The 56908-nt window shown below is 68.3% G+C and carries 50 protein-coding genes (1 of these 50 only partly in view); 34 read left to right on the forward strand and 16 right to left on the reverse strand.

The genetic code is table 11. The features are described 5' to 3' along the window. The first annotated feature begins 1280 nt into the window (after positions 1-1280). The 8 genes from HUA74_RS16745 (at position 1281) to HUA74_RS16780 (ending at position 8313) form a co-directional block, all read left to right on the forward strand. A complete protein-coding gene (locus HUA74_RS16745) occupies positions 1281-1823 on the forward strand; it encodes a TetR/AcrR family transcriptional regulator (RefSeq protein ID WP_174455319.1) in 543 nt (180 codons plus the stop codon). A 12-nt stretch (positions 1824-1835) separates the two neighbouring features. After that, positions 1836-3071, forward strand: coding sequence for an MFS transporter (locus tag HUA74_RS16750; RefSeq protein WP_174455320.1), 1236 nt, complete (start codon positions 1836-1838; stop codon positions 3069-3071). A 151-nt stretch (positions 3072-3222) separates the two neighbouring features. Beyond that, on the forward strand, positions 3223-4494 hold the full coding sequence (locus HUA74_RS16755; RefSeq protein ID WP_174455321.1) for a CCA tRNA nucleotidyltransferase: 1272 nt from the start codon (positions 3223-3225) through the stop codon (positions 4492-4494). A gap of 107 nt (positions 4495-4601) precedes the next feature. Continuing rightward, on the forward strand, positions 4602-5648 hold the full coding sequence (gene mnmA / locus HUA74_RS16760) for a tRNA 2-thiouridine(34) synthase MnmA (protein WP_174455322.1): 1047 nt from the start codon (positions 4602-4604) through the stop codon (positions 5646-5648). 30 nt (positions 5649-5678) lie between these two features. Next, positions 5679-6452: a hypothetical protein gene (locus tag HUA74_RS16765; RefSeq protein WP_141647738.1), complete on the forward strand. Its 774-nt coding sequence runs from the start codon at positions 5679-5681 to the stop codon at positions 6450-6452. A 73-nt stretch (positions 6453-6525) separates the two neighbouring features. Continuing rightward, positions 6526-6891, forward strand: a complete 366-nt coding sequence (locus tag HUA74_RS16770) for an integration host factor subunit beta (RefSeq protein ID WP_141647739.1) — start codon at positions 6526-6528, stop codon at positions 6889-6891. A 135-nt stretch (positions 6892-7026) separates the two neighbouring features. Continuing rightward, complete coding sequence (locus HUA74_RS16775; RefSeq protein WP_174455323.1) at positions 7027-7923, forward strand: SPOR domain-containing protein; 897 nt, start codon at positions 7027-7029, stop codon at positions 7921-7923. Between the two features lie 27 nt (positions 7924-7950). Further along, the gene (locus tag HUA74_RS16780; protein ID WP_141646421.1) at positions 7951-8313 is read left to right on the forward strand and encodes a cupin domain-containing protein; all 363 of its coding nucleotides are present in this window, start codon (positions 7951-7953) and stop codon (positions 8311-8313) included. A 30-nt stretch (positions 8314-8343) separates the two neighbouring features. Here HUA74_RS16780 and HUA74_RS16785 read toward each other — a convergent pair whose 3' ends face one another. Continuing rightward, positions 8344-8973, reverse strand: a complete 630-nt coding sequence (locus HUA74_RS16785) for a hypothetical protein (RefSeq protein WP_141646422.1) — start codon at positions 8971-8973, stop codon at positions 8344-8346. 94 nt (positions 8974-9067) lie between these two features. Here HUA74_RS16785 and HUA74_RS16790 point away from each other — a divergent pair, with 94 nt between their 5' ends. From HUA74_RS16790 to HUA74_RS16830, 9 genes are all read left to right on the forward strand, one after another. Continuing rightward, entirely contained in the window at positions 9068-9247 is a 180-nt protein-coding gene (locus HUA74_RS16790) for a ribbon-helix-helix domain-containing protein (protein WP_044281109.1), read from the forward strand. A gap of 28 nt (positions 9248-9275) precedes the next feature. Next, entirely contained in the window at positions 9276-10232 is a 957-nt protein-coding gene (locus HUA74_RS16795) for a UDP-glucuronic acid decarboxylase family protein (RefSeq protein WP_141646438.1), read from the forward strand. 69 nt (positions 10233-10301) lie between these two features. Further along, positions 10302-11243, forward strand: a complete 942-nt coding sequence (locus HUA74_RS16800) for an NAD-dependent epimerase/dehydratase family protein (protein WP_141646423.1) — start codon at positions 10302-10304, stop codon at positions 11241-11243. A gap of 229 nt (positions 11244-11472) precedes the next feature. Beyond that, positions 11473-13284, forward strand: coding sequence for a translation elongation factor 4 (gene lepA, locus HUA74_RS16805; RefSeq protein ID WP_141646424.1), 1812 nt, complete (start codon positions 11473-11475; stop codon positions 13282-13284). A 2-nt stretch (positions 13285-13286) separates the two neighbouring features. Then, entirely contained in the window at positions 13287-14543 is a 1257-nt protein-coding gene (lepB, locus tag HUA74_RS16810; protein WP_174455324.1) for a signal peptidase I, read from the forward strand. An 85-nt stretch (positions 14544-14628) separates the two neighbouring features. Next, positions 14629-15522, forward strand: a complete 894-nt coding sequence (locus HUA74_RS16815) for an aspartate carbamoyltransferase catalytic subunit (RefSeq protein ID WP_141646426.1) — start codon at positions 14629-14631, stop codon at positions 15520-15522. Next, positions 15519-16823: a dihydroorotase gene (locus HUA74_RS16820; RefSeq protein ID WP_141646427.1), complete on the forward strand. Its 1305-nt coding sequence runs from the start codon at positions 15519-15521 to the stop codon at positions 16821-16823. Before HUA74_RS16815 ends, HUA74_RS16820 begins: the two co-directional genes overlap by 4 nt. Beyond that, the gene (carA, locus tag HUA74_RS16825) at positions 16823-17947 is read left to right on the forward strand and encodes a glutamine-hydrolyzing carbamoyl-phosphate synthase small subunit (RefSeq protein ID WP_174455325.1); all 1125 of its coding nucleotides are present in this window, start codon (positions 16823-16825) and stop codon (positions 17945-17947) included. Before HUA74_RS16820 ends, carA begins: the two co-directional genes overlap by 1 nt. A gap of 15 nt (positions 17948-17962) precedes the next feature. Beyond that, positions 17963-18628, forward strand: coding sequence for a hypothetical protein (locus HUA74_RS16830; RefSeq protein ID WP_141646429.1), 666 nt, complete (start codon positions 17963-17965; stop codon positions 18626-18628). 19 nt (positions 18629-18647) lie between these two features. Here HUA74_RS16830 and pyk read toward each other — a convergent pair whose 3' ends face one another. The 3 genes from pyk to HUA74_RS16845 form a co-directional block, all read right to left on the reverse strand. Then, complete coding sequence (gene pyk, locus HUA74_RS16835; protein WP_174455326.1) at positions 18648-20048, reverse strand: pyruvate kinase; 1401 nt, start codon at positions 20046-20048, stop codon at positions 18648-18650. Between the two features lie 216 nt (positions 20049-20264). Further along, the gene (locus HUA74_RS16840) at positions 20265-20972 is read right to left on the reverse strand and encodes a bifunctional nuclease family protein (protein ID WP_141646440.1); all 708 of its coding nucleotides are present in this window, start codon (positions 20970-20972) and stop codon (positions 20265-20267) included. A gap of 177 nt (positions 20973-21149) precedes the next feature. Then, on the reverse strand, positions 21150-21524 hold the full coding sequence (locus tag HUA74_RS16845) for a hypothetical protein (RefSeq protein WP_181791072.1): 375 nt from the start codon (positions 21522-21524) through the stop codon (positions 21150-21152). A gap of 99 nt (positions 21525-21623) precedes the next feature. Between HUA74_RS16845 and HUA74_RS16850 the strand changes: the two genes are divergently transcribed. Next, the gene (locus HUA74_RS16850; RefSeq protein ID WP_254625094.1) at positions 21624-23423 is read left to right on the forward strand and encodes a long-chain fatty acid--CoA ligase; all 1800 of its coding nucleotides are present in this window, start codon (positions 21624-21626) and stop codon (positions 23421-23423) included. Positions 23424-23551: 128 nt separating this feature from the next. On the opposite strand, the gene HUA74_RS16855 is transcribed toward HUA74_RS16850, so the two are convergent. The 8 genes from HUA74_RS16855 to aroF all read right to left on the reverse strand — a co-directional run bounded on the left by HUA74_RS16855 (position 23552) and on the right by aroF (position 31754). Continuing rightward, entirely contained in the window at positions 23552-24853 is a 1302-nt protein-coding gene (locus HUA74_RS16855) for a citrate synthase (RefSeq protein WP_174455329.1), read from the reverse strand. A gap of 77 nt (positions 24854-24930) precedes the next feature. After that, positions 24931-26214, reverse strand: a complete 1284-nt coding sequence (locus HUA74_RS16860; protein WP_174455330.1) for a 3-phosphoshikimate 1-carboxyvinyltransferase — start codon at positions 26212-26214, stop codon at positions 24931-24933. Positions 26215-26216: 2 nt separating this feature from the next. Then, positions 26217-27287 (reverse strand): 3-dehydroquinate synthase family protein, encoded by a 1071-nt coding sequence (locus HUA74_RS16865; RefSeq protein ID WP_174455331.1) that lies wholly within the window; start codon positions 27285-27287, stop codon positions 26217-26219. Continuing rightward, the gene (gene aroC, locus HUA74_RS16870; RefSeq protein ID WP_174455332.1) at positions 27284-28303 is read right to left on the reverse strand and encodes a chorismate synthase; all 1020 of its coding nucleotides are present in this window, start codon (positions 28301-28303) and stop codon (positions 27284-27286) included. Before aroC ends, HUA74_RS16865 begins: the two co-directional genes overlap by 4 nt. Further along, positions 28300-29571, reverse strand: a complete 1272-nt coding sequence (locus tag HUA74_RS16875) for a shikimate dehydrogenase (protein WP_174455333.1) — start codon at positions 29569-29571, stop codon at positions 28300-28302. Before HUA74_RS16875 ends, aroC begins: the two co-directional genes overlap by 4 nt. Beyond that, a complete protein-coding gene (locus HUA74_RS16880; RefSeq protein ID WP_246137561.1) occupies positions 29568-30113 on the reverse strand; it encodes a shikimate kinase in 546 nt (181 codons plus the stop codon). Before HUA74_RS16880 ends, HUA74_RS16875 begins: the two co-directional genes overlap by 4 nt. A gap of 37 nt (positions 30114-30150) precedes the next feature. Further along, entirely contained in the window at positions 30151-30840 is a 690-nt protein-coding gene (gene ubiE / locus HUA74_RS16885; protein ID WP_141646435.1) for a bifunctional demethylmenaquinone methyltransferase/2-methoxy-6-polyprenyl-1,4-benzoquinol methylase UbiE, read from the reverse strand. Continuing rightward, the gene (gene aroF / locus HUA74_RS16890; RefSeq protein ID WP_174455334.1) at positions 30837-31754 is read right to left on the reverse strand and encodes a 3-deoxy-7-phosphoheptulonate synthase; all 918 of its coding nucleotides are present in this window, start codon (positions 31752-31754) and stop codon (positions 30837-30839) included. Before aroF ends, ubiE begins: the two co-directional genes overlap by 4 nt. Before the next feature lie 104 nt (positions 31755-31858). On the opposite strand from aroF, the gene HUA74_RS16895 reads away from it, so the two are divergent. Genes HUA74_RS16895 through menE form a run of 6 tightly spaced genes read left to right on the forward strand, consistent with a single transcriptional unit; the run spans position 31859 to position 39302 of the window. Then, positions 31859-33169, forward strand: a complete 1311-nt coding sequence (locus HUA74_RS16895) for an isochorismate synthase MenF (RefSeq protein WP_174455335.1) — start codon at positions 31859-31861, stop codon at positions 33167-33169. Further along, positions 33153-34922 (forward strand): 2-succinyl-5-enolpyruvyl-6-hydroxy-3-cyclohexene-1-carboxylic-acid synthase, encoded by a 1770-nt coding sequence (gene menD, locus HUA74_RS16900; RefSeq protein WP_174455336.1) that lies wholly within the window; start codon positions 33153-33155, stop codon positions 34920-34922. Before HUA74_RS16895 ends, menD begins: the two co-directional genes overlap by 17 nt. Then, positions 34913-35773: a 2-succinyl-6-hydroxy-2,4-cyclohexadiene-1-carboxylate synthase gene (menH, locus tag HUA74_RS16905; protein WP_174455337.1), complete on the forward strand. Its 861-nt coding sequence runs from the start codon at positions 34913-34915 to the stop codon at positions 35771-35773. The genes menD and menH overlap by 10 nt, the downstream gene beginning before the upstream one ends. Then, a complete protein-coding gene (locus HUA74_RS16910) occupies positions 35770-36693 on the forward strand; it encodes a 1,4-dihydroxy-2-naphthoate polyprenyltransferase (RefSeq protein WP_371817249.1) in 924 nt (307 codons plus the stop codon). Before menH ends, HUA74_RS16910 begins: the two co-directional genes overlap by 4 nt. A 9-nt stretch (positions 36694-36702) precedes the next feature. Beyond that, positions 36703-37863 carry a mandelate racemase/muconate lactonizing enzyme family protein gene (locus HUA74_RS16915; RefSeq protein ID WP_141645888.1) on the forward strand — a complete coding sequence of 387 codons (1161 nt, stop codon included), beginning with the start codon at positions 36703-36705 and terminating at the stop codon, positions 37861-37863. After that, the gene (menE, locus tag HUA74_RS16920; RefSeq protein ID WP_174455338.1) at positions 37860-39302 is read left to right on the forward strand and encodes an o-succinylbenzoate--CoA ligase; all 1443 of its coding nucleotides are present in this window, start codon (positions 37860-37862) and stop codon (positions 39300-39302) included. Before HUA74_RS16915 ends, menE begins: the two co-directional genes overlap by 4 nt. A gap of 270 nt (positions 39303-39572) precedes the next feature. Here menE and HUA74_RS16925 read toward each other — a convergent pair whose 3' ends face one another. Beyond that, the gene (locus tag HUA74_RS16925; RefSeq protein ID WP_141645890.1) at positions 39573-39785 is read right to left on the reverse strand and encodes a hypothetical protein; all 213 of its coding nucleotides are present in this window, start codon (positions 39783-39785) and stop codon (positions 39573-39575) included. Between the two features lie 364 nt (positions 39786-40149). On the opposite strand from HUA74_RS16925, the gene HUA74_RS16930 reads away from it, so the two are divergent. Continuing rightward, on the forward strand, positions 40150-41817 hold the full coding sequence (locus tag HUA74_RS16930) for a bifunctional 3-(3-hydroxy-phenyl)propionate/3-hydroxycinnamic acid hydroxylase (RefSeq protein ID WP_217443479.1): 1668 nt from the start codon (positions 40150-40152) through the stop codon (positions 41815-41817). Between the two features lie 96 nt (positions 41818-41913). Here the strand turns inward: HUA74_RS16930 and HUA74_RS16935 are convergent, their stop codons facing one another. After that, the gene (locus tag HUA74_RS16935) at positions 41914-42663 is read right to left on the reverse strand and encodes a hypothetical protein (RefSeq protein ID WP_141645892.1); all 750 of its coding nucleotides are present in this window, start codon (positions 42661-42663) and stop codon (positions 41914-41916) included. A 20-nt stretch (positions 42664-42683) separates the two neighbouring features. Next, positions 42684-44828 (reverse strand): hypothetical protein, encoded by a 2145-nt coding sequence (locus HUA74_RS16940; RefSeq protein WP_174455340.1) that lies wholly within the window; start codon positions 44826-44828, stop codon positions 42684-42686. Positions 44829-45356: 528 nt separating this feature from the next. Between HUA74_RS16940 and HUA74_RS16945 the strand changes: the two genes are divergently transcribed. The 5 genes from HUA74_RS16945 to sdhB all read left to right on the forward strand — a co-directional run bounded on the left by HUA74_RS16945 (position 45357) and on the right by sdhB (position 51234). Then, positions 45357-45788, forward strand: a complete 432-nt coding sequence (locus tag HUA74_RS16945) for a sensor histidine kinase (protein WP_254625096.1) — start codon at positions 45357-45359, stop codon at positions 45786-45788. 183 nt (positions 45789-45971) lie between these two features. Beyond that, complete coding sequence (gene icd / locus HUA74_RS16950) at positions 45972-47270, forward strand: NADP-dependent isocitrate dehydrogenase (protein WP_141645895.1); 1299 nt, start codon at positions 45972-45974, stop codon at positions 47268-47270. A 32-nt stretch (positions 47271-47302) separates the two neighbouring features. Further along, complete coding sequence (mdh, locus tag HUA74_RS16955) at positions 47303-48247, forward strand: malate dehydrogenase (RefSeq protein ID WP_174455342.1); 945 nt, start codon at positions 47303-47305, stop codon at positions 48245-48247. 222 nt (positions 48248-48469) lie between these two features. Next, complete coding sequence (gene sdhA, locus HUA74_RS16960) at positions 48470-50347, forward strand: succinate dehydrogenase flavoprotein subunit (protein ID WP_174455550.1); 1878 nt, start codon at positions 48470-48472, stop codon at positions 50345-50347. Positions 50348-50427: 80 nt separating this feature from the next. Next, positions 50428-51234: a succinate dehydrogenase iron-sulfur subunit gene (gene sdhB / locus HUA74_RS16965; protein ID WP_141645897.1), complete on the forward strand. Its 807-nt coding sequence runs from the start codon at positions 50428-50430 to the stop codon at positions 51232-51234. Positions 51235-51626: 392 nt separating this feature from the next. On the opposite strand, the gene HUA74_RS16970 is transcribed toward sdhB, so the two are convergent. Beyond that, positions 51627-52709, reverse strand: a complete 1083-nt coding sequence (locus tag HUA74_RS16970; protein WP_174455343.1) for a S41 family peptidase — start codon at positions 52707-52709, stop codon at positions 51627-51629. A gap of 321 nt (positions 52710-53030) precedes the next feature. Between HUA74_RS16970 and sucC the strand changes: the two genes are divergently transcribed. From sucC to rlmN, 4 genes are all read left to right on the forward strand, one after another. Next, positions 53031-54191 carry an ADP-forming succinate--CoA ligase subunit beta gene (gene sucC / locus HUA74_RS16975; RefSeq protein ID WP_141645899.1) on the forward strand — a complete coding sequence of 387 codons (1161 nt, stop codon included), beginning with the start codon at positions 53031-53033 and terminating at the stop codon, positions 54189-54191. 40 nt (positions 54192-54231) lie between these two features. Continuing rightward, a complete protein-coding gene (gene sucD, locus HUA74_RS16980; protein WP_141645900.1) occupies positions 54232-55128 on the forward strand; it encodes a succinate--CoA ligase subunit alpha in 897 nt (298 codons plus the stop codon). 31 nt (positions 55129-55159) lie between these two features. Next, positions 55160-55603 (forward strand): nucleoside-diphosphate kinase, encoded by a 444-nt coding sequence (gene ndk, locus HUA74_RS16985; RefSeq protein ID WP_141645901.1) that lies wholly within the window; start codon positions 55160-55162, stop codon positions 55601-55603. A 205-nt stretch (positions 55604-55808) separates the two neighbouring features. After that, positions 55809-56908: the 5' portion of a 23S rRNA (adenine(2503)-C(2))-methyltransferase RlmN gene (rlmN, locus tag HUA74_RS16990; RefSeq protein WP_174455344.1), read on the forward strand. It continues 37 nt past the right edge of the window; 1100 of the gene's 1137 nt are visible here — the first part of the coding sequence; it begins with the start codon at positions 55809-55811; the stop codon falls past the right edge of the window.

Raw genomic sequence — 56908 nt, forward strand, 5'->3', positions numbered from 1 at the left:
ATAGCAGGCGGCTGGAGGCGTGCAACGAGAGTGAGGCCCTGGCCGAGCTGCCACTCTCCGGGCGGCGCCCCTGACGCCTATCCGACAAAGGGGGAGGCAGCCGATGCGCTCTGCCCAGCGGGGACCAAGTTGCCCGCTTCCTCGCCCCAAGGCCGAGGGACGCAGCGGGCGCCACCACCGCCCTGCGCAATGGCAAGAGGCCCGCTGGGGGTGGAACCTCCGCGTGCGCCGCGTGAACCTTCTGGTGCTACCGCCCATGTTCCAAGCACATCGGCTGGCCAGTGAAGGGCCATGACCTCGATGAGTGAAGGAGGTCTTGTATGCGTCGTGCTGATGCACGAGGGCCTTCGATCTCCCCTCTGTGATGCCGCCTTGAAACAACTGTCCATCCCAGCGTGAGAGGTTTCTGCCCGAGGATGGCGGAAACGCATGCCGGATCACGAAGTTTCATGGAGGCCCATCAGAATCCTGAGCCGCCATTTTCTTGGGGCGGACGAGGCGCGGGGCTGAAACCGGTGGCAGGTATGCAATGGTACGTGGATTGCTTGTTGGGGGCGACTCTTCACGAGAATGGAGTCGTGCGGATGTTCTGGAAAAGAATGGTTGTCATTCTGGGAATCGGTGTCGGGGCGGTGGCTTGTGGTGATAGCGACAACGAGGGTGGAGGGGAGCCGTTGACGCCCGAGGAGTGTCTCGCAAAGGGAGGGAGTCCACTGGGAGATCCGGGAGATGGAAGCACCCACAGGGACGGGTGTCCTCTGGGGCAGCGGTTGCTCGGAGACCTCGTGTTCGGCGAAGAGGGAGGCATCTGCTGTAAGTAGTCGCCACCCAGATGTTCAGCCGCCCATTTCCCGTGGGGGGCGACTGCTCGGGGACCTGGATGGCCCAGGTCCCGACAGTGTCATGGCTCATTCTCGCGAGCCATGTCCGCCTGTCATTGCTGCCAATCCCTTCCCTTGGGCAGCTCTCTGGCCCGTGCCCTGGCACCGCTTCGTGTGTTTGGGATTCCATCGAAGCGCCCACGTCCGCGGTGACGCGATTGAGGGAGCCGAAGGCACCCATCACGAAGAATCGCTTGCTGTCGTGAATCCAAAAGGACCCTGGAGCCACGAGTTCAGGCTCGGGACCTTCGGAAGGGTTGCAAATGGGCTGCTGGATGCCTGCTCGACCGCTTCGGGCCCGAGAAAAGGGTCCTCGCTCGGGAACAAATTCGCCCCGGACCCTGTCGATATGTACGAACGTACACATGGAGGGTATCTTCTCCCTGAGCCAGGAGTCCCATGGCGACCCGACGAAACGACCCCGACCGACGCGACCGCATCATTGACGCCGCGCTCTCGGTCATCGCGGAGGGTGGGGTGGCGGGCACTTCGCACCGGCGCGTCGCGGACCGGGCCGGGGTGCCTCTCGGCTCGATGACCTACCACTTCACGAGCATGGACGAGCTGCTGCGCGAGGCCTTCACCCGCTTCGCCGAGCGTGTCAGCGAGCGCTTCGCTGCGCGACTCTCGGCGGTCGCTTCTCGTGACGAGCTCGCCACGGCCATCGTCGACCTGGTTCACAAGGACCTCGTGGCCGGTCCCGACGACCTGGTGCTCACGCTCGAGCTCTACACCCTCGCGGCCCGGAAGCCCGCCTTCCGGAAGATCACCCACGACTGGATGCGCCGCAGCCGCGCGGTGCTCGAAGAGCACGTCGACGCGCGAACCTCCCACAAGCTCGACGCCTTGATTGAAGGCCTGTTCATCCACGTCAGCCTCGACCCGACACCGCACGGCCGCGACGTCACTCGCGACGCCGTGCTCCAATTCCTCTCATCCTAGAGCCGCTGCCTCATGACCATCCCCCTCCGCCCCCCGGTGCTCCGCGAGCACCGAGCGGCCCGCGCCGCCGTCGCGGTGCTGTTCCTCACCAATGGCGCCATCTTCGCCAACCTGTTGCCGCGCTATCCGCAGATCAAATCCGACCTCGGGCTCAGCAATGCCCAGTACGGACTCGCCGTCGCGGCCTTCCCGTTCGGAGCCCTGGTGGCCGGACTGGCCGCCGGAGCGCTCATCCGTCGCTTCCGCTCGTCACGGGTCGCCGTGGCCGGGACGGTGCTCACGGGGCTGGGCGTATTGTGCGCTGGTGTCGCGCCCTCGTGGGTGGCGCTCGCGGTGACACTCTTTCTCGCTGGCAGCATGGATGCGATCACGGACGTGGCCCAGAACTCCCACGGTTTGCGGGTGCAGCGTCTCTATGGCAGGTCGATCCTCAATGGGTTCCACGCGGTCTGGAGCATTGGCGCCGTGCTGGGGGGACTCATGGGCGGGCTCGCCGCGGGGCTCAACGTGCCGCGTGGCGTCCACCTGGGTGTCTCGGCCCTGGTCTTCTCACTCGTGTCGTTGACCGCCCTGCGCTACTTGCTGCCCGGCCCCGAGCCCACTGCGTCCAATGTCTCATCCGAGGCCGCGTCGCATCTGGAGAGTGACCCGGCACGCCGTGGAGCGCCGGGTCGACTGCGCCTGGGGCTCGTGGTCGCCGCGCTGGTCCTGATTGCCCTCGGCGGAGCGCTCGTCGAGGACGCGGGGTCGACCTGGGCGGCTGTCTATCTTTCCGGCACGCTCGGCGCGGGCGTCGCGGTCGCCTCGTTCGGATACGTGGCGCTCGTGGGTTCGCAGTTCGTGGGGAGGCTGCTCGGCGACAGGTTCGTCGACAGATTCGGACAGCGCGCCGTGGCTCGGGCAGGAGGCGTGCTCGCGGCGGTGGGCATGGGGGCGGCTCTGCTGTTCCCGTCGGTGCCCGCCACCATCGCCGGGTTCGCGCTCGCGGGCTTCGGAGTCTCGACGCTGGTGCCCGCCGCCATGCACGGTGCTGACGAGCTTCCCGGACTGCGACCTGGCACGGGCCTCACGCTCGTGAGCTGGTTGATGCGCCTGGGCTTCCTCTTGTCTCCTCCCGTGGTCGGCCTCGTCGCCGACGCCGTGGGACTTCGCGTGGGGCTGCTCGTGGTGCCGCTCGCTGGCGTGCTCGTGCTGACCTTGTCCGGAGTTCTGTCTTCCACCCGCCTCCCTGAGAAGCGGTCCGGCTGAGCGGGCCGCACAGGGGGCCGGAGCCACCATCCATCGCGGAACACTGCCGCGAGTTGCACGGGGCCTGTCGCCAGGGCCCTGGCTTCGGAGGGGCGCGCGCAAGTACAACCCGGGTTGTCAGGCGGGCACGTCGCTCGCCGCCCCTGGACCCATGCTCGCCAACCTCCACAACGCCGACATTCCCCAACCCGTGCTCGACGTCATCGCCCGGCTGCGAGAGCTGGGCCACGCCGTGTATCTGGTGGGCGGCTGCGTCCGGGACATGGTTCGCAAGGTCCACCCGAAGGACTTCGACGTGGCCACCAGCGCGCTCCCCGAGGAGGTCCAGCGCGCCTTCCGCAAGGTCATCCCCACGGGCATCCAGCACGGCACCGTCACCGTCGTGCAGGGCGGCACCCATGTCGAGGTGACGACGTTCCGCTCGGAAGGGGACTACCTCGACGGACGGAGGCCCAGCTCCGTCGCTTTCGAGCGCGACATCGTCAAGGACCTGTCCCGGCGCGACTTCACCATCAACGCGATGGCCTACAACCCGCTGGACCGCGACCTCGCAGACCCGTTCGGCGGCCAGACGGACCTCCAGGCCCAGCTCATCCGGTGCGTGGGTTCGGCCCTGGAGCGCTTCTCCGAGGATGGTCTGCGCCCCATGCGCGCGGTCCGCTTCGCCGCGGTGCTCGGCTTCTCGCTCGACCCGGACACCCGCGACGCCATTCCCGCGACCCTCGCCGTGTTCCGCAAGGTCGCCCTGGAGCGCGTGCGCGAGGAGCTGACCAAGTTGCTGCTCTCTCCGCGCGCGGAAGGGGGGCTGCTGCTGCTCGCGGAGACGGGGCTGCTGGACGTGTTCCTCCCCGAAGTGGCCCGAGCCACCCCGGAAGCCGCCCGGCTCGCGCGCGCCGCGGTGCAGGCCGCGCCGAACGACATCGAGATTCGCGTGGCCGTGCTGCTCGCGGACCTCGTCGACCGCGCCCAGGCTCGTGACATCGGCCTGCGGCTCAAGTTCCCCAACAAGGTCGCCGACCTGGTGGCCCTGCTCGTGGAGACCGCGAAGCTGGAAGAGCGCTTCTCGGACACGGACTCCTCGTTGCGCCGCCTCCTGGCTCGCGTGGGGCTCCCCCAGCTTCCGCAGCTCCTCGCGGTGGCCCGGGCCCGCGTCCAGGTCCGTGCCCCGGAGCGCCTGCCAGACCTGGATCGCCTGTGCGCGCGGCTGGAGGCCCTCGCCGCCGCGAAGCCGCCCCTGGTGCCCAAGGACCTGGCGCTCACGGGGGGCGACATCATGGCCACGCTCGCCGTCGGCCCGTCGCCCATCGTCGGCGAGGCGACACGCTTCCTCATGGACTCGGTGCTCGACGAGCCCGCCCTGAACACCGCCGAGGGCCTCAAGCAGCGGCTCCAGGCCTGGCAGTCGGCTCGCACGGGGGCCTGAGCCCGGCCGGTGGGCGGCCCTCCCACCGGGCTCCGGGGTCGGGTTTGGGGGGCTCCCCCCGTCCTCCCGCGTGCGCCCGGACGCTGGGGCGTGTAGGAAGGGGCACCATGCGAGTCGTCGTTGCGATGAGCGGCGGGGTGGATTCCTCGGCCGCTGCCGCCCTGCTCAAGGAACAGGGCCACGAGGTCATTGGCATCACCCTGCGCGTCTGGTCCTACGAGGGCAAGGCGAAGTGTGGGAGTTGCTGCAGTCCGGACGATATCGATGACGCACGCGCCGTCGCCCAGACGCTCGGGATTCCGTTCTACGTCGCCAACGCGGAGGAGATCTTCCAGGACCGCGTCGTCAATCCCTTCGTCCAGTCCTACCTCGGTGGGCGCACGCCCATCCCGTGCGTGGCCTGCAACCGCGACGTGAAGTTCAACTTCCTCCTCAAGCGCGCCCGAGCGCTCGGAGCGAGGCTTGCGACCGGCCACTACGCGCGTGTGGAGGAGACCGACGGCCGCTTCGTCCTGCGCCGCGCCGTCGACGCCGCGAAGGACCAGAGCTACTTCCTCTTCACGCTCGGCCAGGACGAGCTGCGCGACATCGTCTTCCCCGTGGGGGACATGACGAAGGCGGAGGTCCGCGCCGTCGCCGAGCGCCACGGCCTGACCACCAGCCACAAGCCGGAGAGCATGGAGATCTGCTTCGTGCCGGACGGTGACTACGCGGGCTTCGTGGAGAAGGTCGCCGGCCCCCAGCCCTCGGGCGAGATTGTCGATGGGGACGGCCAGGTGCTCGGCACCCACCAGGGCATCCACCGCTACACGGTGGGGCAGCGCAAGGGGCTCAACCTGGGTGGCGGACAGGTGCGCTACGTCCAGCGACTGGAGCCGGAGACCCACCGCGTGGTGGTGGGCAGCGCCGAGGAGACGGGGCGTGATCGCTTCGGGCTGCTCCAGCCCCACTGGGTGGATGCGCCACCGTCCCCGGAGACGCCCGTGGAGGTCCGCATCCGGCACCGCCACGCGGGGGCCGCGGGACGTGTGGAAATCTCGCCCCATGGTCTCGTTTCGGTGAAGTTGGATGCCCCCGCGCGAGCCGTCACCCCAGGACAGGCCGCGGTGGTCTACGCTCAGGACAAGGTGCTGGGTGGTGGTTGGATCGTCTGAGCTCGAGTCGTCTTGAGGAGGAAGCGGGACATGGCGCAGCGCCTCATGGGATGTCTGCTCGTGGCCGCGACCGCGAGCCTGGTCACCGCCTGTAAGGAGCGCTCGGACAAGCCCATCGCCGGGTTGCTCGCGGCGGGGGCCCCGGTGCTGCGTACGCAGGGCAAGGAGCAGCGCACCGTCGCCGTCGGTGCCCAGCTCACGGGGGACGCGCTGCTCACGGCCACCGGTCCCGCCGTGCTCGAGTACTTCGGCGGAGGCCTGCGCTTCCTCGAGAAGGGCGACACGCTGGAGATTGGCGACGCGGACGAGGCGAAGCTCCACGGCTCCAACCTCCCGGCGCACCGGTGGGTGGAGGGCAGCGTGCAGGAGGCGCCTCGCGCGCTGCGCATCGTCGCCGCCCGCTACACCAACGTGCAGGTGACACCCAAGAGCGCGCACGAGGACGCGTACACCTCCACGCAGTACTTCGTCGCCTTCTTCACGCCCAACGGCTTGCAGCGGCTGGGCTCGGACACCGATCACGAAGGGCCGCACACGCCGCTGCCCGCGCCGCCGTTCCGTCCGAAGGTCCCCTTCATCCATGCGGGAGACCTGGGGGAAGGTGGGCTGGTGGCGGTGGTGGATGATGGCTTCGCCGTGGCGGAGACGGATGACCTGGCCACCGCCGTGCTCCTGGAGGGGCGCGAGGTGCCCCTGGGCCGCACCGTCCGCCTGCTCGTGCCGGATGGGGCGGAAGTCACCTTGAGGGCGAAGGACGGCTCCGAGGTCGAGGTCGAAGGCCCCGCCGACCTGCGCCTGCGCTGAGGCGTGGGGCAGGGTGGTTTGTCCTCGCGGGTGCGCCTTCTGTAGAGTCCACCGTCCCTCGCGGAGGTGTGCCATGACGAGGAGTGAGCTCATCGAGCGCATCGCGGCGCGTGCACCCCACGTCCCGCGGCGCGAGTTGGAAGCCATCGTCCATGCCGTCTTCGACTGCATGGCGGAGGCCCTCGTGGCGGGAAAGCGCATCGAGCTGCGAGGCTTTGGCGTCTTCTCCCTTCGCACGCGCCGCGCCCGTACGGGACGCAATCCGAAGACGGGGCAGAGTGTCGCCGTGCCGGAGCGCCGCACGCTCAGCTTCGCCGCCGGCAAGGAGCTGCGCGCGCGGCTCAATGCGCCCGCGCCGAGGCAGGAGCCCGTGGGCTCCGTGCTGCCCTCGGTGGCGCTCGCCACGGCGGTGTTGCCGGTGACGTCCGTGGCGCGGTGACGGCGCGGCCAGGACGCCGCTTCCGTGAATTTGACCGGGTGGGGGGTGGGGCGTACTTTGCCTCGACGCCGACGCTACAGGCCGCAACACGGACTCGTGTGGCCCGCTCTGTCCGCGCGCGAGGATCCCTGAGTCATGCGAGACGCCCACCGGATGAAGGAGAAGTTCGACGTCTCTCTCGACAACCGGCAGATTGTGAGCCTGTTGATCGCCGGCATCGTCGTGCTCGGCGCCGTCTTCGTGTTGGGCGTCGTCGTGGGGAAGAAGCTCGCCGGTGACGTGCAGACGGCCAGCGCTCCCGATCTGCTCTCCGCGCTGGATGCCAATGCCCAGGCGCTCCAGGCCGTGCAGCACAAGGACTCCGCGCTCACCTTCCAGGACGAGCTGACGCGCAAGGCCAGCGCCGAGCCCGTCGCCGTCGCTCCGAAGCCCGCCGCTCCGAAGCCCGCCGCGCCCGTGGAGAAGCCCGCGCCCAAGCCGCCCGAGCCCGCCAGGACCGCCGCGATGGCCCCGACGCCGGACCCCGACACGGGCGAGCTGCCCCCGGAGGAGCCCGCCGAGGAGCCCCAGGCCGTCGCTGTCGCCGAGACGCCCAAGCCCACCCCTGCGCCCGTCGCGGAGAAGCCCGCCGCCGCTCCCGCCGAGAAGCCCGCCCCCGTCGCCGCGAAGCCCGCACAGGTGTCGGGCAAGGTGGAGACGGCGGCCGTGCCCACGCGGACGACGCAGAAGGAGGGCGGAGGGATGAAGGACGCCATCGCCCGCGCCGCGCAGTTGCCGGACCCGGCGGTGAAGGGTGGGGCCTTCACGCTCCAGCTGTCGGCCTTCCAGGACAAGCAGGAGGCCGACCGGTTCATGGCCCGGTTGCGTGATAGGGGCTATGCCCCCTATATCGTCACGGCGGAGGTGGCCGGTAAGGGCACCTGGTACCGCGTGCGCATGGGCACCTTCGCCTCGAAGGACGCTGCGACGCGGTATCTGTCAGACTTCAAGCGTGAGACCCAGCTCGACGCGTTCGTGGCCGGCACGAACTGAGAGCGGGCGAGGAAGACGGGAAGCACCATGACGACGACTAGGCGGGTGGAGAAGCCCTGGGGCCACGAGCTCATCTGGGCCCACACCGAGCGCTACGTGGGCAAGCTGCTGCACGTGAAGCAGGGCCACAAGCTCAGCCTGCAGTACCACAACCAGAAGGACGAGACGATCCACGTCCAGAGCGGCAAGCTGCTCTTCGTCGTCGACGAGGGACAGGGGCTCATCGAGAAGGAGATGAACCCGGGGGAGAGCTACCACATCAAGCCCCTCACCAAGCACCGCATGGTGGCCATCACCGACTGCGACATCCTCGAGGTCAGCACCCCCGAGCTGGATGACGTCGTGCGGTTGGAGGACTCCTACGGCCGCACCGGCACCAGCAAGCCGTAGTCGCTCCGCCGGGAAGGCGCGGCTCGCACTTCAGTCGCGGGCCGCGTTGTTGGGATTGCGGGTCCACTTGTCGACGGTGCCATCGCCGTCCAGGTCCTCGCCGATGCGGTCCACCTGACCGCCCTCCCAGTATTCCCAATAGTCCACGCGCCCGTCGGAGTTGGTGTCGCGCTCCTTGCGCACCAGGACACCCCGCTCGTAGAAGGTGACGCTGTCCGCGCGGCCGTCGCCGTCGAAGTCCCGCTCGCGGCGAGTGTTGGCCCCCTTCTCGTAGAAGTAGGTGGCGTCCACCTTGCCGTCGTAGTCCAGGTCCATCACCTCGCGCATCAGCGCGCTGGCCTCGTCGAAGTAGCGCGTCAGGTCCACGCGGCCGTCCCAGTTCAGGTCCAGCTCCTGGCGCACCTTGCGAAACCGCTCCTCGCCATTCGCGCCCGCGTCCGCCACCGTGTAGGTCCACACGTCCGGCTTGCCGTCGCCGTTCACGTCCTGCTGCGTGACGTGTTCGCCACGCGCGGGTTCCGGGTGGATGGCCTCGGACGAGGCGGGTGAGGACTTACCCGGGGCGTTGGTGCCGCGCTCGGCGGCCTTGTCGCTGGCGCAGCCGGTGAGCAGGCCGGAGGTCATCAACCCGAGGAAAATCCAGCGCTTGCTGCCGGTCATGCGGTGCTCCCGGGACGCAGCGGCCTCTCCGCCGAGGCGTGCGCACGAGATGCTTTCGCGCGCCACGTCATTCCATATATTTTCACATATAGCCATGGCCCGAAAGAAGATCAGCACCACCATCTACATCACCCCGGAGCAGAACGAGCTCCTCAAGGCGCTGAACCAGAAGACGAAGGTGCCCGTGGCCGAGTACATCCGCCAGGGCATCGACCTGGTCCTGGAGAAGTACAAAGCGCAGCTGCCGGGGCAGGCGACCTTCGACGAGATTTGACAGAGAGACGAGGCGCGACGTGAAGAGCATGCAGGGCAAGCGAGTGGTGGTGCTGGGGGGCGCGGGCTTCGTGGGCTCGCACCTGTGCGAGCGCCTTCTGGACGACGGTGCGGCCGCCGTGACGGCCGTGGACAACCTCATCACCGGCAACGAGGAGAACCTGCGCACGCTGAAGGGCCGGCCGGGTTTCAGCTACGTGAAGGCGGACATCATCGAGGGCATCCCGGTGAAGGAGCCCTTCGACTACATGTTCAACATGGCCTCGCCCGCGTCGCCCATCGACTACGCGAACCTCCCGCTGGAGACGCTGCGCGTGGGGTCCATCGGCACGGAGAACGGGCTGAAGCTGGCGGAGGCGAACAAGGCCGTCTTCCTGATGGCGTCCACCTCCGAGGTCTATGGAGATCCGCTGGTGCACCCGCAGCGCGAGGACTACTGGGGCAACGTCAATCCCATCGGCCCGCGTTCGGTGTACGACGAGGCCAAGCGCTACGCGGAGGCGGTGACTGCGGCCTACGGTCGCAAGGGCGTGCAGGTCCGCATCGTTCGCATCTTCAACACCTACGGCCCGCGCATGCGGCTCAACGACGGCCGCGTGGTTCCGGCCTTCGTGGGTCAGGCGCTCAAGGGCGAGGACTTCTCCGTCTTCGGCGATGGCAGCCAGACGCGCTCGTTCTGTTACGTGAAGGACCTGGTGGACGGCCTGGTCCGGCTCGCGCTGTCGGACGAGCCCCATCCGGTCAACATCGGCAACCCCCGGGAGATGACCATCCGTCAGTTCGCGGAGGCCGTGCGCACGGCGGCGGGCGGCGGGGGGAGCATCATCGAGAAGCCCTTGCCCAAGGATGATCCCAAGCAACGTCAGCCAGACATCACCCGCGCCCGCACGCTGCTCGGCTGGGAGCCCAAGGTGCCTCTGGAGGAGGGTCTGCGGGAGACCATCGCGTGGTTCCGCGAGGTTGCCGTGCGGCGATCCCCGTCATAGGTTGCCGCCGCGAGAGACTCTGAAATCAAAGACAGTTTGGCCACGGCCGGGTGGCGGGGAGACGGAAGCGTGAAAGTCCTGGTGACGGGTGGAGCGGGCTTCATCGGCTCGCACGTGTGCGACGAGTTCCTGAAGGCGGGACACGAGGTCATCGCGTTGGATGACCTGTCGGGTGGCAAGAAGGAGAACCTGGACCCGCGCGTCCGGCTGGCCGTGCATGACATCCGCAGCCGCGAGGCCGCGGAGCTCATCAAGTCGGAGAAGCCCCAGGTGCTCTGTCACCTGGCGGCGCAGATGGACGTGCGGCGCAGCGTGGATGATCCGGGCTTCGACGCGGATGTGAACATCCGCGGCATGCTGAATCTACTGGAGGCCTCGCGCGTCGCGGGCGTGAAGAAGGTCATCTTCAGCTCCACCGGCGGCGCCATCTACGGCGAGCAGGACGTGTTCCCCGCGCCGGAGTCCCACGCGACGCGCCCGGTGTCCCCGTACGGGGTCTCCAAGGCGGCGGGGGAGCTGTACCTGGGCTACTACCGGGCCCAGTACGGCCTGCCGTACGTCGCCCTGCGCTACGCCAACGTGTACGGCCCGCGACAGAACCCGCATGGCGAAGCGGGCGTGGTGGCCATCTTCTGCCAGCGCCTGCTCTCCGGGCAGGGCTGCACCATCTTCGGTGAGGGCAAGCAGACCCGCGACTTCGTCTTCGGGCCCGACGTGGCCCGGGCGAACCGGCTGGCCTTCGAGAAGGACTACGTGGGCGCCATCAACATCGGCACCGGCGTGGAGACCGACATCAACCGCCTCTATGCGCTGCTGGCAGAGGCCGCGGGTTCGACGGCCGCCGTGGCCCACGCGCCCGGCAAGCCCGGCGAGCAGCTGCGCTCGTGCATCGACAACTCGCTCGCGAAGAAGGTGCTCGGCTGGGAGCCGTCCGCCGACCTGCGCGAGGGGGCTCGCCGCACCGTCGCCTACTTCCGCGAGAAGGCCGAGCCGGTCCGCGTCCACGGCTGAGGCTGGCTGACGGGAAGCTGGGCAGGGGAGTCCGGGAGGAAGTCGCCTCCCGGACGGGGCCTCGTGCCCTGTCGTCCCCGGGTGGCCGGGCGTCCGTTCAGGGGAGCACGGTGGTTGGGGGAACAATCGGGCGCCCCCGACGGGTTGCTCGTCTGGCGGGCGTTCGCGCGTAGATTTTCGCGCGGTTCGATGTTAGGCACGCCCGCTTCTTCCGACGAGCGCCACGAACATGCCGGCTGAAAACGCGCACATCCGCAACTTCTGCATCATCGCCCATATCGACCATGGAAAGTCGACGCTGGCTGATCGCCTCCTCGACAAGACGGGGACGCTGAGCAAGCGCGAGGCGCAGGCCCAGTTCCTCGACAACATGGACATCGAGCGCGAACGGGGCATCACGATCAAAGCCCAGTCCGTGCGGATGAACTACACCGCGAAGGACGGCAAGCAGTACGTCCTCAACCTCATCGACACGCCGGGGCACGTCGACTTCGCGTACGAAGTCAGCCGCAGCCTGGCCGCGTGCGAGGGCGCGCTCCTGGTGGTGGACGCGTCGCAGGGCGTGGAGGCGCAGACGCTGTCCAACGTCTACATGGCGTTGGACCACGAGCTGGAGATCATCCCGGTCATCAACAAGATCGACCTGCCCAGCGCGGACGTCGACCGCACCCGCGCGGAGATTGAAGACGTCATCGGCATCGACGCCTCCGTGGCCGTGCCCGCCTCCGCGAAGGAAGGCATCGGCATCCACGAGATTCTGGAAGCGGTGGTCGCGCGCGTGCCGCCGCCGACGGGCTCGCCGGACGCGCCGCTCAAGGCCCTCATCTTCGACTCCTGGTACGACAACTACCGGGGTGTGGTGACGCTGGTGCGCGTGCTGGAAGGCACGCTCAAGCTCAAGCAGAAGATCAAGCTGTTCAGCAACAACAAGGTCTTCGAGGTGCAGGAGCTGGGTGTCTTCACCCCGTTCTCCCGCCCCGTGACGCAGCTCATGGCCGGCGAAGTGGGCGTGCTGGTCGCCAACATCAAGGAGCTGCTGGACGCGAAGGTCGGCGACACCGTCACGGAGGAGGCCCGTCCGACGCAGGAGCCGTTCCCGGGCTTCCAGGAAGTGAAGCCGATGGTGTTCTCCGGCATCTTCCCGATCGAGTCCGACCAGTACGAGAACCTGCGTGACGCGCTCGCGAAGCTGAAGCTCAACGACTCCGCCTTCACGTACGAGCCCGAGTCGTCCACGGCGCTCGGCTTCGGCTTCCGCTGCGGCTACCTGGGCCTGTTGCACATGGAGATCGTCCAGGAGCGCCTGGAGCGCGAGTACAACCTGAACCTCATCACCACCGCGCCCAGCGTGGTGTACCAAATCACCAGCGGCAAGGGTGACGTCCAACTGGTGGACAACCCCGCCAAGCTGCCGCCGGTGCAGAACATCGCGAAGTTCGAGGAGCCCATCCTCACCTGTCACATCCACGTCCCCAATGACCACCTGGGCGCCATCCTGAAGCTGTGCCAGGACCGCCGTGGTGTGCAGAAGGACATGAAGTACCTGGGCAGCAGCGGGCAGCGCGTGCAGGTGACGTACGAGATGCCGATGGCCGAGGTGGTCTTCGACTTCTTCGACAAGCTCAAGAGCGTGTCGCGCGGCTACGCCAGCCTGGACTACGAGCTGACCGGCTACCAGGAGGCGGATCTGGCGCGCCTGGACATCCTCATCAACGGGGAGCCGGTGGACGCGCTGAGCGTCATCGTGCACCGCGAGCGCGCCTACCTGCGCGGTCGCGAGGTCTGCGCGAAGCTGAAGGAAGTCATCCCGAAGCAGATGTACGAAGTGGCCATCCAGGCGGCGATCGGCGCGAAGATCATCTCCCGTGAGACCATCTCCGCCATGCGCAAGAACGTGCTCGCCAAGTGCTACGGTGGTGACATCAGCCGCAAGCGCAAGCTCCTGGAGAAGCAGAAGGAGGGCAAGAAGCGCATGAAGCAGGTGGGTACGGTGGAGATTCCGCAGGAGGCCTTCCTCGCGGTCCTCAAGTCGGAGCAGTAGCCATGAACGCTGCCAGTCCTTCCGCCAACCCTCCCGCGAAGCTGGCGACCGCGATGGCGGCCCGGCGCACCCCTGAACAGGTGCGCGCGCGCCGTAAGTTGCTGTGGCGCGAGATGCTCACCAGCCTGTGGGCCCCGCTGTGCATCGTCGCCCTGGTGCTGTTCCCGTACACGACGCTCATCGAGTTCGTGCCCACGGCGGCCGCCTGGGCCCAGCCCGCGATGAAGGGGCTGGGGCTGCTGATGGTGGCGTACTTCGTCGCGCTGCTGGTGTGGCGCAACGTGTCGCCCCGCGAGAAGCAGCTGCGCCGGCTGCGGCACGAGGCGCATGAACTCATCTCCGAGAACGAGCGCATCCTCCAGAAGCCGCAGGTGCGCGAGAAGCTCTCCCCGGCGCTGACGGAGCAGATCACCGAGCAGGCGCTGAAGGTGGAGTCAGCCTCGGCCGAGGGAGATCTGGAGAAGCTGGCCCGCGAGGTGAGGGCGCTGGAAGCGCTCACCTCCCAGCACCTGGGTGCGTTCCGCAAGGAGTCGCCCATGGATTTCGTGGGCGGCTTCGTGAAGATGTTGCTGGTCGCCCTGGTGTTCCGGACGTTCATCGTGGAGCCGTACCGGATTCCCTCCGGCTCCATGCTGCCCACGCTCCAGATTGGCGATCAGGTCTTCATCAACAAGTTCATCTACGGGGTGCGCGTCCCGTTCGCCAACGTGGTGCCGTTCGTCATCGTCCGGCCTCCGGGGCGCGGGGACGTCATCGTCTTCAACAACCCCGTCAACGAGGCCACCGACTACATCAAGCGCGTGGTGGGCGTTCCCGGCGACACCGTGGAGATCTTCGACGGCGTGGTCCACATCAATGGCCAGCCGCAAACCCGCGAGAGTGTCGACAGCGAGTACATCGTCCACAACATCACGGATGCCGGTCAGTGGTACGACCAGCAGGAGTCGCTGTACCGGGAGAACCTGAGCGGCGTGCCGCACAGCGTGCTCCAGACGCCCTCGCGGATGCCTCGGCACGAGGGGCCCTACGTGGTGCCCGAGGGTCAGGTCTTCGTCATGGGCGACAACCGCGACAACAGCTCCGACAGTCGTCACGGCCTGGGCATCACCGGCTACGGCAAGACGGAGTTCGTGCCCTACGGCCACATCAAGGGCAAGGCGATGGTGGTCTGGCTGTCGCTGGGCTACCACGGCCTGCTGCACGGCCTGTTCGGTGGCACGGGTCTCCGGTTGGACCGCTTCTTCGAGCCCGTGCGCTGACCCACACCCGGGGGGCAGGCGACCCGCCACGCCTCGGACGGTGCTTGACGCGCCGCACGGCCCGGGGTACGCGGCGCCCCCGGCCATGAGACACCTCCTTGGAATCGAAGGCTGGCGCCGGGACGAGCTCGAAGCAGTGCTCGACAGGGCGCGCGCGCACCTGCCTGGTGGTCCAGACGTCACCCACACCCTGCGCGGCAAGGTGGTCGCCAACCTCTTCTTCGAGGACTCGACCCGGACGCGCACCTCGTTCCACATGGCCGCCCGAGGCCTGGGCGCCGGCGTCCTCAACTGGAGCCCCTCCGGTTCGTCCACCTCGAAGGGCGAGACGCTGCTGGACACCGCTCGCAACATCGAGGCGACGGGGCCCGTGGCCATCGTCATGCGCCACCGCTCGTCCGGTGCGCCCCACCTGGTGGCCAAACACGTCCGCTGCGCCGTCATCAACGCGGGGGACGGCACCCACGAGCACCCCTCCCAGGCCCTCCTGGACGCCTTCACCCTCCGTCAGCACTGGGGCAGCCTGGACGGCCGCACGGTGCTCATCGTCGGGGACATCCTCCACAGCCGCGTGGCCCGCTCCAACCTGTGGTGCCTGAAGGCCCTGGGCGCGCGGGTGGTCTTCTGTGGTCCGCCCACGCTGGTGCCCCCGGGACTGGAGTCGCTGGGCGCCGAGGTGACGCACAACCTGGACGCGGTGCTGCCTCAGGCGGACGCGGTGATGTGCCTTCGCCTGCAGATGGAGCGCATGGGCGAGGCGTTCCTGCCCTCGACGAAGGAGTACTCGCGCCTGTTCGGCCTCACCCCGGCCCGAGAGGACAGGATGAAGGCGGGCGCGCTGGTGATGCACCCGGGCCCCATCAATCGAGGCCTGGAGCTGGCGCCCTCGGTGGCGGACGGGCCCCGCAGCGTCATCCTGGAGCAGGTTTCCAACGGCGTCGCCGTGCGGCGGGCCATCCTCGAGGTGTGCGCGTCATGAGCTCCACGGTGCTTTTCCGGAGAGGGCGCGTCATCGACCCGCGCAACGGCGTCGATGGAGTCCGCGACGTCCTGGTGCGTGACGGCAAGGTGGCGGAGGTCTCCGACGCGCCGCTCCCCGTGCCCCCGGGCGCGGAGGTGGTGGAGGCCGCGGGACGCTGGGTGCTGCCGGGTTTCATCGACCTGCACGTCCACCTGCGCGAGCCGGGCGAGGAGGGCAAGGAGACCGTCCTCACGGGCTGCCGCGCCGCCGTGGCGGGAGGCTTCACCGCCGTTGTCGCCATGCCCAACACCAAGGTCGTCAACGACAGCGGGCTCGTCACGGAGCTGGTGCTGTCGCGCGCTCGCGCCGCCGGCCTGTGCCATGTGTACCCCGCGGGCGCCATCACCAAGGGCCTCAAGGGCGAGGAGCTGGCGGAGACGGGCGAGCTGGTGTCCTCCGGCTGTGTCGCCATCACCGATGACGGCCGCCCGGTGATGAACGCCGCGCTGATGCGCCGCGCGCTCCAGTACGCCACGCTCTTCGGCGTGCCCGTGATGGTGCACGAGGAGGACCTGACGCTGTCCGCCGGTGGCGCCATGCATGAAGGCACCACGTCCACGCGCCTGGGCCTGCGCGGCATTCCCGCCTCCGCGGAGGTGGCCATGGTGGCGCGAGACCTGGTGCTGCTCGAGGAGACGAAGGGCCGCCTGCACATCGCCCACGTGTCCTGCGAGGGCAGCGTGCGCCTCATCCGCGAGGCGAAGCGCCGGGGCCTGCTCGTCACGGCCGAAGCCACCCCGCACCACGTCATCCTGGATGACCGGGCGGTGGGGGACTACGACACCCACGCGAAGATGGCGCCGCCCCTGCGCGCGGACCGGGACGTGGAGGCGCTGCGCGAGGCGCTGGTGGATGGCACCGTGGACGCCATCGCCACGGACCACGCGCCCCATGGCGTGCTGGACAAGCAGGTGGAGTTCGAGAAGGGCATCAACGGCATCGTCGGGCTGGAGACGGCCCTGGGGCTGACGCTGGAGCTGGTGCACTCGGGGCTGTTGGGCGCGAAGCGGGCCGTGGAGCTGTTGACGCACGGCCCGGCGAAGGCGTTCGGCCTGCCGGGCGGTCACCTGGCTCCCGGGGCCCCGGCGGACATCACCGTGGTGGACCCCTCGGAGGAGTGGACGGTGGATGCCCACCGGTTCTATTCCCGCAGCCGGAATACGCCCTTCCATGGCCGTAAGCAGAAGGGCCGCGTGGTGCAGACCTGGGTTTCTGGCCGGAAGGTGTTCTCCGACGGCCAGGTGAAGGAGTCACGGTAATGACGAAGCGGGCAGTGCTCGCCCTGGCGGATGGCACCACCTTCGAGGGCCGTGCCTTTGGCTCGGTCGGCGAGACGGTGGGTGAGGTGGTCTTCAACACGTCCATGTACGGCTACCAGGAGATCCTCACGGACCCCTCGTACGTCGGGCAGATCCTCACCATGACGTACCCGGAGATGGGCAACGTCGGCGTGACGCCGGAGGACGAAGAGGCCGGCAAGCCGCACGCGGTGGGCATGGTGGTGCGCGCCCTCGCGAGCCAGCCGTCCAACTGGCGCGCGCGCGAGTCGCTGGATGCGTACCTCAAGCGCCACAATGTCGCCGGAATCGAAGGGCTGGATACCCGCCGCCTGGTGCGCCACCTGCGCACGCATGGCGCGCAGATGGGCGTCATCTCCAGCGAGGGCCTGTCCCCGGCCGCGCTGTCGGAGCGCGCTCGCACCGCCCACGGCATGGAGGGCCTGGACCTGGCCAGCGGCGTGTCGGTGAAGACGCCGTACACGTTCACCGCGCCCTCGCCGGACGTCTTCACGGGCATTGGCGAGGCCCACCCCCAGGGCGACCCGCGCTTCGACGTGGTGGCCTACGACTACGGCCTCAAGAAGTCGATGCTCCACTTCCTGGTCGACGTGGGCTGCCGCGTGACGGTGGTGCCCGCGCACACCACGGCGGAGGAAGTGCTGGCCCGCAAGCCCCACGGCGTCTTCCTGGCCAACGGCCCCGGAGACCCGGCGGCGGTGAAGGGCGCGGACCGCACCGTGGCGGCGCTCCTGGGCAAGGTGCCCGTGTTCGGCATCTGCCTGGGCCATCAGATCATGGCGCTGGCGCTGGGCGGCCGGACGTACAAGATGAAGTTCGGCCACCGTGGCGGCAACCAGCCCGTGAAGGACCTGACGACGGGCAAGGTGGAGATCACCGCGCAGAACCACGGCTTCGCCGTGGACGACGCCAGCCTCAAGGGCAAGGCCGTCGTCACGCACATCAACCTCAACGACGGCACGGTGGAGGGCCTGGCCGTCCCAGATGCGCGGGCCTTCAGCGTGCAGTACCACCCCGAGGCCTCTCCCGGCCCGCATGACGCACGCTATCTCTTCGGTCGCTTCGCGAAGCTGATGGCGGGGTAGGATGACCGACCTTCTATGGACTCCCCGCTGTCACCGCTCTCCTACCAGCCGTACCTGGACCAGCTCATCGCCTTCGGCAGCGTGGAGTCGCGGAAGGCGGACCTGCTCGAAGCCAAGGCGGAGTACTTCCGCCTGACAGGCGAGGTCTTCGAGGACGACAAGCTCTTCGAGCTGCGCATGGCGTCGTTCCTCGACTACTACCTCTATGACCGCGTCTCGCCTGGAACGGGCAAGACGCCGGCCGTGGAGTTCTACGAGCAGCGCCTGGCGAACACCTCGCCCGAGGAGTCCAACGCCTTCCGCAGCTTCACGGAGACGGTCCACGGCATTTTCGAGGTCCGTAAGCTGGGCAAGGGCCTGGTGCGCCTGCGCGACATGTACTCGGGCAAGGACTTCGACGTGACGGAGCGGCGCAACATCGCCGGGCTGGAGACGGGCGACATCCTCGAGGCCCGCCTCATCCCCTTCGGTGGGCACCTCCTATTCACCTCTTCCTTCTGCTACCACCCGCGCGCCGCGGTGAAGTCCATCAAGGCCGAGGTGAAGCGCCGCAAGAAGAAGGAGCCGGAGCGCACGCCCAACGAGCTGGTCTGGGAGTGCGCCCGTCGCGCCCTCAACATGGAGCGCTACCGTCAGCTCGCCGTCGAGAAGATCTACGACTTCGAGCAGAAGGTGCTCTGAGTGACGACGTCCACCGCGCTCACACGCGGTGGATGCTCATCAGATTGGTGTTGCCCGGTACGTTGAGCGGCACTCCCGCCACCACGACGACGGGCGCGCCCACCTGGCAGATGCCTTCGCGCAGGCACAGCTTGCGCACCTGCCGCAGCATGGCGTCCGTGGACCTCACGCGGGGCACTTGGAGTCCCGTCACGCCCCAGTACAGCGCCATGCGGTTGACGGCGGCCTCGTTCGGCGTGAGGGCGATGATGCGCGCGTGGGGCCGGAACTCGGAGATGAGGCGCGCGGTGTGGCCGCTCTCCGTGTACGCGACAATCGTCTGGATGTTGAGCTGGCTTGTCGCCGCCACCGCCGCCGCCGCGACGCCCGTGCCCAGGTCCTCCGAGCGCTCGAAGGGGGAGTGGTGTTGGTGTCGCACCACGCCGCGCTCCGTCTCCTCGACGATGCGGGCCATGGTGGACGCCGCGTCGATGGGGTAGCGCCCCGCGGCCGTCTCGCCGGACAGCATCACCGCGTCCGCGCCGTCCAGGATGGCGTTGGCGACGTCCGACACCTCCGCGCGCGTGGGGCGCGGGTTGCTCACCATGCTCTCCAGCATCTCCGTGGCGACGATGACCAGGCCGCCCATCTGGTTCACCACGCGCACCATCCGCTTCTGGATGGCGGGCAGTTGCTCCAGGGGCATCTCCACGCCCAGGTCCCCACGCGCCACCATGATGCCGTCCGCGGCCCGGGCGATGGCTTCGAGCTGGTCCACGGCCTGGGGCTTTTCAATCTTGGCGATGAGCGGCGTCTTGTTCTTCGCCACGTGCTTGCGGGCCCGGTGGATGTCGTCCGCCGTGCGCACGAAGGACAGCGCCACGTAGTCCACGCCCACGTCCTGGCCGAACGCCAGGTCCACCTCGTCCTTGGGCGTAATCGTGGGCACGGACATGGGCGAGCCCGGCAGGTTCAGCCCCTTGTGGTCCTTGAGCAGGCCGCCGATCTCCACCTCGCAGAGGACGTCCTGGCCGGCCACCTTGCGCACGCGCAGCCGCACCCGGCCGTCATCCAGGAGGATGGCCTCTCCGGGCTTCACGTCCTTCGTCAGCGACTTGATGGGGGTGGGGATGATGGAGCCCTGGCCCAGCACCGCGCGCGTCGTCACCGTCACGCGCTCGCCCGGCTTCACCGTGAGCTGTCCACCCTCGAACTTTCCGAGGCGAATCTTGGGGCCCTGGATGTCCTGGAGGATGGCCACCGGCAGCTTCAGCCGCTTGGCCGCCTTCCGGATGAGGGCCACCCGCTGGCGGTGCTCGTCGTGCGTACCGTGCGAGAAGTTCAACCGCGCCACGTTCATCCCCGCGCGGATGAGGCCTTCGATGACCTCCAGCGAGCTCGATGCGGGCCCCAGGGTGCAGATGATCTTCGCCTTGCGCATATGTGCGCGCATCCTAGGCGGCGGGGTGCGTGGCTTGACAGTCTCGCGCCCGGGAGACTAACTCTTTGCCCCAGGCGCGGTGCCGACCCCCGGGTTGGACCCACGCCAGCGTCTTGCAGGCACTCGATGTTCGAGAGAGAAAGCCCGGCTTCCCTGGGAGGGGGGGCCGGGCTTTCTCGCACCTGTCGATGGCTCTGCTCGCCCCCGGCTCGAAGCCTAGAGGTCTATCTTCTTGCCGGTGCCCTGCGGCGCGCCGAGCGGCGGGTGGCCAGGCGGAAGGGCCTCCGCGTCCATGTCGATGGGCGGATTGCCGGGCGCGGGCATCCCAGGAGGCGGCATCGGGGCGGGCTCTTCCATCTGTCCGCCAGGGCCACTGCCACCCACGCCGGGCCCGCCCTTCTGGAGGGATTCAATCTCCTCCCGGCTGATGCCGGCCAGCGTCAGCACCTTGCGCGTGACGCGGATGCGGGCATGGCTGGTGAGGGCCATGGCGATGGAGTCCGACGGGCGGGCCTCCAGCGTCATCTTCTTCGCACCCTGCTCCAGGAACACGCGGCCCGAATAGACGTTGTCGCGCAGGTCGTCGATGCGGACCTCCGTCACCTTGGCGCCGAGCTGGTCGACGACGTCGTCCAGGAGGTCCTGGGCGAGCGGCTGGGGCGGCTCGCGCTCCGCCAGTCGGAAGGCGATGGAGACGGCGGAGGCCTCATCCACGAAGACGGGGAGGACGACCTGGCGGTCCTTGGTGGTGAGCACGACGGCGTGCGTCTGGGCCTCCACCAGCGGGACGACGTCCTGCACCTCCAGTTCGACCAGCTCGTTGCAGGCCTTGGGGTCGCCTCCGTGCTCGGTGATGCACGGTTGCCCGGAGTCGCCCGGGAGTGTGGCCGCGATGGCCCCGGGAGCACTGAAGGCGGGGAGCATCAGCACCCCCCCGAGCGCCAACAACAGCGCCGACAGGGGGGCGAAGAAGAAAGTGGCGCGGTTGGGTGTTCTCACACCCTGAAACTACGCACCCGCCACCCTGTCGGGAGGGTAGCGATTCAGCCCGGTTGCCCTGGACGGCGGGAAACGGCCGCCCGGAGGGCAAGGGAGCGGACGTCAGGGACGCTCGTCCTCATCCTCGTCGTCGTAGTCCTCGTCGTCCTCGACGTCCTCGTCTTCATCCTCGTCGAGGTCGTCGTCCTCGTCGTCGGATTCCTCATCCTCCTCTTCGTCCTCTTCGTCGATCGTGTCCGCGACGTCCTCCGACTCCAACGTCATGGAGACGGCGAACTTCTTGTCGAGCACGGCGATCTGCGCGCGCATCTCCGAGAGCGCGGCGACGAAGTCCTCCGAGAGATTCGCGGGCGCTTTCGCGTCGCAGTGAGGACAGATGATCTTCTCCGTCCCCTCGATGAGGTCTTGAACGTCAAGCTCGAAGCTTGCCTCGCACTTCTGGCAGGTGAAGTCGATGCTCATGGTCGGGCGCGGCATACAAAGCCATCCAACCAGCTGTCAACGTCCGCGAACCGGGGGCGTGGTCGGGACGCCCCTACATCCGCTAACCTTCGTCGGATGGACCTCCCGAAGACGATGGTGCATGCCCTCCATGACCGGGCCGCGCAGCAGGAGCATCGGCCGGCCCTCTGGACCCGCCGGGGCCACGGCTATGTCCCCACCTCCTGGTTCGAATATGCCCAGCGGGTCAAACGCTTCGCCCTCGGCCTGAGGACGCTCGGGTACGGGGAGGGCCAGCCGCTGGGCATCATCAGCTTCAACCGCGAGGAGTGGCACGTCGCGGACCTGGCCGCCATGGCGCTGGGAGGCGTCCCGGTAGGTCTGTACACCACCAGCGCGGTGGAGCAGCTCGAGTACATCCTGGGCCACTGTGAGGCCACCGTCCTCGTCGTGGAGAACGAGAAGCACCTGCGCACCGGCCTCGCCCTGCGCGAGCGCCTGCCCAAGCTGCGCCACCTCATCATCCTGGACGCGCCGTCCACGCCGCTGCCGGAGGGTGTCCTGCGCTACGCGGACGTCCTGGAGAAGGGCACGGGGGTGGACGACAAGCCCTACTGGGACAGCGTCAACGCGCTGAAGCCGGAGGCGCTGGGCACCCTCATCTACACCTCCGGAACGACGGGCCACCCCAAGGGGGTCATGCTCAGCCACTACAACCTGTCCTGGACGTCCCGGCAGCTCATCACCGCCGTGGACTTCAAGCACCAGCAGGACTCGGTCATCATCTCCTATCTGCCGTTGTCCCACATCGCCGAGCAGGTCATCTCCCTGCACTGCCCGCTGATACTGGGCATCCAGGTGTACTTCGCGGACTCGGTGGAGGCGATGCCGGCGAACCTGAAGGACGTGAGGCCCACGTTCTTCTTCGGCGTGCCGCGCGTGTGGGAGAAGTTCAAGGCCAAGGCGGAGGAGGGGTTGCGCGGCCAGCCCCCCATGAAGCGCCGCATCGTCTCCTGGGCCCGGGGCGTCGCCTCGGAGCTGCATGCCCGCGCCCAGCGCCACGAGCGCATCCCGGTGCTCCTGGAGGCCCAGTACCGGCTGGCCCAGCGGCTGGTGTTCGAGCCGCTCAAGACGCGCATCGGCATGGAGCGGGTGGATTTCTTCGCCACGGCGGCGGCCCCCATCGGCCGGGACGTGCTGGAGTTCTTCGCCTCCATCGACATGTTCATCCACGAGGTGTGGGGGATGACGGAGGTGGCGGGCCCGGGCACCGTGAATACGCGCGAGGCGGCCCACCTGGGCACCGTGGGGCGCCCGCTGATTGGCGTGGAGGTCCGCATCGCCGAGGACGGGGAGATCCTCGTCAAGGGCGGCAACGTGTGCATGGGCTACTACAAGAACCCGGAGGCCACCGCGGAGCTGCTGGAGGGCGGGTGGCTGCACACCGGTGACGTGGGCCAGCTCGACGGCGAGGGTTACCTCCACATCACCGGCCGCAAGAAGGAGATCATCGTCACCTCCGGCGGGAAGAAGACGGCGCCCGGCAACATCGAGGAGCTCATCAAGTCCCTTCCTGGGGTGGGCCACGCGGTGGTGGTGGGCGAGCGGCGCAACTACCTGGTGGCCCTGCTGGCGCTGGACGTGGAGAAGTGCCGTGCCCTGGCGCAGCAGAAGGGCTGGCCCGAGGACCTGAAGACGCTCTCCCACGACGCGCGCCTGCGCCAGCTCATCCAGGAGGGGTTGGACCGCGACATCAACCCGAAGCTGTCCCGCTTCGAGTCGATCAAGCGCTTCGTCATCCTGGAGCAGGACTTCACCGTGGACGCGGGCGACCTGACGCCCACCCTGAAGGTCCGCCGCAAGGCCGTGGAGCAGAAGCACGCCGGGCTCATCGAATCGATGTACGCCGAGTCCACCGCGGCCCAGACGGGCTGAAGCGGGGCGGTGCGGGCGACCCCGAGGCGCTGGGGTCGCCAGGTGGGCCCGCAAAGAGAAAGGGGCGGGGAACCTCGCGGTCCCTCGCCCCATCTCACTTCATGCCCAGGGGTGTGAGGACAGGCCGCCTACTTCACGGCGCGCTTGTCCATGGCGACGTAGTCGCGGCGCTTCTGGCCCGTGTAGATCTGACGGGGACGCGCGATCTTCTGCTCGGAGTCCAGGACCATCTCCTCCCACTGCGCGCACCAGCCCACCGTGCGGGGAATGGCGAAGAGGACGGGGAACATCTCGGCCTGGAAGCCCATCGCCTCGTAGATGAGGCCGGAGTAGAAGTCGACGTTGGGGTAGAGCTTGCGCTTGACGAAGTACTCGTCCTGCAGCGCGATGCGCTCCAGCTCCACGGCGAGCTCCAGCAGCGGGTTCTTGCCCGTCACCTCGAAGACCTCGTCCGCCACGCGCTTGATGACCTTGGCGCGCGGATCGTAGGACTTGTAGACGCGGTGGCCGAAGCCCATCAGCTTCTTCTCGCCCTCGCCGCTCTTCACCGACTTGATGAAGTCGGGGACCTTGGAGACGTGGCCAATCTCGCGGAGCATGCGCAGCACCGCCTCGTTGGCGCCGCCGTGCAGCGGACCGTAGAGGGCGCCGATGCCCGCCGTGACGGCCGAGTACGGGTCCACTTCCGACGAGCCCACCGTGCGCACGGACGTCGTCGAGCAGTTCTGCTCGTGGTCCGCGTGGAGGATGAAGAGCACGTCCAGCGCGCGTTCCAGCACCGGGTGGACCTTGTAGGTCGTGGTGCCGATGCGCTTCACCATCGCCAGGAAGTTGGCGACGTAGGACAGGTCATTGTCCGGGTAGATGTAGGGCAGGCCCATCGTGTGCCGGTAGGAGAACGCGGCGAGCGTGGGCATCTTGGCGATGAGCCGGGTGATCTGGATGCGACGGCTCAGCTCATCCTTGGTGTTCTTCGCGTCCGGGTAGAAGCTGGACAGCGCCGCCACGGTGGAGCCCAGCATGGACATGGGATGCGCGTCGTAGCGGAACCCATCCATGAAGGACTTCACGTTCTCGTGCACGAACGTGTGGTGCGTGACGAGGTGGACGAACTGCTCCAGCTCCTTCGGGGTCGGCAGCTCTCCGTTCAGCAGGAGGTAGGCGACCTCCAGGTAGCTGGACTTCTCGGCCAGCTGCTCGATGGGGTAACCGCGGTACTCCAGGATGCCTTTGTCACCATCGATGAAGGTGATGGCGCTCTTACAGTTCGCGGTGTTGAGGAACGCCGGATCGTAGCCCATGAGGCCGAAGTCGTCGTCCCCGACCTTGATCTGTCGGAGGGCGTTGGTGCGAATACAGCCGTTCTCGACCGGGACCTCGTACGTCTTGCCGGTCCGATTGTCGGTGATCGTCAGCGTGTCCTTGGGCATGGGCGGAGATTTCACAGGGCGCAGATCGCTTTCAACAAAAAAGAACGATAAGTCGGATGGGGAGACACTGATGGTTCCTACGGCTGCTCGGAAATACGTGCTCCCGAGCGGGACAGCTGCCGCCAGAAGCCCGGAAAACTCTTCTCGACACACTCGGGGCCGGTCAGGACGAGGGTCGCTCCGGACAGCACGCTGAGTGTCGCGGCCGTCATCGCCAGGCGGTGGTCACCCCGGCTGTCCATGGTGAACCGGGCAGGAGGGGCCGCGGGAGGCGTCAGGTGGAGGATTTCCCCCTGGAGCTCCGCCGTCCCTCCGTAGGCGCTGACCAGGTCTCGGATACCTTCCAGCCGGTCGCTTTCTTTCAATCGGAGAATTCCGACGTCCGTCAGCGTGGAAGGCGCGGGGAGCACACAGGCGAGCGCCGCCAGGGTTGGCAGCAGGTCCGGACACTCCTTGCCCGAAGCCCGCAAGCCTCCCGCCGGGTGGCCCGTCACCTTCAACGTGTGGGCCGGACCTGTCGGCGTCGTCCCCAGGCCCACCTGCTCGATGAGGCGGAGGATGGCCTGGTCCGGGTGGGCGCTGGCCGCGTCGGCTCGCTCCACCGTGCCCCCAGCCTTCCAGGCGATGAGCAGGAGGTAGCCCAGCGACGACCAGTCCCCGGGGAGCGAAGGGACGCTCGGAGGGGGCGTGTAGCCGGAGACGGTGTATCGGGAGTCGGACTTCTGGACCTCGAAGCCGAAGCGCTCCAGCCACGTGAGGGTGAGCTCCAGGTAGCCGGCGCTCGTCAGCGTGCCTTCGATTTCGACGCTCCACGCCCGGCGCTCTCGCAGGAACAGCGCGGCGCAGCCCAGGAGCAGGCTGGATGCGTACTGGCTGCTCTGGTCGCCGGGCACCCGGAAGACGGGCGACACCTTCGAGGTGTCCGTTGGCGCGGACAGCTCCACGGGCCAGGGCTGGCCCTCGGTGAGCGTGAGCCCCGCGGGACCGAGTGCGTCCTTCAGCGAGGTGAAGAGTGGGCCGTGGGGACGCTCACCCAGGCGAGGCGTGCCGGTGAGGCGCACGCGAGCACCCGGCGTCACCGCGACCTGGGTGGCCAGGATGCGGAAGGGGGCGCCACCGTCCGCGCAGTCCACGTCACGCACGGGCCCGGCGGGCAGCCGCAGGGCTTCCACGCCCCGGCGCAGCACTCGCACGTCGGCGGGGAGGTCCTCGTCCGCTTCGGCCTGGACGGAGGGCAGGGGCCAGGCGCCCGTGAGGTGACCCAGGACCAGGGCGCGCTGCGCGTCCGATTTGGAGACGGGCGGGGTGAGCGGCGAGGCCACGAGGTGGCTCGGGTCCAACAGGATGCGACGGGTGCTCATGCTCACGGGCGCACCGCCTTCGTCCACGCCGGCCACAGCTCGCGCCACGTGGACGCGGCCACGTCGCGGACCTCGGTGGCGCCGATGGCCGTCAGGAGCACCATGCGCAGCTCGCCCCGGGCTCCGGCCTTCTTGTCGGCGTCGAGCAGCGTGGCGATGTCCTTCAGCGATGGGCGGCGCAAGAGGCCGGCGACTCGCTCACGGTCGAGGACGCCCGGGCCGTCGATGAGGGCGCGCTCGACCTCGGCGGCCACGGGCTCTGGAGTGACGCCCAGGTGGCGACCCACGTCCAGGGCCAGGAGGATGCCCAGGCCCACGGCGTCACCGTGGGACAGCTTGAAGTGGGACACGCTTTCCAGCACATGGCCGAAGGTGTGGCCGAAGTTGAGCACCCGGCGCAGGCCCTTGTGCTCGTACGGGTCCTGCTCGCACACGCTCTCCTTGAGGCCGCGCGCGTCCTTCACCAGCTTTTCGAGAGCGGGCGGCTTGCGCAGGTAGCGGCGGAAGAGGGCCGCATCCAGGCTGATGACCATCTTCCACGCCTCGAGCGAGCCCTCGCGAATCTGGGTCGGCGACAGCGTGGCGAACAGCTCCGGGCAGATCCACGACTCCTCGGCGTAGTGGAAGACGCCGGCGGGGTTCTTCACCACGCGGCCCTTCACGGTGAGGTCCACCGCGCCCTTGCCACCCAGGCTGCTGTCGACGGCGGCGAGCAGCGTGGTGGGCACCTGCACCAGCCTCACACCGCGCTTGAGCAGGTGCGCGGCGACGGTGGAGACATCGCCCACGGTGCCTCCGCCCACGGCGAGCAGCGTGCCGGAGCGCGGCAGGGACAGCCCCGCGGCGAGCACCTTCTCCAGGGCCTTGAAGCTCTTCGCGCTCTCTCCGCCCACGAGCTGGACGATGGCGCGAGGGTTCTGCGCCTCCAGCGCGGGGATGAGTCCCGGGTGGAGCCGGGCGACGGTGCGATCCACCACCGCGAGGCTGCCTTCAGGAAGGCGTTTGGCGAGTCGCGAAAACGGACCCCAGCGGTCGTTGGGAGGACGGTAGGCGCCGGGAGGGTAGGGGCTCATAGGGTGTTGGGGCGTGCGTTCATCTGTTGGACGAGGTCTGCGATGACCAGTGACACCATGGACTCCAGCACCGGAACGGCGCGGGGCATGATGCACGGATCGTGACGGCCACCCTTCGCGTGGTCCGCCAGCGTCGCTGGGGGTTTGAAGAAAGCGCGGACCTGGAGCGGCTCACCGTTGGTGAGGCCACCCTGGATGCCGCCGTAGACGTCCTTGACGGAATGGAACTGGGTGCCCGGCTGGCCAATGCGCTGGAGCAGATCCGGAGGACCCCAGATGACACCCGTGATGGCGCCCACGCTGCCCAGCGCCTGGGCGATGAGCGCCTTGATCTTCCCGAAGATGGGCTCGCCCAGTCCCACGGGCAGCCCCTCCACGCGGATGTCGATGGAGCCACCGAGACTGTCGCCGGCCTCCTTCGCGGAGAGGATGCGGCGGGACATCTCCTCGCGGACCGCCTCGTCGGGGCAGCGCGTGGGGTGCGCATCCACCATGGCGCGCGTGAGGCCCGGCGCGGGCACGGAGGCGATGAGGTCACCGACCTGGGACACGTACGCGACGGTGCGCACGGTGGGCATGTCCCGCTCCAGATAGGCCTCAGCGATGGTTCCGCCGATGACGCGGCAGAGCGTCTCGCGTCCGCTGGTGCGACCGCCGCCGCGGTGGTCTCGGTGCTTGTATCGCTCGCGCCACACGGCGTCCGCGTGGCCGGGCCGGTCCACCTGCTTGAGCTGCTCGTAGTCGCCCGAACGCTGGTTCGTGTTGCGCACCATGGCGGCGATGGGCGTTCCGAGCGTCTTGTCCTCGAAGACGCCGGAGAGGATCTCCACCCGGTCTGGCTCGTTGCGAGGGGTGACGAGGGCGGACTGGCCGGGGCGGCGCCTGTCCAACGCGGCCTGGAGGCGCTCTTGCGTGAGGGGCACGCCCGCGGGGCAGCCGTCCACCACCGCGCCGAGCGCGGGGCCGTGGCTCTCACCAAAGGTCGTCAAACGGAAGAGGACTCCGAAGGTGTTCATGTCGCGGTCTCCCAAAGCTGTCGCTGCCGCCGGGCCTGCGCGACGAACCACGCCGCACCCAGCAGGACCGGGGTGCCGCCGCGCCGCGTAATCTCCGCCGCGATGCGTCGGCCGGGCGCACCGTATGCGATCACCGCGACGCGTGCTCGCTCGAATCGCAGGGAATCCGGCGGCTCCACATGGACCGGCCAGGTCCAGACGCCTGAGCCGGTGAGGGGGGCCTGGATGTCCGCCCGACGAAGGATGCGCAGGGCTTCACCGCGCTCGGTCGCCACGGTGCGCAGCGCGGACGTGGCGCCCCCGTCACCGAGGACGAAGACCTCCTTCGAGCCCAGGCGCTCCAGCACCTTCCGGGCGCCCTCGGTGTCCGTGTTGAAGGACTCCCACCGGGTGCCCCGGCGGACCAGGGTGTTGATGGCGTCCAGTGACGAGCCCGTGTGCCGCGCCAGTGGCATCTTGAACGGGCTGGTGACGGCGAAGCCCGCGTAGTGGGGCAGGAGCGAGTCCAAGAGGGCCTCGACGGGGCCGTCCGCGGGAATGTCGATGCGATCAAAAGGCTGCCGGTGGATGCGAGGCGAGCGCGAGTGGGCGATGGACATCCCGAAGATGCCCAGCCGCAGCGGGGCCGGCAGTGTGGTGCGGTCCGCGCCGCGCCACTCCCGAACCACGTCGTCGAGGAGTCGCTGTCCCGGCGCAGCGGCCCAGGAGCCGCCAGCGGCCACGTAGTCGAGCATGTTGTTCCGGGCGAGCACGGCGCGCGCGGGCAGCGCCACCGCGCCCATGCCGAGCACCGTGACGCGAGTCACTCCGAACCGGTCCGCCAGCCTGCTTTGCGTCTCCAGCAGGGTGCCGACATGGTCCGGATGAGTCATCGGCTCCACGTGTTTCACCAGCGCGTCAGCGGGCACGTCGCGTTCCCACAACCGCAAGGCTTCGTCGGTGGTGAGCTGTCGGTCCGCATGGTGCGACGCGAGCAGCTTGCCGGAGGGTGCATCGAGCGAGCCCTGGTGCCCGGTGGCATCCATCAAGTCCCGGTCCACGCGCCACGCGGCGAGGACCCAGGCGGCGGGCAGTGGCTTGCCACGCTCGGAGACGAGCAGCGGGAGGACGGCCGCGAGCGCAGCCGGGTCCACGGCCTCCGGGGCGTGCAGGTCCGTGCGAATCTCCAGCACGTCGGCGCCGCGACGCTGGCACTCCCGGGCGAAGTGGACGGCGTCAGTGCCGAGCAGGGTGGGAGGCAGCGTCACGATACGCCGTGCGGGCGTCACGGGGACTCCTCGAGGTGGAGGCAGCCCCGGAGGAAGTCCACCAGGGCGACGGTGGGAACGCGGGCGTGGAGGGCCTCGCGCTCTTGGAAGACGGAGGAGAGTTCCTCCTCCAGGGAGAGGCCCGGACGCAGCCGGGGTCGGGTCCGGTCGTGGAGCAGTCGCTCCCGGTAGGTCTCGAACGTCACCGGGATGAGCAGGGTGAACATCCCCTCCAGCGCGTCCGGGTGGTGCGAGAGGAAACCGCCCCCCACCGCAACGAGGGTTCCGGAGGGAAGCTCCAGGAGCGCGCGGCGCTCGGCGGCGCGGAACTCCGTGGGCGCCTCCGCGACCCACTTGCGCAGCGGGCGGCCGTGGGTCTGCTCCAGGTGGGTGTCCAGGTCCAGGCCCCGCCGCGCGAGCAGTCCGCCGACTCGGGGCAACAACGTGGATTTGCCCGCGCTGCGATGGCCACACAGCACCACCGTCTGTCCCGCGGCCGGGCGAGGCGTGGGCCCCGGACGCGCGACGGCTTCTCTCAGCGTCGGCGCGAGCCGGGGATCCACTGAGTTGAGGACATGCTCGACGAGTCTTCTCTGGCCTTCAGCGGACGATGCCGACATACACGTTCGCCGTTCCGAACATCAGCGGATGCGCGCTTCGCTCCGCATATGCGCCGGACTGGTCCATCAGCGACAGGAAACGGTCTCCGGCGGGGAAGGCCGCCGAAGTGCGGGGCAGGTACTCATAGGCCGCGCGGTTGCCGGTGAGCAGGCCGCCAATGGCCGGCATCACCGTCTTGCTGTAGAAGCGGAAGAGCGCTCCGAAGACGCCGTTGGGCTGACCGAACTCCAGCACCACGACGCGGCCTCCCGGCTTCACCACGCGCCCCATCTCGCTGAGGCACTTCACCGGGTCATCCACGTTGCGGATGCCGAAGGCGATGGAGGCCACGTCGAAGCTGTTGTCCGCGAAGGGCAGCGCCATCGCGTCGGCGACCTGGAAGTCCACCTGGAGGCCCGCCTTGGCCGCCTTCGCGGGGGCGCTCTCCAGCATCTCCGGGCAGAAGTCCGTGCCGACGACGCGGCCGTTGCTTCCCACCTTCCGCTTGAAGACCAGCGCCAGGTCTCCGGTGCCGGAGGCGCAGTCGAGGACGCTGTCGCCTTCCTTGGCCCGGCTGAGACGCACGGCCGTCCGACGCCACAGGCGGTGGATGCCGAACGACAGGACCTCGTTCGTCACGTCGTACCGCGTGGCGATGGAGGAGAACATCTGACGGACTTCGGTACTCATCGCGCCCTCACGACCTGGGCCGGACTCTCCGGCCGCCAAAGGTGTCGGCCCACCGCGTCTAGCACGGCTGGCAGCCGCTGCATCAACGTTTGAAAGCGCTCCGGTGTCAGGGCCTGTGCCCCATCGCACAGCGCCTGCTCCGGCTTCGCATGGACTTCAATCAACAACCCATCCGCCCCCGCCGCCGCCGCCGCCAGGGACATGGGGAGGATGAGCTCCACCTGTCCCGTCGCGTGCGAGGGGTCGACGATAACGGGCAGGTGTGTCCGCTGCTTGGCCCAGGCGACGGCGGCCAGGTCCAGCGTGTTGCGCATCTCCGTCTCGAACGTCCGGATGCCCCGCTCGCACAGGAGGACCTGCTCGTTGCCGCCCTCGAGGATGTACTCGGCCGCCAGCAGCCACTCTTGAACGGTGGCGGACAGCCCCCGCTTCAGCAGCACCGGGCGGCGTATCTTGCCCAGCGCGCGCAGCAGGGAGAAGTTCTGCATGTTTCGCGCGCCCACCTGGAGGATGTCCGCGGACTCCGTCATGAAGGGAATCTGCGCGGTCTCCATCACTTCACTGATGATGGGCAGCCCGTGGCGGCGCCCGGTGTCGGCCAGCAGCTGCAGCCCCGGCTCTCCCATTCCCTGGAACGCGTAGGGACTGGTGCGAGGCTTGAACACGCCACCTCGGAGGATATGGGCACCCGCTTGAGCCACGGCGGCGGCGGTCCGGTCGACCTGCTCCACACCCTCCACGGCGCAAGGGCCAGCCATGACGACGAACCCCGGGCCGCCTACCTCCACGCTGCCCGCACGCACCCGCGTCCCTTCGGGTCGGAACGCTCGGAGCACGCGCCGCGCACCCGTGTCCTTCCCGGCGTTCGCCGGCACGGATTCGTCTGGCTGCTTGCCTCCCACGAGCCCTCCCATCCACCGAGTTCAAGAGGTTTTGAACTCCTTGGTGCATGTATAGCCGAGATGGCTTAGAAGACAACCGAAGGTGATTTCAGGGCAGTCGCGGATGAGGACCGCTGATGAAGACGCTCAATCCCGTTGAGGGCCAGCGCTGGGTGGCCGGAATGATGCCCCTGGCGGCGGTGGATCCACTCTCCGGAGCGGATTCGCTGGGCGTTCCGACGGTGTATTGGGAGCGGCCCCTGGCTCAAGAAGCGGCGGCGGGGTGGGGCGAGGCGGCGGTGGTGGAGGCCGCTGAAGCCGGGCAGTTGCCCGCGGTTCTCACCACCTTGGCCGCGACGTCCTTGCGCTGGCTGGGCGCGGTTCCCGACAGTCTTCCGGGCCCCTGGTTCGGTGGGATTCGTTTCGGCGCGACGGGCCTGCCGGATGAGGCCTGGGCGGCGCATGGCGTGGCGCGCTGGACGCTGCCGGAGGTGCTGGTCTGGCGCACCGGGAGCGGTCTGGCGGTGGCGGCCTTCGCGCCCGAGGGACGTGGCGGCGAGGACGCGGTGCGCTCGCGGCTGGAGCGGGTGTGCGCGCGCTTCTCGGAGGCGTATCGACACGCGCGGGGCGGTCCGGTGGACCTGTCGCAGACCTCGTCGCGTCCGGAGTTCGAGGCGCGGGTGGAGCGTGCGCTGGAAGCCATTGCTTCGGGGCAGCTCCAGAAGGTGGTACTGGCGCGCGCCGTGGACGTGGAGGGGCCTGCGCCCTTCGACGTGGTGGACGTGCTGGCGCGGTTGCGGGAGCAGAACCCTCGCTGTGCCACCTTCTTGTTTCGAGCGCCGGACGGGACGTGCTTCCTGGGCGCGACGCCGGAGACGCTGTGTCGGGTGGAGGGGCGGGTGCTGGAGACAGAGGCGCTCGCGGGGACGGCCGCGCCACATCAGGCCGAGGGGCTGCGGGGGCAGGACAAGGACGTGCGTGAGCATGAGGCGGTGGTCCGCTACATCCTCGCGACGCTCCGGGGGCTTGCAGCCGACGTGCGAGCCGACGCGGAGCCCCAGTTGTTGACGTTGAAGAACGTGGTGCACCTGCGCACGGCCATTCGCGCGGAGCTTCGCGAGGGTGTCTCGGCCGCGCAGGTGGTGGGGGCGCTGCATCCCACGCCGGCGGTGGGTGGCACTCCGCGCGAGCGAGCGCTGTCCTTCCTGGTGGAGCACGAGGGACTGGACAGGGGCTGGTACGCGGGGCCGGTGGGTTGGGTGGGGCCGGGGCGTGCGCACCTGATGGTGGGGTTGCGCTCGGCGCGGGTGCGGGGCTCGCGGGCCCGGCTGTTCGTGGGTTGCGGAATCGTGGCCGGCTCCATCGCGGAGGCGGAGTGGCGGGAGACGGAGATGAAGAGTCTGGCCGTGTTGCGTGCGTTGGGAGGCGGGGATGTCGGGCGACAGTAATCTCAACCTGCTGTGGGCTCGCGCGCTCGTGGAGGAGTTGGTTCGCGGTGGCGCGCGGCACGCGGTGGTGTGCCCGGGCTCGCGCTCCTCGCCGCTGGCGATTGCGTGTGCTCGCGCGGAGGGCCTGCGCACCTGGTCCGTCATCGACGAGCGCAGCGCCGGTTTCTTCGGGCTGGGGCTCGCGAAGCAGTCACGTGCGCCAGTGATTCTCGTGGCCACGAGCGGCACTGCGGGCGCGCATTTCTATCCCGCGGTCATCGAGGCCTCGCTGTCCCAGGTGCCCCTGATTGTACTCACGGCGGACCGCCCGCTGGAGCTGCAGGGGTGGGGCGCGGCGCAGACGGTTCCCCAGGCCCGCTTTTATGGCGAGCATGCGCGCAGCTTCACGGACGTGGGCGTCCCCGAGGCCAGTGATGTGGCGCTGATCCACCTGCGCGCGACCGTCGCCCGGGCTGTGTCCACCGCGCTGCGCGCGCCGCGGGGCGCCGTGCAGCTCAACGTCCCCTTCCGCGAGCCGCTCGCGCCCGTGACGGAGGCCTTCGGTGAGGAGCGCCTGTCCGCGCTGTCGAAGGCGGGCCGCGTGGGTGCGCCGCTCACGCGAATCGTGCCTCCTACTCCGATGCCGGATGCGGCGGTGCTGGAGTCGCTGCGTCAGCGCATCGCCGCGACGGAGCGGGGTGTCATTGTCTGTGGTCCTCGCGACGAGGCGGACGGGTTCGCCGACGCCATCTCCGCGCTGTCCCAGGCCACGGGCTACCCCGTGCTCGCCGAGGCGACGTCCCAGGCGCGTTATGGCGGTGGGCCGCTCACGCTCTCGTATTACGACGCGCTGTTGCGCCACGCGCCCTTTGCTCGGACGCACCGCCCGGAGTTGGTGTTGCGCTTCGGTGGCGGGCTGACGCCCAAATCGCCGCAGCAATGGGTGGAGGCGTCGGGCTCGGACGTCGTCCTCTTCAGTGATGGAGGCGCGTTGTTCGACCCGACGCATCGCGCGTCGACAGTGGTGGAGGGCTCGGCGGTGGCGGCCTGCGCGGCGCTGGCGAAGGGACAGACCCGGGGCCCGGGACGGTGGGCGCAGGGCTTCCTCGCGGCGGAGCGACTGGCGCGAGGCGCGCTCGAGGCCGCCTTCGCCGAGCGGCCCGACCAGCTCAGCGAGCCGCGCATCGCCCGCGAGGTGGTGGCCGCGCTTCCCGCAGAGGCTCCGCTGTTCGTCTCCAGCAGCATGCCCATTCGCGACGTGGATGCCTTCGCTCCGGCGGGTCCCGTGCCGCTGCGGGTGCTGGCCAACCGTGGGGCGAATGGCATCGACGGCATCATCTCCAGCGCGCTGGGCATGGCCGCCGCGGCCTCGCGTCCCGCCGTGCTGCTCACGGGTGACCTGGCGCTGCTGCACGACGTGGGGGCCTTCGTCACGGCCGCGCGCGCCCGGGTGCCACTGACGGTGGTCGCCGTGAACAACGACGGCGGCGGCATCTTCTCGTTCCTGCCCATCGCCCAGGCGGCGAAGCCGGACGAGTTCGAGACGCTGTTCGGCACTCCGCACGGCGTGGACCTGTCGCACGCGGCGGCGCTGGGCGGAGCGCGACTGCACCGGCCGACGACGCCCTCGGCGTTGCGGTCGGCGGTGCGTGAAGGGCTCGAAGGCGGCCTGCATCTCGTGGAGGTGCGCGTGGACCGGGCCGCCAACGTGGATGACCATCGGCAGCTCTTCGCGAGGATGGCCGCCGCACTGGGAGACGGACCATGGGCGTGACACTGGCCTACGAGACGTGGGGAGAAGGCTCCCGGCCCCTCGTGCTGCTGCACGGCTTCACCGGCAACCGGGCTTCGTTCAACGGGTTGCGGCCATTGATGGGGCGCTCCGTGCGAGCCATCGCGGTGGACCTGCCAGGACATGGCGCCACACCGCTGCCCGAGCGACAGGGCCGCGACGGCTTCCTGGAGACGGTGGACGCGCTGGTGGCCCTGGTGGACTCGCTCGGCGCGGGCACGGTGGATTTGCTCGGATATTCGCAGGGTGCGCGGGTGGCCCTGGCCGCGTCCGTGCGTGCGCCGGACCGGTTCGGTCGGCTCATCATGGAGAGCGGCTCGCCGGGGTTGCACCGCCGTCAGGAGCGTTCCGCGCGACGTGAGGCGGACGCGCAGCTCGCGGCGTTCATCCGCGCCCGGGGTGTGGACGCCTTCGTGGAACGCTGGGAAGCGCTGCCCCTGTTCGACAGCCTTCGCACCATGCCCGAGGAGCGCCGCGACACGCTGCGCGCGCACCGTCGAGGCTGCACCGTGGAGGGGCTCGCCGGCGCACTCGAGTGCCTGGGGCTTGGAGTACAACCGGATTACTGGTCGGAGCTTCATCACCAGCGACTGCCCACGTTGCTGCTCACGGGGGCGCGGGACGAGAAGTTCACGCAGACGGCGCGCAAGATGGCGACGGAGCTTCCGGTGGTGTGGCGACATGCCTTCTCGGATTGCGGCCACGCGCCGCACCTGGAGGCACCGGAGGACTACGTCCGGGAGGTGCTGGGCTTCCTCCAGACGCCCTGGTTCGAGGCGCCCCAGTTCGAGGCCGTTGCTCCGGTGGCGAGTTCAGGGAGGGTGAATCCGTGAGTACGTCCGTCCCTGGATCCCCCGTGGCGATGGCGAAGCCTCGGCCCACGGTGAAGACGTGGTTGCTGGCGGTTCGTCCCAAGACACTGACGGCGGCGCTGGTGCCGGTGCTGGTGGGAACGACGCTCGCGTTCGGCCTGGGAGTGGGGCGCATCGTCCCGGCCCTCGCGGCGCTCCTGGGCGCGGTGCTCATCCAGATTGGCACCAACTTCATCAACGACTACTACGACTTCAAGAAGGGCGCGGACACGCACGAGCGACTCGGTCCGGTGCGAGTCACGCAGAGCGGGCTCATCGCGCCGAGCACGGTGCTCGTGGGCGCGGCGGTCTGCTTCGCCCTGGCGACGGCGGTGGGGGCGTACCTGGTCGCGGTGGGTGGCTGGCCCATCGTCGCCATCGGGCTCGCGTCGCTCCTCTGTGGCTACGCCTACACGGGTGGGCCGTTTCCCCTGGGCTACAACGGCCTGGGCGACCTCTTTGTCTTCATCTTCTTCGGGCTCGTCGCGGTGACGGGGACCTTCTACGTTCAGGCCGGCACGGTGCATCCGGCGGCGTGGTGGGCGGCGATTCCGGTGGGCGCGAGCGGCACCATGCTCATCGTCGTCAACAACCTGCGGGACGTCACCACGGACGTGAAGGCGGGCAAGCGGACGCTGGCGGTGCGCTGGGGGACGACGGCGGGGAAGGCCGAGTACGTGCTGCTGCTCCTGGCCGCGTTCGCCACGCCCATCGCGATGTTCGTGCTGGGACTCGCCGGACCCTGGGTCTTTCTGTCGTTCCTGAGCCTGCCCCTGGCGGTGCCGCCACTGAAGCGGGTGCTGCGAGAGCAGGGGGCCGCGCTGAACCCGGCGTTGGGGGGGACCGCGCGCTTCCAACTCTTCTTCGGCGTGCTGTTCGGCCTGGGCCTGTACCTGCGATGATGTGAGTCCATGCGTATTGTTCAGGCGACGCTGACCCCGCTGCGGTTGGAGCTGCTCCAGCCCTTGAAGACGGCCCGAGGCTCCTACTCCGCGCGCGAGGGCTTCCTCGTGAGGCTCGAGGATGAGGACGGGAATGTGGGACTCGGAGAGGCGATGCCGCTGCCGGAGTTCGGCACGGAGTCCTTGTCCGTGTGCGGCGAGGTGCTGGGGGCGTGGCTGTCGTCGCTGAAGGGCCAGCTCCTGGGGGACTCGGTGCGCGCGGTCGAGGACACGTTGTCTCCCTTCCCGCCGACGGTGGCGCGCGGCGAGGGCGTTCGTGTCCGGGCCCGTCATCCCGCGCCGCCGGGCCCCGTGCCCGCCGCTGAGCATGCGCTGGAGCTGGCCCTGTTGGACCTGCTCGCGAAGCGCCAGGGCGTGCCGCTGTGCTGGCTGCTGGCCGAGGAGTCGCGTCCCGAAGTGCTGGTGAACGCGCTGCTGAGCGAGGAGGCGCCGGAGGCACTGGCGGAGGAGGCTCGGCGTGCGGTGGCCGAAGGTTACGGGACGCTGAAGCTGAAGGTGGCGACGCGTTCGCTGGAGGCAGACGAGCAGCGCGTGAAGGCGGTGCGCGAGGCCGTGGGGCCGGACGTGAAGCTGCGGTTGGACGCGAATGGCGGTTGGTCCGAACCGGACGCGAAGCGCGCGCTCGACAAGCTGGGCTGGTACGGCCTGGAGTTGGTGGAGCAGCCGACGCCGCCGGAAGACCTGTCGGCCTTGTGGCGTGTGCAGAGAAGGGCGCCGTGCATGGTGGCGGCGGACGAGTCGCTCGGCTCACCGGAGACGCTGCGTGCCCTGCTGTCGGTGGATCCGCTGTTGGGCGGTGGACCGGCCGTGGGCGCGGTGGTGCTCAAGCCGATGGTGCTGGGCGGACTGCTGCCCGGACTCGTGGTGGCGATGCGGGCCGCGCGGTTGGGAATGCAGGCGTATGTGACGAGCTCGCTGGATGGCGTGGTGGCCCGAGCGGGCGCCGCGCACCTGGCGGCCGCCCTGCCTTCGGGGTCGCTGGCATCGGGGCTCGCGGTGGGGCGTCTCTTCGCGCATGAGCCCGCCATGCATGAGTACCAGCCCGTGCACGGGCGCATCCGTCTTCCGGAGTCGCCTGGACTGGGCCTGGATGCCGGGGTGGTGGTGTGACGAAGTTCGGGTGCCCCATTCGCGAAGGGGCCTCGCATCACCCGGACGCGGAGGCGCTCACCTTCGCGGGGCGCTCCTGGAGCTACGGCGCACTGGATGCGGAGGTGCGTCGGTGGGTGGCCGCGCTGGAGGCTCGCGGAGTTGGCAAGGGCCATCGCGTCTGTGTGCTGGCGACGAATCACGCGGCCTGTGTGTTTTTCTTCTGGGCCGTGGGCCGCGTCGGAGCCGTGCTGGCGCCGCTTAATGCGCGCCTCACCCGCGTGGAGTTGGAGCCCCTGTCCCAGGATGTCGAGCCGGGTTTGACGCTCGCACTGGGGACACTGCGTGAGCGGCTTGTCGGCGCGGAGGTGTTGGAGACCTTCGCGGCCGAGGCCTCTTCTGACACGTGCGTGGAGCTGGAAGAACACGAGCCTCGGGTCGTCCTCTTCACCAGTGGGACGACGGGAAGGCCGAAGGGCGCGGTGCTGACGGAGGGGAACTTCCGGGCGTCGTCGCGCGGGTCCGCGGCGAACCTGGGAGAACACCCGGCGCCCCGCTGGCTCGGGACGTTGCCGCTGTTCCATGTCGGTGGCCTCGCGATGCTGACGCGCACGGCGTACGAGGGAGGCTGTCTCGTGCTGCACGAGCGCTTCGACGCGGAAACCACGAGTCGTGCCATCAACGAGGAGAAGGTGTCTCACGCCAGCCTTGTCGCCACCACGCTGGAGCGGGTGCTGGATGTCCGTGCCGGGCGACGGGTGCCCGAGACTTTCAAGGTGGCGCTGATTGGCGGAGGGCCGGTGCCCCTGCCCTTGCTGGAGCGGGCGCGCGCCGTGGGCTTGCTCGCACTCCAGACGTACGGGCTCACCGAGGCGTGTTCACAGGTGACGACCGAGCGGCCTTCCGAAGCGGATGGTCGGACGGCGGGTCCACCGCTCCCGGGGATGGAGATTCGCATCGTCGGAGAGCGCGGCGAAGTGCGAGGCCCCGGGCAGGAAGGGGACATCGAGGTGCGCGGGCCCACGGTGATGGCGGGCTATTGGCGCAGGCCCGAGGCCACGCGTGAAGTCTTGCGAGAGGGCTGGCTGCGCACGAAAGACCTCGGTGTGCTCGACGCACGGGGCAGGCTCACGGTGCTGTCGCGCCGCACGGACCTCATCGTTCGGGGCGGTGAGAACATCTACCCGGCCGAGGTGGAGGCGGTGCTCGCCAATCATTCCTCGGTGCAGGAGGCCGCGGTGGTCGGCGTGGCAGACCCACGCTGGGGCGAAGTGCCCGTGGCCTTCCTCGCGCTGCGCGTGGGGCAGTCGCGTCCCGAGGTGGAGGCGATGGAGGCCTGGTGCCGCCAATCGCTCGCGGGCTTCAAGTTGCCCGCTCGGTTCATCTGGGTGGATGCCCTGCCACGCAATGCCATGGGGAAGCTGGAGCGCTCCTCGTTGCGCAAGGCCGCCGAGGACTGAACGCGGCGCTCTTCACACCCCTTCGCCGAAGTTCGGCGCGTGACACTGGGCGTCCTGGTGAGAACCCGGTAGTCTGAGGTGGGAGTGGATTGATGTGTCAATCAATCGTGAGACAAACCGCTTTCGCCAGAGCCCTTCCCTCGGATGGGAGCTTTCGTGAGGTCCCTTGAAGGGACCGTTCACTTGCTCACCCTCGACGAGGGGGCCGGGGCTCCTGGTGGGGACGTGACGCCGGAAGCCGGGAGACTTCCGGCGAGCGTCATGCCCGAATCAGGACTCCGAGACCGGGTGGCCCCAGGGGTTGGTGCGAGGATACTCACGCAGCATCGCGCTCAGCCGGTACGCCGCCGCCACGGTGGCGCTGACGCGCACCCGGCGGGTCAGGGAGGCTCCACGGGCCGCCGCCGCGCCCAGCCGCGCGGCCTGCTGCGCGAGCTGTCGCTCCACCTCGGGGGACCAGCGGGAGAATTCGAGCCATTCCATCGGACTGCTCCTTCGCGAACTTCGCGTGAGGGGGAAGCGCCACCAAAGCATCCGTCGATCCCCGAAAGCACGACGCCGCGCGTTGCCCACGACGTCTGTGCTGCTTTCCCGACAGGGTCTCCGTCGCTACTCGACACTGCGATTTCATGCGGACGCAAATCTTGAAGCTCACGAGGAATGAGCACCCACTTGAGCCCACGACGGGAATCCGCCGGGTAGGGAGTACCCCTCGCTTGAAACGGAAAACATCCGGGAGTGATTGGAAATTCTGCCCGAGAGGTGAATCTCAAGCAGGCAAGGAATCCTCCCCCAGGCGTTCTTTGAACCAAGAGGCACTTGATAAATCCAAGGCCTGGCCTGGGAGATGAGTCAAAGGCAGCTCAACAAGCACGACACCCGGAGGGCGGACGTGGCTCCTGAAACTGTTGATGTCATCATCGTGGGATGTGGACCGGTCGGAGCGATGGCAGCCAATCTGCTGGGGCTCCAAGGCGTGAAGACCCTGGTGGTGGAGAAGGAGCTGTCCGCGCATGGTCAGTCCCGCGCCATCAGCGTGGATGACGAGGCGCAGCGCATCTTCCAGTCCGCGGGGCTGGAGGGCGAGCTGGGGCCGGGCTTCCATCCGTGCCACACGCTGCGCTACCTCGATGACCGGCTGCGCTCGCTCGCGGAGGTGGACTTCGCGAACCTGGACCAGCCGTTCGGTCACTACGTCGGCGCCTTCTTCCAGCAGCCTCGCATGGAGGCGGTGCTGCGCCGGGGCATGGCGCGCTTCGAGCACGTGGAGCTGTGGCAGGGCCGCGAGGTCGAGTCCTTCGTGCAGGACGGTGAGGGACTCACCGTGCGCGTGCGCGAGTGCGGCACCGAGAAGTCCGTGACGGTGAGGGCGCGCTACCTGCTGGCCTGTGATGGCTCCCACAGCACCATCCGCCGCAAGCTGGACCTGAAGCTGGAGGGCACCACCGCGCTGGAGCACTCACTGGCCATCACCGTGAGCACGGCGTCTCCAGAGCCCGACTACACCAGCTACCTGTGTGGCCCGAACCGGCGGGGGTTCATCGCGCGCACGGCGCGGGACGAGATGCGCTTCGACATCATCGTGGACCCGGGCGCGGACCTGGAGGCCGTGCGCCAGCCCGAGCATGTGCGCTCGCTCATCTCTCACTACGTCGACCCGGCGACGGTGACGATTCGCTCGGTCAACGTCCACTCGTACCACAGCCGGATCGTGGACCGCTGGCGGGTGGGGCGCGCCTTCCTGCTCGGAGACGCGGCGCACCTGATGCCGCCCTTCCTGGGACAGGGCCTGTGCGCGGGCTTTCGCGACGCGGCGAACGTGACGTGGAAGCTGGCGCGGGTGCTGGACGGCTCGGCGGATGACTCGCTGCTGGACACGTATGAGCACGAGCGGCGCGGCCATGTCTCGGAGGTCATCAAGAGCTCGGATGCGATGGGCCGGATGATGATGACGGGAGGCCAGGTGCTGGCGCGCGCGCGCAACGTGCTCATCCAGGTGCTCTACCGGCTGCCCGTCACGGGAGAGTTCATCCGCCAGTTCAAGGTGAAGCCCGCATTCGCGCTGGAAAAGGGCTTCATCCTCGGCACGCAGCGGGCGAAGGCCGCGCCTGAAGGCACCTACTTTCCGCAGCCGCGCGTGGAAGCCACGGAGGGGCAGCGGGTGTTGATGGACCACGTGCTCGGCGACGGCTTTGTCGTGCTGACGCGGCCCGGCGCCTCGCAGGACACGCAGCGCGAGGCGCGCGCGCTGGCGGCGGAGCTGGGCGCGCGGGCGTGGTCCGTGCTCTCCGCGGAGCGCATCGGCGAGCCTCCTCCGGACGCGTTCGTGGACACGGAAGGCCGGCTGGGCGCGTGGTTCTCACGGCACGACAAGGACGTGGTGGTGCTGCGTCCGGACCGGTACGTGTTCGGCACGGCCACGGGGCCTCGCCTCGACGGGCTTCGTCGCGCGCTGCGAGGTCTCATCCGTCCCCGGCCGCGGGGTGGCGCCTCGGAGGTTCGTCGGGCCGGGTAGGGGAGGGCGTGGAAAAAGTCGACGGGGCGCCCGGGCCGGAACATGGCCACAGGCGCCCCGGAGTCGGGCATGGCTGGACTTCCGCCCGACGGGACGTCAGGCCGCGGCGGCGGGCTTGAGCAGGCCCTGGGCGCGCTCGACACAGTCGCCCATGAAGCGCAGGTAGATGTCGAGCGCCAGGGCGCCCGTCTTGCCGATGACCTCGGCCTTCTCGGGCACCTGGGTCAGCAGCTTGCCGAGCATCACCTCGTTGAGGGCGGTGTGGCCCACGTCGATCTCCGCGTGCTCCTTGACGAAGGACATCGCCTCCATGATGTCCTCGCCACACACGCGCTTGGCCTGCTCCATCAGCCCGGGCGCGAAGACGACCGACAGGTTCTCGATTTCATATTCGATCGCGACCTGGGCGGCGGGCATGGGACCGACGATGGTGTCCTCGTGGATCTTCCGGTACTCCACCATGGCCTGCGTGGGCACCTGGTTCAGCAGCGCCGTCGCATCCAACTGGGGACCGCGCTTGGCATTCCACCGGGCGACGAGGCTCTTGGTGTCCTCGATCATCATCAGGTGGTGGCCTTCCTCGTGCTTCGCGTGGGTGATGAGCTTCTCGCCCACGTCCTTGAGGCCCATCTTCACGGTGGCCTCGCCCGCGCGGCGGATCCATCCGTCCACCGGCTCCGTCATGTACACGCCCAGCGAGTTGAGCTGGATGAGGAAGCCTTCCACGAGCGCGGGGTCCACGTTCGGATCCAGCAACGTCTGGAGCGCGGGGGAGGACTTGAGGCGCTCGCGCACCTCGACCACGTGGGGAACATACTTCTGCTCCACGAGTTGCTTGTTGCTCATGTCTGAACCTCTAGGGCGTGTTAGCGAGGGTTGTGGGCGCCACGGCGCCCGATGGTCAGCTCACTGATGTGCTCGAGGAAGTCGGGAATCAGCTTCGAGGAGATGATCCACATGAATGGATCAGGCCCTCCGTGGATGCCGGCTTCCTGCACGTAATCCCCCCCCTCGTCCTCACACAGGAAGTGGAACGAGGTGCGGCGGCGCGCTGCGTACCAACGGCGCGCGGCGTCCACCAGGGCGACATAGGTGGACGGTCCTTCTTCGGTCAGTGAGAACAGGCGGGCCATGTCCAGCAGGCAGTACAGGTTCGTGCCCCGCTGACCCAGCTCCAGCACCGTCGCCGCCACGGGCACGCTGCCCCGCCGCGCGACCAGGATCTCTCGCTCACGCTCGAGACCGAATTCCTTCCAGCGCGCCTGCACCGGGCGCATGTCGATGCGCTCCCGCGTGAAGTCCAGCGCTTCCACGTAGCAGGCCGGGCGCGTGCGAGCGATGGAGTCCGCCAGCAGCGTCAGCTCTTGCGGCGTGGCGAGACCCACCTGGATGCCCTCGTGGCTGCGGCCCGTCTGCTCGTGGGTGAGCACGTCCAGCATGTGGACCTTGCGGGTGAAGGCCAGGCCCTGGCCCGTCTCCATCTGCCGCTCGGCGTAGCGCACGTGCGCCTTGGCGATCCACGGGTTGAGGGCCTCCACGTAGGCCACCACCCAGCGGAAGTCCGGGTCGCTCTGCGGGTGCTCGAACGTGCGCACGTACAGGTCGCGCATGATCTGCCCCGGCTCCTGCACGCTCGGCGGCGGCTTGCCGGGGCGCTTGGCGACCTGATGCCCCATCCACGCGTGGCGGTAGGGCTTCATGAAGGACAGCGTCGCCTCGGGCCCGCGCTCGGACGGCCACACCGCCTGGCAGAACAACTGCGGAATCTCCGCGCCGCGCTTCGCCATGCCGCGGAAGGCCAGCCGCAGCTCCTCGAACTCCTCGGTGGACTTGCCCGCCAGGCTGAAGAAGCCGGAGCGGGTGAACAAATCCCACAGCCCGTCCTCCATGTCCTCGCTGGTTCGAGTCGCGGGGGACGTCGTCTGCGACACGAAGCGCACCCAGCGCGCCTCGTCCACGGAGTAGGGCTGCACGCTCAGGCCGCACAGCACGTGGCCATCCGCGCGGGGGCTGGTGACGTAGCGGATCTCTCCGCGCAACGTCAGCGTCTGGCCCGCGCCCGTCTCCAACTCGATGTGGGGCGGCAGCAGGCCGGGGAACATCAGGTCCTCCGGCTTGCAGCGGATGCACAGGCCGGAGAAGGACAGGTCCACCGCGTCGCGCGTCAGCTCGCCCAGCTCGCGCCAGAGCGGGTGGTGGAAGCGCACGCTCGCGCCCGTGGGGGCGGGGACCCGGCGGTGCCAGCGATGACGGATGCGGGAGATGCGCGCGGGCATCGGCGTGAAGAGCCGATCTCCGTCCATGCCGCCCGCATCCAGCCGCATGCGGTACGCGCTGTTGTAGCCGATGACGTCCACGTCGTAGGGCGCCTCGCCCCACTCGGCGACCGCCTCCTCCGTGCGCCACTCCAACTGGGCCGTCGCCGAGTTGAAGCGCTCCAGCACCATGCGCACCGAGCGGCCCATCCGTCGCAGCACGCCCTTGTTACCGGAGGCGCAGATGGCGGTGAGGATGGAGCGGATGCGCTCCGGCTGCTCGATGATGTCCTGCATCGGCATCGCGGAAGCGGCGGGCTCCGCCACGCCGTTGCGCAGGGCATCCGCGAGCATCGAGAGAATCTGCCGGCCCTGCTCCACGGTGACTCCCACGAGCTGCAGGCCCACGGGCGCGCTCGCCGTCTCGGAGTCGGTGCGGATGAACGCGCCCACCAGCGGACCAATCGTGACGCCAAGACCCTTGAGGAAGACGGGCAGGGTGGGCGCCTCGGCGTGATTCACGGGGCCGCGAGGCATCACCCAGACCACCGTGGGGCTCAACCGCGTCACCTCGCCAATGGTTCCTTCCAGCGAACCCAGCGAGCAGGTGATGGCGTTCGGCCCCCGGCCATGCAGCGAATAGCCCGAGTCATCCAGCGCGGCTTCCGCTGGCGGCAGCGGAATCACATTGATGAATGCGTCTCGGCTATCGAACTCGACCGTCCGCCGGTCGGAGAGCGGGTTTCCCCCTTCCATGTCCAGGAGCCCCCTTCTCCGGTAGTGAGGAACGCCTGATGCGGATGGCGAAGTTGCAAGCACAACAGTTCCTCCCTGCTCCAGCGGTGCTGCGGTGGGCGGCATTTCGCTATGGGTCCGTATCATACGGAGTCGGCAGGAACAGTCAAATCGAATTTGTGCAGCCTTGCTGTTTTCGTCAAGGCGGGAATCTAGGTCACTGGGTCAACCGTGACAGGTCATTTCTCCAAGTTTCACGAACTGTATGCCCAGCACCCGACAACGCCACCGCCAAGATGTCGCGCAACTGTAATGTCACCAGTCAACCACGCTCTGAGTGCTTTCTCGTAGTGAAATGGAGCGAGTCGGATTGCTCCAGTAAACTCCCTCCGGCACGCCAACCAGATGAGGTGAGCGATGAGCGCGGCACGGGATTGGGTGGGCAGGACTTTGGGTGAAGCAGGGGACGGTGTCGGACACCCTGCGCGCGCCCCTCGTCTGGAGTCGGTGGAGGGGCCAGACTTCCACCAGGTGGATGTGGCGGCGCTCATGCGTGAATCCATGGAATTGCTGGAAGCCGCGCGAAGAATCCACGGCATCGCGGTGAAACTGGAACTTCCGGATGAAGCCGTGCTGACCCGCACGGGGCTGCGACGTACACGGCAGGTGTTGTTGTTGTTGCTGGCCCACGCCGCCGACCTTGCCGGGGAAAGCGGGGTTCGCGTGTCATTGGATCCACCCGATGACTTTGGAGACGAGGGGCCTCGCTTCCAGGTGGTGACGCCGGATGCGCACCTCTCCGAGCGGGAGCTCCGGGCCGTCTTCCTGTCGCCCATGTTGGTGGGGCCCACCCACCGGCGGCTGGCGCGCGCCCGGGAGCTGGTGGAGTCCGTGGGCGGCACCTTGGATGTGGTGCGCGGCGCGGAGTCGGGGCTCACCGTGACGGTGGAGCTGCCCGCGCCGGGCCTGGCCTGCTGGTAGTCCGGCCGGCGAGGACATCGAGCGCTCGGGGGAGCGCGGGAGGTTCATCCTCTCGTGCCGCGCCGCTGGGTCCGATAAGTCCTGCAACCTGGAGGGGTGGCCAAACTCCTTGACGGGAGGGGGGCGGGTTCTCGACTATCCCGCGCCAATTCTTACACGGCCACACCTTCCAGGAGTACGTCCATGGCGCCCCCGTCGTCCGGCGAGAAGATCACCCTCCAGAACGGCAAGCTGTCCGTCCCGGATCACCCGATCATCCCTTACATCGAGGGCGACGGCACTGGCCGCGACATCTGGCGCGCCTCCCAGGCCGTCTTCGACGCCGCGGTGGAGAAGGCCTACAAGGGCAAGAAGAAGATCGCCTGGTACGAGGTGCTCGCCGGCGAGAAGTCCTTCAAGGCGGTCAACAACTGGCTGCCGGATGAGACCGTCGAAGCCTTCCGCACCTATCTGGTCGGCATCAAGGGCCCGTTGACGACGCCGGTGGGCGGCGGCATCCGCTCGCTGAACGTCGCGCTGCGCCAGATGCTGGACCTGTACGTCTGCCTGCGTCCCGTACGCTACTTCAAGGGCGTGCCCAGCCCGGTGAAGACGCCGGACAAGGTGGACATGACCATCTTCCGTGAGAACACGGAGGACATCTACACGGGCATCGAGTTCGAGGCCGGCACCCCGGCGGCGGACAAGTTCCTGGCCCTGCTGAAGCAGGAGTTCCCGAAGGAGTTCGGGAAGATCCGCTTCCCCTCCGATGTCGGCATCGGCCTGAAGCCGGTGTCCCACGAGGGCAGCGACCGGCTCATCCGCGCGGCCATCCAGTACGCGGTGGACCACAAGCGCAAGAGCGTGACGCTGGTCCACAAGGGCAACATCATGAAGTTCACCGAGGGCGCCTTCCGCAAGTGGGGCTACGAGCTGGCCGCCCGGGAGTTCGGTGACAAGGTCTACACCTGGGACCAGTGGGAAGTGACGAAGGCCGCCAAGGGTGAGGACGCGGCCAATGCGGAGCAGAAGGCCGCTGTCGCCGCCGGGAAGATCATCATCAAGGACTCCATCGCGGACATCACCCTGCAGCAGGTGCTCACGCGTCCCGACGAGTTCGACGTCATCGCCACGCTGAACCTCAACGGCGACTACCTGTCGGACGCGCTCGCGGCCCAGGTGGGCGGCATCGGCATCGCGCCGGGCGGCAACATCAACTACGTCACCGGCCACGCCGTCTTCGAGGCGACGCACGGCACGGCGCCCAAGTACGCGGACCAGGACAAGGTGAACCCCGGCTCCGTCATCCTCTCCGGTGAGATGATGTTCCGGCACCTGGGCTGGCACGAGGCCGCGGACCTGATGATCCAGGGCATGGACCGCGCCATCGCCGCCAAGACGGTGACCTACGACTTCGCCCGCCTGATGAAGCAGGAAGGGCAGTCTGGCGTGAACGAGGTGAAGTGCTCCGAGTTCGGTCAGGCCATCATCAAGCACATGTAGTCCCCTCACGGGGAATGGGAGACGGCGAATCCATGGCTCAGAATCGCAAGAAGAAGATTGGCCTCATCGGCGGCGGGCAGATCGGCGGCAACCTCGCGCTGCTGGCGGTGCAGAAGTCGCTGGGTGACGTGTTCCTGTACGACATCCCGGTGGCCGAGGGTCTGGTCAAGGGCAAGGCGCTGGACATCAACCAGCTCGCGGCGGTGGACGGCTACGACTGTCGCGTCACCGGCACCACGGACTGGAAGGACGTCGCTGGCTCGGACGTGATCATCATCACGGCCGGCATGCCCCGCAAGCCGGGCATGAGCCGCGAGGATCTGCTCGAGATCAACCTCAAGATCATGAAGGACGTGGCTGCCAACATCCAGCAGCACGCCCCGGGCGCGTTCGTCATTAACGTGGCGAACCCGCTGGACGCGATGGTGTTCGCGCTCCACAAGATCGCGGAGCTGCCGGACAACATGGTGGTGGGCATGGCGGGCGTGCTGGATACCAGCCGCTTCAAGTGCTTCGTGGCGGAGGCCCTCGGTTGCTCCATCCGTGACGTGGAGGCGCTGGTGCTCGGCGGCCACGGCGACGACATGGTGCCCCTGGTGCGGCACAGCACCGTGGGCGGCGTGCCCCTCACGGAGCTCATCGCGAAGGACAAGCTGGACGCCATCGTCAAGCGCACCCGTGAGGGCGGCGCGGAGCTGGTCGGCCTGTACAAGACGGGCAGCGCCTACTTCGGGCCCGCGGCCTCCTCCATCGCCATGGCGGAGAGCTTCATCTTCGACCGCAAGCGCATCCTGCCGGGCGCGGCGCTGCTAAAGGGCCAGTACGGCATCAGCGACTACTTCTTCGGCGCTCCCATCCAGATCGGCGCGGGCGGCATCGAGAAAATCATCACCGTGGACCTCAACGAGGCCGAGAAAGCCGAGCTGGCGAAGTCCTTCCAGTCGGTGAAGAAGACGGTCGACTCCGTCAAGCTGTAGTCCGTTCCAGTCGTGGAGCCCGCCGGAAGCAGTCGGCGGGCTTCGCGCCTGATGCCGCGGATGACGCGGGCTTATCGTTTTCGACGCCGCCGTTGCGGCGCGGTTCCGCCAAGTTAACTAGCCTGTAGAACTCGCACGGGGATGTCCGGAGCGTGGCGCGCCGAAACGGCGAGCCGGCTGACGGCAGGCGTGTCCGATGTCCCGGCAGTCAAGGAGACGATGATGGCAGCAGCAGCGCGGTTCACAGTGGTGGGCGGCGGTCTCGCCGGGCTGATGACGACGATCAAGCTCGCGGAGGCGGGCCACCAGGTGGATGTGCTCTCGCTCGTCCCGGTGAAGCGCTCGCACTCGGTCTGCGCCCAGGGTGGCATCAACGGCGCGGTGAACACCAAGGGCGAGGGCGACAGCCCGGAGATCCACGTCAAGGACACGCTGCGCGGCGGCGACTTCCTGGCCGAGCAGATCTCCGTGAAGGGCATGTGCTACGCGGCCCCCGGTATCATCTACCTGCTGGACCGCATGGGCGTGACGTTCAACCGCACGCCGGAAGGCCTGCTGGACTTCCGCCGCTTCGGCGGCACGCTGCACCACCGCACCGCCTTCGCCGGCGCGACGACGGGCCAGCAGCTGCTCTACGCGCTGGACGAGCAGGTCCGCCGCTATGAGGCCGAGGGCAAGGTCACCAAGTACGAGTACTGGGAGTGGCTCGGCACGGTGAAGGACGAGGGGGGCCGCTGCATCGGCAGCGTGGCCGTGGACCTTCGCACCATGGAGATCCGCACCTTCCCGGCGGAGGCCGTGTGCCTGGCCACGGGTGGCCCTGGCATCGTGTTCGGTCGCTCCACCAACTCCATCATCAACACCGGCACCGCCGCGGGTCGCGCCTACATGGAGGGCGCCATCTACGCGAACGGTGAGTTCATCCAGGTGCATCCGACGTCGATTCCGGGCGAGGACAAGCTGCGCCTGATGAGCGAGTCGGTGCGCGGCGAGGGTGGCCGCGTCTGGGTGCCTCGGAAGAAGGGCGACACGCGCGGCCCCCGGGACATCCCGGAGAGCGAGCGCTGGTACTTCCTCGAGGAGAAGTACCCCAAGTACAAGAACCTGGTCCCCCGCGATGTGGCCACGCGGGAGATCTTCATCGTCTGCCGCGACCTGGGCATGGGCATCGGGGGCAGGGACGGCGTGTACCTGGATGTGACGCACATCCCGGCCAAGACGCTGGACGCCAAGATCAAGGGCGTCATGGAGATCTACGAGAAGTTCGTCGGTGACGACCCGCGCGTCACGCCGATGGTCATCTTCCCGGGCATGCACTACTCGATGGGCGGCCTGTACGTTCAGTTCGAGGCGGACTCGAAGACGCTGACGCCGCTGGAGGGCAGCCCGAAGAACCAGTCCACCAACATCCCGGGCCTCTACGCCGCGGGCGAGGCGGACTATGCGTTCCACGGTGGCAACCGCCTGGGCGCCAACTCGCTGCTCTCCTGCATCTACTCGGGGATGATCGGCGGTCCGGCCATGGCGTCCTTCGCCAAGAGCAACACGACGAGCGCGGCGGCCATGCCGGAGAAGTACTTCCAGGATGCGAAGCGCTACTGGGAGGACCGGTTCGGGACCATCAAGAAGATGGCCGGCGCGGAGAATCCCTACGGTCTGAGCCAGGAGCTGGGCGACGTGATGACGGAGAACTGCACCGTCGTCCGCTACAACGACCGGCTGAAGAAGACGGTGGACAAGATCCGCGAGCTGAAGAGCCGTTGGAAGAACGTCAACGTCCTGGACACGGGCAACTCGTCCAACCGGTCGTTGTCGTACACCAACCAGCTCTGGAACATGCTGGAGCTGGGCGAGGTCATCGCCACCAGCGCGCTCTTGCGCGACGAGAGCCGTGGCGCGCACTACAAGCCGGACTTCTCGCTGCCCGAGCCGAAGACGAAGGACCCCAACGACGATCCCGCGTGGATGGCGCTGTGGCAGGCGCGCCATGACAGGTGGGCGAAGACGACCATCGCGAAGTACGCGGAAGAGGGGCCGAACATCTCCTATGAGGACGTCCCGACGCCGGTGCTGAAGCCCGAGCCGCGCTGGTACGCGTAAGGCACCGGGGAACTTTCTGGGTGGGCCCGCGTGAGAGCGCGGGTCCCCGTAACTGACTTGGAAGTGAAGGGTCGAGCCACATGGACACCGCACAGGCAGGCGCCGTCAGCACCCAATCCATCTCCTTCCGAATCTGGCGGCAGGACGCTCCGGACCAGCCGGGCCGCTACGAGGAGTTCAAGGTTCCCTATCGCAAGGGCGCCAACGTCATCTCGTGCCTGATGGAGATCCAGCGCAACCCCGTCACGGTGGAGGGCAAGCGCGTGCCCCCCGTGGTGTGGGACGCCGCGTGTCTCGAAGAGGTCTGCGGCAGCTGCGCCATCAACATCAATGGGCGGGTGCGCATGGCGTGCTCGGCGCTCATCGACAAGCTGGAGCAGCCGATCACCCTGGAGCCCATGAGCAAGTTCCCCGTGGTCCGGGACCTGGCCGTGGACCGCAGCCGGATGTTCGAGGCGCTCAAGCGGGTGAAGGGCTGGATTCCCACGGACGGTACCCACAACCTGGGGCCGGGCCCGCGCCAGTCGCCCGTGGACCAGTCGACGATGTACGTGCTCTCCACGTGCATTACGTGTGGAAGCTGCCTGGAGGCGTGCCCCCAGGTGACCATGGACAACGACTTCGTCGGCGCGGCGGCCATCAGCCAGGCCCGCCTGTTCAACATGAACCCGACGGGCAAGTTGAACTCCGAGGAGCGCGTGCGTTCGCTCATGGGGCCCGGCGGCGTGCAGGACTGCGGCAAGGCGCAGAACTGCGTGAAGGTCTGCCCGAAGGAGATTCCGCTCACCACCTCCATCGCGATGATGAACCGTCAGGTGACCAAGCTGGTCATCAAGGACCTCTTCTCGCAGGAAGAGGAGAAGAAGGGTCACAGCGGTCCGGGGTGACGGGGCTGTTGTTCCCGTGAAGGCCAAGCGGCCTCATGCGTGTGTCCCTGGGACACGGCATGAGGCCGTTGCCGTTGATGCGCATGGCATGGAGCGGTGCGTGATTCGCGTGGCGGTCCGCGGTTTTCGGGCGGTGCGAAGCTCCGCGAGTTGCTCGTGCTCAGCGTGGCGAATCGAGGCTCTTCCGCGCGGACTGGATCTCCGCGAGTCGCTCGGGCTCAGTGTGGAGGGCCGAGGTTCTTTCGCGCGGACTGGAGCTCCGCGAGTTGTTCGGGCTCAGCGTGGAGGGCCGAGGTTCTTTCGCGTGGACTGGATCTCCGCGAGTCGCTCGGGCGAAGCGTGGCGGGTCGAGGTTCTTCCGCGCGGACTGGACCTCCGCGCGTCGCCAGGGCTCAGCGTGGCGAATCGAGGCTCTTCCGCGCGGACTGGATCTCCACGAGTCGCTCGGGCTCCGAGGCCTGCTTCACGAGGGTGTCGAGCGCGGCGGCATACGCCATGCGCAGCGCCTCCGAGGTAGGCACGGCCACGTCTGGAGTCACCCCGGTGCCTTCCCAGTTCGCCCGAGTCACGGCGTGGACGGTGCGCCCCATGGGGACGCCGACGAGGAAGTGCTCGTCCACGGGAAGCACCACGCCCGTGTTGGCACCGCCGCGCGTCTTCTCACCGACCACCCGCGCGCGCTTGCGCGCCTGGAGGTCATACGCGAACAGCTCCGCCGAGGAGAACGTGTCCTTGTCCGTGAGGAGGTAGACCTCCTTGTCTCCGTAGCGTCCCGCCAGGAGTTCCGTCGGAGTGTGGAGCGACGTCGTCTCCCGGCCTCTCCACACCGTGTCACGCACGTGGACGGGCGCGGGCAGGAGCCATGCGAGGTACTGGGCCACCAGGGTGGAATCGCCGCCGCCATTGCCGCGCAGATCCACGATGAGCGCGTCCGTGGAGGACAGCAGGGTCATCGCCGCCGCCGTGGCATCACGCGCGAGCTTCTCGTCGGGGAAGCGGGAGATTCGAAGGTAGCCGACATTGCCTTCCAACCACTCCACCCGAGTGATGCCCCGCGCGTCGAACCGCGCCTGCCGCGCGTGAATCGCCTCGCGCTCGGCGCGCCACGCTTCGATGTGCGCCGGTGCGGGCTCCCAGGGAAGAGGAACGTTCGTCGGCACGGGCTTCGCGCTGTGGATGACCACGAAGTGCGCGTCCTGTCCGGCTTGCTCGAGGTGCACGGTGAGGACCTCCGCGAACCGCTCCGGATCGGTGATGGCGTCATAGTCCCCGCGCTTCAATCTCGCGCGCAGCAGTCGGTGTGCCAGCTCTCCCAGCTCTGGGGAGTGATGCCTCGCGCGGACCTGCACGAGCACCGCCTCGATGATCCGCGTGCGCTCCGTGGCGTTGAGCACCGGCGGCTTCGCGGGCTCGGCCGCAAGGGCAGGGGACGCGAGCAGTGCCACGGCGACGAGGTGCCACGGGCGCAAGCACATGGGGCGAAGGCTCCTGGAGGGAACACGTCACGGCTGCGACACGGAACGCGTGGCGACCCGGGTCATACCGTCCCTGGGCCTGGCTCCCTGGTCGTGGGGCTTCGTGCGTGCTCGGGCCTTGTTGCTCCGTTGCTCGGAGTTCGGACGCGGTGAAGGCGTCCTCATCTACCCGGACATTCCTGGTTATCAGCTGTCCACAGCCTGCCGCACCGCGGTGTGTGCCGGGTCAAACGGCCTTGCCATCCGTCGGTTTCTGCGCAATGAGGGCCACGCGCTGACGCCTGTAAGGGGTCGTCCCCCTCGTCTCCACATGGAGCCTCGATGAAGATCCACGAGTACCAGGGCAAGGAAATCTTCCGGAAGTACGGTGTGCCCACGCCGAAGGGAATTCTCGCCCTCTCGCCGAATGACGCGGAGGCCGCTGCCAAGGAGCTGGCCACGCCGGTCGTCGTGGTGAAGGCCCAGATCCATGCCGGTGGCCGAGGCAAGGGCGGCGGCGTGAAGCTGGCCAAGAGCCCCGCCGAGGCGAAGGAACTCGCCAAGCAGATGCTTGGCATGATGCTGAAGACCATCCAGACCGGGCCGGAAGGCACGAAGGTCCACAAGGTCTACATCGAAGAAGGTCTCGCCATCGGCCAGGAGCTGTACCTGGGAGTGACGCTGGACCGCGTCACCAGCCGCGTCACCTTCATGGCGTCCCGCGAGGGCGGCGTGGAGATTGAAGAAGTGGCGGAGAAGCACCCCGAGAAGATCCTCCGCGAGACGGTGGACCCGGCGGTGGGCTTCCTGGACTTCCAGGGCCGCAACCTGGCCTTCGGGCTGGGCCTGTCGGGCCCCACGGTGAACAAGTTCGCCCAGTTCTGCACCGCGCTCTACCGGATGTTCATCGAGACGGATGCGTCCCTGGTGGAGATCAACCCGCTGGTCATCCTGAAGGATGGCGGCGTGGTGGCGCTGGACGCGAAGGTGACGTTCGACGAGAACGCCATCTACCGCCACAAGGACCTGCTGGCGTACCGGGACCTGGCGGAAGAGGACGCGCGTGAGACGCAGGCCAAGGAGTGGGATCTGGCCTACATCGCGCTCGAGGGCAACATCGGCTGCATGGTGAACGGCGCGGGTCTGGCCATGGCCACCATGGACACCATCAAGCTGGTGGGCGGCTCGCCGGCCAACTTCCTGGACGTGGGCGGCGGCGCGAGCAAGGAGAAGGTGACGGCGGCCTTCAAGCTCATCCTGGCCGACCCCGCGGTGAAGGCGGTGCTGGTCAACATCTTCGGCGGCATCATGAAGTGCGATGTCATCGCGGACGGCATCATCGCCGCGGCCAAGGAAGTGCAGCTCAAAGTGCCCCTCATCGTTCGCCTGGAAGGCACCAACGTGGAGCAGGGCAAGGAACTGCTGCGCAACTCCGGCCTCGCCATCACCCCGGCGGACAACCTGCGTCAGGCGGCCGAGAAGGCCGTCGCCGCGCTGAAGTAGTCCGCGCGCTTCATCGCCCACACTTTTTTGAAGGAGCGCCATGAGCATCCTCGTCAACGAAAACACGAAGGTCCTCTGCCAGGGCATCACCGGCTCGGCGGGCTCGTTCCACTCGAAGCAGATGTTGGAGTACGGCACGAAGCTCGTTGGCGGTGTCACGCCGGGCAAGGGCGGCACCAGCTTCGAGGGCAAGGTTCCCGTGTTCAACACGGTCGCCGACGCCGTGAAGCAGACGGGCGCGAACACGTCCGTCATCTTCGTCCCGCCCCCGTTCGCCGCGGACTCCATCATGGAGGCCGCTGACGCGGGCGTGTCCCTCATCATCACGATCACCGAAGGCATCCCGGTCCTCGACATGGTGCGCGCCAAGCGCTACCTGCAGGGCAAGCCGGGCGTGCGCCTCATCGGTCCGAACTGCCCGGGTGTCATCACCCCCGGCGCCAAGTGCAAGATCGGCATCATGCCGGGCCACATCCACAAGCCGGGCCGCATCGGCGTGGTGTCGCGCTCTGGCACGCTGACGTACGAGGCCGTGCACCAGCTCACGCAGCTGGGCCTGGGCCAGTCGACGGCGGTGGGCATCGGCGGAGACCCGGTCAACGGCACGGACTTCGTGGACGTGCTCAAGCTGTTCAACGCGGATCCGGATACGGACGCGGTGATCATGATTGGTGAGATCGGCGGCAGCGCCGAGGAGCTGGGCGCGGAGTACGTCGCTCGCGAGTTCACCAAGCCCATCGCCGGGTTCATCGCCGGCCAGTCGGCGCCTCCGGGCAAGCGCATGGGCCACGCGGGCGCCATCATCTCCGGCGGCAAGGGCACTGCGACGGAGAAGATCAAGGCGATGGAGGCCGCGGGAATCGTGATGGCCGCCAGCCCCGCCGAGCTGGGCACCACCCTCCAGGAGGCCGTGAAGCGCGGCCCCAAGAAGCGCTAACACCCCTCAGGGGCACAAGGAGCCAGTCAAAATGGCCATCGAGCGTACGCTGTCCATCATCAAGCCGGACGGTCTGCAGAAGGGCGTCATCGGGAAGATCATCAGCCGCTTCGAGGAGAAGGGTCTGAAGCCGGTCGCCATCCGGCTCCAGCAGCTCTCCCAGAAGGAGGCCGAGGGCTTCTACGCGGTCCACAAGGCCCGGCCCTTCTTCAAGGACCTGGTGCAGTTCATGATCTCCGGCCCCGTGGTCCTGATGGTGCTGGAGGGCGAGAACGCCGTTCTGGGCAACCGCGACATCATGGGCGCCACCAACCCCGCGCAGGCGGCCGAGGGCACCATCCGCAAGGACTTCGCCACCAGCATCGACCAGAACACGGTGCATGGTTCCGACAGCCTGGAGAACGCGAAGAACGAGATCGCGTACTTCTTCCGTGAGACGGAAGTCCAGCCGTACGAGTACACCGCCAAGAAGTAGGCGGCAGGCCCCGGGAGGGGCCTCTGACTGACGGCCCGGTGTCGGCACCCGCGAGGGGCTGGCCCGGGCCGTTGGCCTTCCAGCGGGGCAGGGGAGGGGTGCTCATGCCTGGAGCAGGACTCAGGGGGCGTGCGCTCCTTTGACTTGTCGTGCCCAGGTGTGGGAAGGGACGCCCCGGGCCTTACCGTTCAATAGCGCGACGACGATGACCGAGACCTCCGCCACCCCCTCTCTTCCTGTCACGGAGCCGCTGCCGGCGCCCGCGCCCGCGAAGCTCGTGGACGTGGCCAGCCTTTCGCTGGAGGCGCTCACCCGCTTCGTCACCGAGCAACTGGGCGAGCGCGCCTTCCGTGCCCCCCAGGTCTACCGCTGGCTGCATCAGCGCGGCGCCACGTCGTTCGACGAGATGACGGACCTGTCCAAGGTCCTGCGCGAAAAGCTGAAGGTCGCCGCGGAGATCGTCCCGCTGGTGAAGGACCTGGAGCAGCGCAGCATCGACGGCACCATCAAGTACCGGTGGAAGACGCGGGACGGGCGCTACATCGAGTCCGTCTACATGCCCTCCGAGGACCGCAGGACGCTGTGCGTGTCCACCCAGGTGGGCTGCGCCATGGCCTGTGGCTTCTGCATGACGGGCACCATGGGCCTCAAGCGCAACCTGACGCCCAGCGAGATTGTCGCCCAGGTCCACGCGGTGAACCGCGAGGTCCGCAAGAACGAGGGCCACGAGACGCTGCGCCCGCTCTCCAACCTCGTGTTCATGGGCATGGGCGAGCCGCTCCACAACTTTGAAAACCTGAAGACGGCGCTCTCCATCCTCCAGTCCGAGGACGGGCCGAACTTCAGCCACCGCCACATCACCGTCTCCACCGTCGGCCTCGTTCCCATGATCGAGCGCTTCGGCCAGGAGACGGACGTGAAGCTGGCCATCTCCCTCAACGCCAGCACCGACGAGCAGCGCAGCAAGACGATGCCCGTCAACCGCAAGTGGAACATCGCCGCGCTGCTGGACGCGTGTCGCAAGTTCCCGCTGCGCCAGGGACGCCGCATCACCTTCGAATACGTCCTCATCCAGGGCTTCAACGACAGCGATGAGGATGCGCACCGCCTCATCCAGCTGCTCAAGGGAATTCCGGCGAAGGTCAACCTGATTCCCTACAACGAGAACCCGGGTCTGGGGTTCCAGACCACCGCGGAAGAGCGGGCGGAAGAGTTCCGGGCCATCCTGTCGGATGGTCACGTGTCCGCCTACATCCGCAAGAACCGGGGCCGGGACATCGCTGGCGCCTGCGGGCAGCTCGCCAA

The organism is Myxococcus sp. CA051A (assembly GCF_013336705.1).
Classification (GTDB): domain Bacteria; phylum Myxococcota; class Myxococcia; order Myxococcales; family Myxococcaceae; genus Myxococcus; species Myxococcus llanfairpwllgwyngyllgogerychwyrndrobwllllantysiliogogogochensis.

Coding starts and splice junctions, on each gene's coding strand:
- HUA74_RS16745 (WP_174455319.1), top strand. CDS start 1,281: ATGGCGACCCGACGAAACGACCCCGACCGACGCGACCGCATCATTGAC.
- HUA74_RS16750 (WP_174455320.1), top strand. CDS start 1,836: ATGACCATCCCCCTCCGCCCCCCGGTGCTCCGCGAGCACCGAGCGGCC.
- HUA74_RS16755 (WP_174455321.1), top strand. CDS start 3,223: ATGCTCGCCAACCTCCACAACGCCGACATTCCCCAACCCGTGCTCGAC.
- mnmA (WP_174455322.1), top strand. CDS start 4,602: ATGCGAGTCGTCGTTGCGATGAGCGGCGGGGTGGATTCCTCGGCCGCT.
- HUA74_RS16765 (WP_141647738.1), top strand. CDS start 5,679: ATGGCGCAGCGCCTCATGGGATGTCTGCTCGTGGCCGCGACCGCGAGC.
- HUA74_RS16770 (WP_141647739.1), top strand. CDS start 6,526: ATGACGAGGAGTGAGCTCATCGAGCGCATCGCGGCGCGTGCACCCCAC.
- HUA74_RS16775 (WP_174455323.1), top strand. CDS start 7,027: ATGCGAGACGCCCACCGGATGAAGGAGAAGTTCGACGTCTCTCTCGAC.
- HUA74_RS16780 (WP_141646421.1), top strand. CDS start 7,951: ATGACGACGACTAGGCGGGTGGAGAAGCCCTGGGGCCACGAGCTCATC.
- HUA74_RS16785 (WP_141646422.1), bottom strand. CDS start 8,973: ATGACCGGCAGCAAGCGCTGGATTTTCCTCGGGTTGATGACCTCCGGC.
- HUA74_RS16790 (WP_044281109.1), top strand. CDS start 9,068: ATGGCCCGAAAGAAGATCAGCACCACCATCTACATCACCCCGGAGCAG.
- HUA74_RS16795 (WP_141646438.1), top strand. CDS start 9,276: ATGCAGGGCAAGCGAGTGGTGGTGCTGGGGGGCGCGGGCTTCGTGGGC.
- lepA (WP_141646424.1), top strand. CDS start 11,473: ATGCCGGCTGAAAACGCGCACATCCGCAACTTCTGCATCATCGCCCAT.
- lepB (WP_174455324.1), top strand. CDS start 13,287: ATGAACGCTGCCAGTCCTTCCGCCAACCCTCCCGCGAAGCTGGCGACC.
- HUA74_RS16815 (WP_141646426.1), top strand. CDS start 14,629: ATGAGACACCTCCTTGGAATCGAAGGCTGGCGCCGGGACGAGCTCGAA.
- HUA74_RS16820 (WP_141646427.1), top strand. CDS start 15,519: ATGAGCTCCACGGTGCTTTTCCGGAGAGGGCGCGTCATCGACCCGCGC.
- carA (WP_174455325.1), top strand. CDS start 16,823: ATGACGAAGCGGGCAGTGCTCGCCCTGGCGGATGGCACCACCTTCGAG.
- HUA74_RS16830 (WP_141646429.1), top strand. CDS start 17,963: ATGGACTCCCCGCTGTCACCGCTCTCCTACCAGCCGTACCTGGACCAG.
- pyk (WP_174455326.1), bottom strand. CDS start 20,048: ATGCGCAAGGCGAAGATCATCTGCACCCTGGGGCCCGCATCGAGCTCG.
- HUA74_RS16840 (WP_141646440.1), bottom strand. CDS start 20,972: ATGCTCCCCGCCTTCAGTGCTCCCGGGGCCATCGCGGCCACACTCCCG.
- HUA74_RS16845 (WP_181791072.1), bottom strand. CDS start 21,524: ATGCCGCGCCCGACCATGAGCATCGACTTCACCTGCCAGAAGTGCGAG.
- HUA74_RS16850 (WP_254625094.1), top strand. CDS start 21,624: ATGGTGCATGCCCTCCATGACCGGGCCGCGCAGCAGGAGCATCGGCCG.
- HUA74_RS16855 (WP_174455329.1), bottom strand. CDS start 24,853: ATGCCCAAGGACACGCTGACGATCACCGACAATCGGACCGGCAAGACG.
- HUA74_RS16860 (WP_174455330.1), bottom strand. CDS start 26,214: ATGAGCACCCGTCGCATCCTGTTGGACCCGAGCCACCTCGTGGCCTCG.
- HUA74_RS16865 (WP_174455331.1), bottom strand. CDS start 27,287: ATGAGCCCCTACCCTCCCGGCGCCTACCGTCCTCCCAACGACCGCTGG.
- aroC (WP_174455332.1), bottom strand. CDS start 28,303: ATGAACACCTTCGGAGTCCTCTTCCGTTTGACGACCTTTGGTGAGAGC.
- ubiE (WP_141646435.1), bottom strand. CDS start 30,840: ATGAGTACCGAAGTCCGTCAGATGTTCTCCTCCATCGCCACGCGGTAC.
- aroF (WP_174455334.1), bottom strand. CDS start 31,754: ATGGGAGGGCTCGTGGGAGGCAAGCAGCCAGACGAATCCGTGCCGGCG.
- HUA74_RS16895 (WP_174455335.1), top strand. CDS start 31,859: ATGAAGACGCTCAATCCCGTTGAGGGCCAGCGCTGGGTGGCCGGAATG.
- menD (WP_174455336.1), top strand. CDS start 33,153: ATGTCGGGCGACAGTAATCTCAACCTGCTGTGGGCTCGCGCGCTCGTG.
- menH (WP_174455337.1), top strand. CDS start 34,913: ATGGGCGTGACACTGGCCTACGAGACGTGGGGAGAAGGCTCCCGGCCC.
- HUA74_RS16915 (WP_141645888.1), top strand. CDS start 36,703: ATGCGTATTGTTCAGGCGACGCTGACCCCGCTGCGGTTGGAGCTGCTC.
- HUA74_RS16925 (WP_141645890.1), bottom strand. CDS start 39,785: ATGGAATGGCTCGAATTCTCCCGCTGGTCCCCCGAGGTGGAGCGACAG.
- HUA74_RS16930 (WP_217443479.1), top strand. CDS start 40,150: ATGAGTCAAAGGCAGCTCAACAAGCACGACACCCGGAGGGCGGACGTG.
- HUA74_RS16935 (WP_141645892.1), bottom strand. CDS start 42,663: ATGAGCAACAAGCAACTCGTGGAGCAGAAGTATGTTCCCCACGTGGTC.
- HUA74_RS16940 (WP_174455340.1), bottom strand. CDS start 44,828: ATGGAAGGGGGAAACCCGCTCTCCGACCGGCGGACGGTCGAGTTCGAT.
- HUA74_RS16945 (WP_254625096.1), top strand. CDS start 45,357: ATGCGTGAATCCATGGAATTGCTGGAAGCCGCGCGAAGAATCCACGGC.
- icd (WP_141645895.1), top strand. CDS start 45,972: ATGGCGCCCCCGTCGTCCGGCGAGAAGATCACCCTCCAGAACGGCAAG.
- mdh (WP_174455342.1), top strand. CDS start 47,303: ATGGCTCAGAATCGCAAGAAGAAGATTGGCCTCATCGGCGGCGGGCAG.
- sdhA (WP_174455550.1), top strand. CDS start 48,470: ATGGCAGCAGCAGCGCGGTTCACAGTGGTGGGCGGCGGTCTCGCCGGG.
- sdhB (WP_141645897.1), top strand. CDS start 50,428: ATGGACACCGCACAGGCAGGCGCCGTCAGCACCCAATCCATCTCCTTC.
- HUA74_RS16970 (WP_174455343.1), bottom strand. CDS start 52,709: ATGTGCTTGCGCCCGTGGCACCTCGTCGCCGTGGCACTGCTCGCGTCC.
- sucC (WP_141645899.1), top strand. CDS start 53,031: ATGAAGATCCACGAGTACCAGGGCAAGGAAATCTTCCGGAAGTACGGT.
- sucD (WP_141645900.1), top strand. CDS start 54,232: ATGAGCATCCTCGTCAACGAAAACACGAAGGTCCTCTGCCAGGGCATC.
- ndk (WP_141645901.1), top strand. CDS start 55,160: ATGGCCATCGAGCGTACGCTGTCCATCATCAAGCCGGACGGTCTGCAG.